General features: G+C 55.8%; 54 protein-coding genes (1 of these 54 running past the window's edge). 30 read left to right on the top strand and 24 right to left on the bottom strand.

Translation table 11 applies throughout. The features are described from left to right. Positions 1-1318, bottom strand: partial view of an autotransporter outer membrane beta-barrel domain-containing protein gene (locus tag EM595_RS19555; RefSeq protein WP_162265771.1) — the beginning only. Its footprint begins 1844 nt before the window's first position; only the first 1318 of its 3162 coding nucleotides appear in the window; it begins with the start codon at positions 1316-1318; its stop codon lies off the left edge, out of view. Positions 1319-1612: 294 nt separating this feature from the next. Further along, the gene (locus tag EM595_RS19550) at positions 1613-2215 is read right to left on the bottom strand and encodes a helix-turn-helix transcriptional regulator (protein WP_067436839.1); all 603 of its coding nucleotides are present in this window, start codon (positions 2213-2215) and stop codon (positions 1613-1615) included. A gap of 43 nt (positions 2216-2258) precedes the next feature. On the opposite strand from EM595_RS19550, the gene EM595_RS19545 reads away from it, so the two are divergent. The 5 genes from EM595_RS19545 to EM595_RS20980 all read left to right on the top strand — a co-directional run bounded on the left by EM595_RS19545 (position 2259) and on the right by EM595_RS20980 (position 7584). Next, complete coding sequence (locus EM595_RS19545; RefSeq protein ID WP_067436836.1) at positions 2259-2945, top strand: B3/B4 domain-containing protein; 687 nt, start codon at positions 2259-2261, stop codon at positions 2943-2945. A gap of 94 nt (positions 2946-3039) precedes the next feature. After that, positions 3040-3633: a LysE family translocator gene (locus EM595_RS19540; protein ID WP_067436834.1), complete on the top strand. Its 594-nt coding sequence runs from the start codon at positions 3040-3042 to the stop codon at positions 3631-3633. A 211-nt stretch (positions 3634-3844) separates the two neighbouring features. After that, positions 3845-4624, top strand: a complete 780-nt coding sequence (locus EM595_RS19535) for a hypothetical protein (RefSeq protein ID WP_067436832.1) — start codon at positions 3845-3847, stop codon at positions 4622-4624. Between the two features lie 265 nt (positions 4625-4889). After that, entirely contained in the window at positions 4890-6575 is a 1686-nt protein-coding gene (locus tag EM595_RS19530) for a methyl-accepting chemotaxis protein (RefSeq protein WP_071852574.1), read from the top strand. 130 nt (positions 6576-6705) lie between these two features. Next, complete coding sequence (locus tag EM595_RS20980) at positions 6706-7584, top strand: hypothetical protein (protein ID WP_067436831.1); 879 nt, start codon at positions 6706-6708, stop codon at positions 7582-7584. A 129-nt stretch (positions 7585-7713) separates the two neighbouring features. Here EM595_RS20980 and EM595_RS19520 read toward each other — a convergent pair whose 3' ends face one another. After that, positions 7714-9354, bottom strand: a complete 1641-nt coding sequence (locus EM595_RS19520; RefSeq protein WP_067436830.1) for a methyl-accepting chemotaxis protein — start codon at positions 9352-9354, stop codon at positions 7714-7716. A 649-nt stretch (positions 9355-10003) separates the two neighbouring features. Here EM595_RS19520 and EM595_RS19515 point away from each other — a divergent pair. The 4 genes from EM595_RS19515 to EM595_RS19500 all read left to right on the top strand — a co-directional run bounded on the left by EM595_RS19515 (position 10004) and on the right by EM595_RS19500 (position 11549). Continuing rightward, entirely contained in the window at positions 10004-10282 is a 279-nt protein-coding gene (locus EM595_RS19515; RefSeq protein ID WP_067436829.1) for a hypothetical protein, read from the top strand. Between the two features lie 236 nt (positions 10283-10518). Then, positions 10519-10764, top strand: coding sequence for a regulatory protein YcgZ (gene ycgZ, locus EM595_RS19510; protein WP_067436827.1), 246 nt, complete (start codon positions 10519-10521; stop codon positions 10762-10764). 191 nt (positions 10765-10955) lie between these two features. Next, positions 10956-11249 (top strand): hypothetical protein, encoded by a 294-nt coding sequence (locus EM595_RS19505; RefSeq protein ID WP_067436824.1) that lies wholly within the window; start codon positions 10956-10958, stop codon positions 11247-11249. Positions 11250-11300: 51 nt separating this feature from the next. After that, positions 11301-11549, top strand: coding sequence for a biofilm development regulator YmgB/AriR family protein (locus EM595_RS19500; RefSeq protein ID WP_067436821.1), 249 nt, complete (start codon positions 11301-11303; stop codon positions 11547-11549). 137 nt (positions 11550-11686) lie between these two features. Here EM595_RS19500 and EM595_RS19495 read toward each other — a convergent pair whose 3' ends face one another. After that, on the bottom strand, positions 11687-11890 hold the full coding sequence (locus EM595_RS19495) for a hypothetical protein (protein WP_067436818.1): 204 nt from the start codon (positions 11888-11890) through the stop codon (positions 11687-11689). A gap of 359 nt (positions 11891-12249) precedes the next feature. Between EM595_RS19495 and EM595_RS19490 the strand changes: the two genes are divergently transcribed. The 7 genes from EM595_RS19490 (at position 12250) to EM595_RS19460 (ending at position 17405) form a co-directional block, all read left to right on the top strand. Beyond that, a complete protein-coding gene (locus EM595_RS19490; RefSeq protein WP_067436815.1) occupies positions 12250-12945 on the top strand; it encodes a response regulator in 696 nt (231 codons plus the stop codon). Next, positions 12942-14108, top strand: coding sequence for a sensor histidine kinase (locus EM595_RS19485; RefSeq protein ID WP_067436812.1), 1167 nt, complete (start codon positions 12942-12944; stop codon positions 14106-14108). Before EM595_RS19490 ends, EM595_RS19485 begins: the two co-directional genes overlap by 4 nt. A 92-nt stretch (positions 14109-14200) precedes the next feature. Beyond that, positions 14201-14542 (top strand): DMT family transporter, encoded by a 342-nt coding sequence (locus tag EM595_RS19480; protein WP_067436810.1) that lies wholly within the window; start codon positions 14201-14203, stop codon positions 14540-14542. A gap of 166 nt (positions 14543-14708) precedes the next feature. Continuing rightward, a complete protein-coding gene (locus tag EM595_RS19475; protein WP_067436807.1) occupies positions 14709-14963 on the top strand; it encodes a hypothetical protein in 255 nt (84 codons plus the stop codon). 736 nt (positions 14964-15699) lie between these two features. Next, complete coding sequence (cspG, locus tag EM595_RS19470; protein WP_067436804.1) at positions 15700-15912, top strand: cold shock protein CspG; 213 nt, start codon at positions 15700-15702, stop codon at positions 15910-15912. Positions 15913-16276: 364 nt separating this feature from the next. Then, positions 16277-16867, top strand: a complete 591-nt coding sequence (locus EM595_RS19465) for a malonic semialdehyde reductase (RefSeq protein ID WP_067436801.1) — start codon at positions 16277-16279, stop codon at positions 16865-16867. Positions 16868-16958: 91 nt separating this feature from the next. After that, a complete protein-coding gene (locus EM595_RS19460) occupies positions 16959-17405 on the top strand; it encodes a flavin reductase (RefSeq protein WP_067437044.1) in 447 nt (148 codons plus the stop codon). Between the two features lie 87 nt (positions 17406-17492). On the opposite strand, the gene EM595_RS19455 is transcribed toward EM595_RS19460, so the two are convergent. Then, positions 17493-19523 (bottom strand): choline transporter, encoded by a 2031-nt coding sequence (locus EM595_RS19455; protein ID WP_067436798.1) that lies wholly within the window; start codon positions 19521-19523, stop codon positions 17493-17495. Between the two features lie 252 nt (positions 19524-19775). Here EM595_RS19455 and betI point away from each other — a divergent pair, with 252 nt between their 5' ends. From betI to EM595_RS19430, 5 genes are all read left to right on the top strand, one after another. Continuing rightward, a complete protein-coding gene (betI, locus tag EM595_RS19450) occupies positions 19776-20372 on the top strand; it encodes a transcriptional regulator BetI (protein ID WP_067436795.1) in 597 nt (198 codons plus the stop codon). Positions 20373-20382: 10 nt separating this feature from the next. Next, on the top strand, positions 20383-21855 hold the full coding sequence (betB, locus tag EM595_RS19445) for a betaine-aldehyde dehydrogenase (RefSeq protein ID WP_067436792.1): 1473 nt from the start codon (positions 20383-20385) through the stop codon (positions 21853-21855). Positions 21856-21878: 23 nt separating this feature from the next. Beyond that, positions 21879-23558, top strand: a complete 1680-nt coding sequence (betA, locus tag EM595_RS19440; protein WP_067436789.1) for a choline dehydrogenase — start codon at positions 21879-21881, stop codon at positions 23556-23558. Between the two features lie 286 nt (positions 23559-23844). Then, positions 23845-25002 (top strand): mandelate racemase/muconate lactonizing enzyme family protein, encoded by a 1158-nt coding sequence (locus EM595_RS19435; RefSeq protein WP_067436786.1) that lies wholly within the window; start codon positions 23845-23847, stop codon positions 25000-25002. Continuing rightward, positions 24995-26284 carry an MFS transporter gene (locus EM595_RS19430; RefSeq protein ID WP_067436784.1) on the top strand — a complete coding sequence of 430 codons (1290 nt, stop codon included), beginning with the start codon at positions 24995-24997 and terminating at the stop codon, positions 26282-26284. Before EM595_RS19435 ends, EM595_RS19430 begins: the two co-directional genes overlap by 8 nt. Before the next feature lie 33 nt (positions 26285-26317). Here the strand turns inward: EM595_RS19430 and EM595_RS19425 are convergent, their stop codons facing one another. Next, positions 26318-27283, bottom strand: a complete 966-nt coding sequence (locus EM595_RS19425) for an apurinic/apyrimidinic endonuclease family protein (protein ID WP_067436781.1) — start codon at positions 27281-27283, stop codon at positions 26318-26320. Positions 27284-27510: 227 nt separating this feature from the next. Between EM595_RS19425 and EM595_RS19420 the strand changes: the two genes are divergently transcribed. Next, a complete protein-coding gene (locus tag EM595_RS19420; protein ID WP_067436778.1) occupies positions 27511-28311 on the top strand; it encodes a MetQ/NlpA family ABC transporter substrate-binding protein in 801 nt (266 codons plus the stop codon). A gap of 59 nt (positions 28312-28370) precedes the next feature. Here the strand turns inward: EM595_RS19420 and EM595_RS19415 are convergent, their stop codons facing one another. Further along, positions 28371-29267, bottom strand: coding sequence for an SDR family oxidoreductase (locus tag EM595_RS19415; RefSeq protein WP_067436775.1), 897 nt, complete (start codon positions 29265-29267; stop codon positions 28371-28373). 94 nt (positions 29268-29361) lie between these two features. Between EM595_RS19415 and EM595_RS19410 the strand changes: the two genes are divergently transcribed. Continuing rightward, positions 29362-29754 (top strand): winged helix-turn-helix transcriptional regulator, encoded by a 393-nt coding sequence (locus EM595_RS19410; RefSeq protein WP_067436772.1) that lies wholly within the window; start codon positions 29362-29364, stop codon positions 29752-29754. A 54-nt stretch (positions 29755-29808) separates the two neighbouring features. On the opposite strand, the gene EM595_RS19405 is transcribed toward EM595_RS19410, so the two are convergent. The 6 genes from EM595_RS19405 to EM595_RS19380 all read right to left on the bottom strand — a co-directional run bounded on the left by EM595_RS19405 (position 29809) and on the right by EM595_RS19380 (position 38489). Further along, the gene (locus tag EM595_RS19405) at positions 29809-31002 is read right to left on the bottom strand and encodes a diguanylate phosphodiesterase (RefSeq protein ID WP_067436769.1); all 1194 of its coding nucleotides are present in this window, start codon (positions 31000-31002) and stop codon (positions 29809-29811) included. Positions 31003-31321: 319 nt separating this feature from the next. Next, positions 31322-36889, bottom strand: coding sequence for a trifunctional serine/threonine-protein kinase/ATP-binding protein/sensor histidine kinase (locus EM595_RS19400; RefSeq protein ID WP_067436768.1), 5568 nt, complete (start codon positions 36887-36889; stop codon positions 31322-31324). Between the two features lie 14 nt (positions 36890-36903). Beyond that, positions 36904-37269, bottom strand: coding sequence for a response regulator transcription factor (locus EM595_RS19395; protein ID WP_067436767.1), 366 nt, complete (start codon positions 37267-37269; stop codon positions 36904-36906). Between the two features lie 31 nt (positions 37270-37300). Further along, the gene (locus EM595_RS19390) at positions 37301-37555 is read right to left on the bottom strand and encodes a XapX domain-containing protein (RefSeq protein WP_067436765.1); all 255 of its coding nucleotides are present in this window, start codon (positions 37553-37555) and stop codon (positions 37301-37303) included. Between the two features lie 2 nt (positions 37556-37557). Further along, a complete protein-coding gene (locus EM595_RS19385; RefSeq protein ID WP_067436762.1) occupies positions 37558-37752 on the bottom strand; it encodes a DUF1427 family protein in 195 nt (64 codons plus the stop codon). Between the two features lie 47 nt (positions 37753-37799). After that, complete coding sequence (locus tag EM595_RS19380; protein WP_067436756.1) at positions 37800-38489, bottom strand: hydrolase; 690 nt, start codon at positions 38487-38489, stop codon at positions 37800-37802. A 273-nt stretch (positions 38490-38762) separates the two neighbouring features. Here EM595_RS19380 and EM595_RS19375 point away from each other — a divergent pair, with 273 nt between their 5' ends. The 3 genes from EM595_RS19375 to EM595_RS19365 are packed head-to-tail and all read left to right on the top strand — an operon-like array spanning position 38763 to position 43168. Next, a complete protein-coding gene (locus tag EM595_RS19375) occupies positions 38763-40628 on the top strand; it encodes an amidohydrolase (protein ID WP_067436753.1) in 1866 nt (621 codons plus the stop codon). 58 nt (positions 40629-40686) lie between these two features. After that, the gene (locus tag EM595_RS19370) at positions 40687-42306 is read left to right on the top strand and encodes an MFS transporter (protein WP_067436750.1); all 1620 of its coding nucleotides are present in this window, start codon (positions 40687-40689) and stop codon (positions 42304-42306) included. Positions 42307-42346: 40 nt separating this feature from the next. Continuing rightward, the gene (locus EM595_RS19365) at positions 42347-43168 is read left to right on the top strand and encodes an alpha/beta fold hydrolase (protein WP_067436747.1); all 822 of its coding nucleotides are present in this window, start codon (positions 42347-42349) and stop codon (positions 43166-43168) included. 48 nt (positions 43169-43216) lie between these two features. Here EM595_RS19365 and EM595_RS19360 read toward each other — a convergent pair whose 3' ends face one another. Together EM595_RS19360 and EM595_RS19355 are read right to left on the bottom strand one after the other, a co-directional pair. Beyond that, on the bottom strand, positions 43217-43924 hold the full coding sequence (locus tag EM595_RS19360) for a pirin family protein (RefSeq protein ID WP_067436744.1): 708 nt from the start codon (positions 43922-43924) through the stop codon (positions 43217-43219). Positions 43925-44072: 148 nt separating this feature from the next. Next, entirely contained in the window at positions 44073-44714 is a 642-nt protein-coding gene (locus tag EM595_RS19355) for a glutathione S-transferase family protein (protein WP_067436741.1), read from the bottom strand. 69 nt (positions 44715-44783) lie between these two features. Between EM595_RS19355 and EM595_RS19350 the strand changes: the two genes are divergently transcribed. Further along, positions 44784-45284, top strand: coding sequence for a GNAT family N-acetyltransferase (locus EM595_RS19350; RefSeq protein WP_067436738.1), 501 nt, complete (start codon positions 44784-44786; stop codon positions 45282-45284). Positions 45285-45326: 42 nt separating this feature from the next. Here the strand turns inward: EM595_RS19350 and EM595_RS19345 are convergent, their stop codons facing one another. Next, positions 45327-45926 (bottom strand): nitroreductase family protein, encoded by a 600-nt coding sequence (locus EM595_RS19345; RefSeq protein WP_067436736.1) that lies wholly within the window; start codon positions 45924-45926, stop codon positions 45327-45329. Positions 45927-46141: 215 nt separating this feature from the next. Here EM595_RS19345 and EM595_RS19340 point away from each other — a divergent pair, with 215 nt between their 5' ends. Further along, positions 46142-46681: a GNAT family N-acetyltransferase gene (locus tag EM595_RS19340; protein WP_067436733.1), complete on the top strand. Its 540-nt coding sequence runs from the start codon at positions 46142-46144 to the stop codon at positions 46679-46681. Here EM595_RS19340 and EM595_RS19335 read toward each other — a convergent pair. Together EM595_RS19335 and EM595_RS19330 are read right to left on the bottom strand one after the other, a co-directional pair. Further along, positions 46659-47117, bottom strand: a complete 459-nt coding sequence (locus tag EM595_RS19335) for a GNAT family N-acetyltransferase (RefSeq protein ID WP_067436730.1) — start codon at positions 47115-47117, stop codon at positions 46659-46661. The two genes, EM595_RS19340 and EM595_RS19335, sit on opposite strands and share 23 nt — an antisense overlap. A gap of 15 nt (positions 47118-47132) precedes the next feature. Next, entirely contained in the window at positions 47133-47708 is a 576-nt protein-coding gene (locus EM595_RS19330; RefSeq protein WP_067436727.1) for an RBBP9/YdeN family alpha/beta hydrolase, read from the bottom strand. Between the two features lie 480 nt (positions 47709-48188). On the opposite strand from EM595_RS19330, the gene EM595_RS19325 reads away from it, so the two are divergent. Then, the gene (locus tag EM595_RS19325) at positions 48189-49571 is read left to right on the top strand and encodes a diaminobutyrate--2-oxoglutarate transaminase (protein ID WP_067436724.1); all 1383 of its coding nucleotides are present in this window, start codon (positions 48189-48191) and stop codon (positions 49569-49571) included. Between the two features lie 14 nt (positions 49572-49585). Next, positions 49586-51049, top strand: coding sequence for a pyridoxal phosphate-dependent decarboxylase family protein (locus EM595_RS19320; protein WP_067436721.1), 1464 nt, complete (start codon positions 49586-49588; stop codon positions 51047-51049). A gap of 70 nt (positions 51050-51119) precedes the next feature. Here the strand turns inward: EM595_RS19320 and EM595_RS19315 are convergent, their stop codons facing one another. From EM595_RS19315 to EM595_RS19290, 6 genes are all read right to left on the bottom strand, one after another. Beyond that, positions 51120-51983 (bottom strand): PfkB family carbohydrate kinase, encoded by an 864-nt coding sequence (locus EM595_RS19315; protein ID WP_067436719.1) that lies wholly within the window; start codon positions 51981-51983, stop codon positions 51120-51122. Positions 51984-51985: 2 nt separating this feature from the next. Further along, on the bottom strand, positions 51986-52843 hold the full coding sequence (locus tag EM595_RS19310) for a MurR/RpiR family transcriptional regulator (protein ID WP_067436716.1): 858 nt from the start codon (positions 52841-52843) through the stop codon (positions 51986-51988). Further along, a complete protein-coding gene (locus EM595_RS19305) occupies positions 52843-53814 on the bottom strand; it encodes an ABC transporter permease (RefSeq protein WP_067436713.1) in 972 nt (323 codons plus the stop codon). Before EM595_RS19305 ends, EM595_RS19310 begins: the two co-directional genes overlap by 1 nt. 34 nt (positions 53815-53848) lie before the next feature. Next, positions 53849-55348: a sugar ABC transporter ATP-binding protein gene (locus tag EM595_RS19300; RefSeq protein ID WP_067436710.1), complete on the bottom strand. Its 1500-nt coding sequence runs from the start codon at positions 55346-55348 to the stop codon at positions 53849-53851. A 16-nt stretch (positions 55349-55364) separates the two neighbouring features. Continuing rightward, positions 55365-56405, bottom strand: a complete 1041-nt coding sequence (locus EM595_RS19295) for a sugar ABC transporter substrate-binding protein (protein WP_067436709.1) — start codon at positions 56403-56405, stop codon at positions 55365-55367. A 63-nt stretch (positions 56406-56468) separates the two neighbouring features. Continuing rightward, a complete protein-coding gene (locus tag EM595_RS19290) occupies positions 56469-57449 on the bottom strand; it encodes a TIM barrel protein (RefSeq protein ID WP_067436706.1) in 981 nt (326 codons plus the stop codon). Positions 57450-57671 lie beyond the last annotated feature (222 nt).

Raw genomic sequence — 57671 nt, 5'->3', positions numbered from 1 at the left:
CACTGGTTTCAATCAGAGATTGATTAAGGACAGCTCGTGACTGCCTGTTGCCCGTATTCATGGACAAACCGCGCGCCGCAGCACTACTGCTCTCCTCCGGGCTGCGGGCATAAATACGTACGTTATCACCAGTTAATTGCGCATCACCTCCCAGGACAATGCCTTCTCTGTTCTGTTTGGCATTAATCTCCACGTTATTGAGTTTTGCAGAGGAATGATCTCTTAAATAGATAGCGTTCTGATTTCTTGCAGTAAGATTAATTTGAACATCTTTTAGATCAATTTCGCTGTAAGCATAGCCAAAAATTGCCGACTGCCCGCCGGAGGAGTTTATAACAACATTTTCAGCGCTAAATTTAGTATTACTGGTTCCCTGAAATGTCCTGCCTGCGGTATTGATTGTTGCATTAGCAATGTTAATTACTCCACCACTGCGGGCAAAAAGCGCGTCAGCTCCAGAGAGATTATCAATGGTGCCGCCATTGAAGTTGATAACAGAATTGCTGTCAGCTTGCAGTGAATGAGTGAGTGTTGAAGTCACGTTACTGTTAATGAGTGAAATTTCACCACTATTGACGGTGTAAACGCCAGGTGCAGATCGTCCTGCAACCTTGATTGTGCTGTCTTCAATCGTGATGGTATTACCGACGCCGTTCGCCAGAGCGCCAATCCCCGCGGTGCCTGTTGTGGTGATTTGGCCATCTTTAAACGTTACATGACCACTATTCAGCGACTGTATACCGTTAGCATTATTGCCTGTTGTTACGACAGTGGTTTTAATCGCTTCAATCGTCCCGCCGTCGCCCACTATACCGCTGCCCCCGTTGCCGGATGTCGAGATGCTGCTGTTGTTAATTCTCACCATGCCGCTGCCCGATATAGCCCGAGCACCGTTTCCACCACTGCCCGTGGTGGTAATAGTTGTGTTATCAACAACAATCACCCCGCCCTCTGCACTGACCACACCGATCGCATCAGTGCCGGATGTGGTTATGGAACCGCCAGCAAAATCAATTTTTCCACCGTCGTTGATCGCGTAAATGCCATAGCCAGCACTGTTTGCCGCACTGGTAATTACCTCTTCATCCCTGTAACGGCCCTCGTCACCGTCATGAAAAATGGGTCCCACCGCCCATGCCGCGCCGCTGGCCAGAATAAGCAGCACCGCCGACGACATTGCGCCAAGCGCCAGACCAGGCCGTTTATCAGTTTTATGCGACGACGCGTTGGCAGATTTCACCTTACCTTTAGCGAATTCCGAAGCCACAACAAAGCGGCTCACCGCATGATTCCAGATAACGCGATACACTTTATTCATAATCATCATCCATAATTGGGCTATAACGAGCTTAACTATCCATAGGGTTATTAATTCGATGCGAGTGCTGATGAAAAAAGCCAAAACTCGCTGTTAATAACAAGCGACAGGCTTGGGAGTAAATTAAATGGCGGATGAGCGGGAATAATTAGCGGAAGAGTATTTTCATTGCTGGAGGAAATAGCCATTAAAGCGGAATGGTGATTTCCGCCTTAATTATTTTGCGTGTTATTTAACACACAAATACGATCGGTGAACCGGGCAACAAGTGCCTGTTTTACACTATTCCGTCATTTAACCATGCCGTTCGGCTACGCACATGGTGAAGATCAGCATGTGGTTACCGTCGTTAGCATACTGGTGGGCCGCATCGGTGCGCGCCACTGCTGACGCCCCCTGAACCACGCAAAGTTCGGTGTCCGCCACCTTCAGGGTCAGTTCGCCCTGCTCGACGTGCAGCAGTTCAGCGGTGCCTTCAGGATGACCGGCAGAGGTGAATATCTCGCCAGGGAACATCGTCCAGCGCCACAGTTCAATCATGTCCGGTCCGCGGGTTCCCGCCAGCAGCTGCGCGGAGCCGCCCTGCTCACCACGCCACAAAACCGGCATATCGTCGCTGTCGATCAAAAACGCGGCGGGTGCGCGGGTGACATTAACCAGCTCTGCCACCGACAACCCCAGCGCGGCGGCGAGTTTACACAGAATGGCGATACTGGGATTAGCCGTGCCTTTCTCCACTTCCACCAGCATGCCTTTGCTGATGCCTGCCCGCCGCGACAGCTCATCCAGCGACAGCTTTTTACTCTTGCGCCAGCTTTTAATGGTCAGCGATAAGGCGTTACTGACGCGCGCCACATCAGCGCCGCCATCGGTCGTTATATTGACTTTATTGGTCATCGGTCGCTACTATGAAATAAATTAGTCATTACAGGATTATCCAATGCTTTCTGTTTCTCCGTCAATTGCGCCTGAGATCGCTGCGCTGGCCCCCGGCTTTCGTGCGCTGAGTATTACCGTGGAAGCCGCGCCGTTACTGCATCCGCAGGTGGCCACCGACGCGCTGCAAGGAGCCTGTAAAGCGATGCTCGAGCATGACGTGCCGTGGGCCGACGCCCACCTTGCCGCCTGGAACAGGGTGTTTACAGGTTTCGGTGCTAAGCCAAAGCGCACGCCCTGCTCGGCAGACGCCTTGCGCAAACGCGTGCTGCGCGATGGCAGCATGACAGGCATCGATCCGGTGGTTGATCTCTACAACGCCATCAGCATTCGTTACGCTGTACCGGTCGGCGGTGAAAATTTTGCCGCCTACGTCGGCATGCCACAGTTGACCATCGCCAGTGGAACGGAGCCGTTTGACACCGTAAAAGCAGGTGAACCCGCCAACGAATCCCCGGAACCGGGGGAAGTGATCTGGCGCGATGATATCGGCGTGACCTGTCGTCGCTGGAACTGGCGCCAGGGCGTGCGCACGCGCCTCAGCGCAGAAAATCAGCAAATGTGGTTTATCCTTGAAAGCCTGCCGGAGATGCCGCTGGAGGCCTTGCAGCAGGCAGGCGATGCGCTGACAGACGGCCTGCAGCGTATGATGCCTGGCGCAAAAATCAGCTCGCAGTTAATCAGCCTGTAAAGAGATAATACGCCGTTTGCGGCGCACGGTTGTAGCAAACAGTCTGGCTGGCCGCCTATACTTTCGGCCAGCTTAGCCAACAGGGTGCGCCAACGTGGACGGAAATTATTCGGGCTTTCTTATCGCCATTTTGCCGGTGGCGCTGTCACCTGGGGCCAGCTTCACGCTGGCGATCAACAGTGCCCTGGCGGGCGGCATGCGCGGATTGTTCAACACGCTGTGCGGAACGGCGCTGGGCATTTACAGCCATGCCCTGTTGATTGGACTGGGCATCTCAACGCTGTTGCTCGCGTCACCCGCCTGGTTTGGCGCCCTGAAAATTGTCGGCGGTCTCTGGCTGCTATGGCTGGGTGTTCAGCTGATTCGCAGCGCCTGGCAGCCCGCAGCGGTGCCAGTCCAGGCGATAGTCAGCTGTAAAGCGGCGTGGCTGGCCAATATTCTGAATCCAAAAGCGGTGATGTTTTATTTAACAGTGGTGCCGCAGTTTGCCGGAAAAGCGGGCACGCTCAGCACCTATCTCAGCCTCGCATCGCTGCATATTCTCATCATGACGCTGTGGCTGTTAACCATCAGCGCGTTGCTGATGGGTTCGGCCCGGTTGGTCAATCTGCAAAAACTCAAATGCATCATTAACACGCTCGGCGGCGGCGTGCTGATTCTGTTCGCGCTGTTCAGTCTTAAAGGCTGAGCAATGCGTAAAACCCTGCTCAATATGTACTCTCTTACGCCACGTTAGGCACAGAAATACCCGCTTCGCCTTGTTACCCTGCCACTTTGCGTCACCCACTCGCTGTGCCGATCAATCGTGCTGTCATAAAAGGGAGAGAGATTATTCCCTGGCTATCCCTGATGGCTGACAGCGTGACAAAACCGAACGCCGCCGATAACGAGGATCCCCGATGGAAAACCGAGAAACTCACCCGTCAACGATTAGTTTTGCCTGCGGCTACAGCACGGAGGCGCTGTGTTTGCTGACCGGTTTGTCTGCCGTGCATCTGTGTCGCTGGTATCGCTATGGGTTGATTGGCCAGGCTGGCGAAGGCGGTTTGTGGAGTGAGCAGCAACTGGCGCAGATTCATCATCTTTTACAACTGACTGCCAGCGGCGCAACGCTGCCGCAACTGCTGACGGCACGACTGGATTTCATGCCGCTGCTCACGTCCGGCTGGCCAGCGCACCGGGGAAATTTGCTGTGGCAGCTGGAGTTTGGCAGCGAGCGCGCGCTTTGCCGCGATATACGCCAGCTGAGTACCACCTACCGCGTTGGCGATCTGGTTAACCATTTACTGGTGCCCCTTAATCGCTGGCTGCAGCACGATACACGGCGGGGCGCGTCTCGCCGCCTGAGTCGTTTTGACGCCTGCGTTCGCCGCCATGCCGAAGTTACGCAACGCACAACGCAGCGCCAGGGTCTGACGCCGCTGTTTCTGGAGGCGGTTAGCGTACGTGATGAAACGGAAATCTGGCTGGAAAGCCTTCGCCTGAGCGGGGAAGGATTTTGCGTTGAGACGTCGTCCGATCCAGAGATTGAACACGCCGTATTACCCAAAAAATATGCGCATCATCTTTTGTGGTGCGGCGCGGGCATCACCCAGGCCCGTTTCCGGCGTTTTTGCGCCAGCCTCGCCGCGGGTGAACCGGTTATGCTGTGCGGCCCGCAGCGTAACATCGTCAGCTGAATCACCCTTTACGTTCTTTTACCCGGGCAGCTTCCGTGCCGGAACCCGCGATCTTTTCCTGTGAAAACAAGGCTGCTCGGCAGAATATGCGATCAACTGCGCCTGTATCACGATTTTCCTGCCCGCTCATTCGCCGTCGCGCAAACTTTAATCTTCAAGTGTCATGCGCATTCTGCCGATAGATCAGGCAGACATTCATGACTGCCGGCGTAGTGCGTTGTTACCCGAGCCGTTTACTTTAGTTTTTATTACCAGGGCCCGGAACATGATCAAAACACATAAAATGAAGGTGGGCGTCATGCTCGGTATGGCGTTTCTTTGCGTCATTCTGTGCGGCGTGTTCGTCACGCTGTTTGCCAGCATCAAACTCAGCAGCGCTAACGATCAGCAAAAACTTACCGATGCCCGACTGGGCGATCTGCAAATCCTGCGTTCGATTCAGGACAACGTAACGCAACAAACTACTCTGCTGCTGGCCGTTGCCAGTGGAAGCGATGCTGGTTCACTGCAAAATGTCAGCACCGCGTTTCAGGCACGTCAAAAAGCCAGCGATGAGATCGTTGCGCACTTTCGTACGCTGGTTGACGGCGCGAAATCGATTCCCGGCATCAACCTGAAAGAAGTGGAAGAGGCATCCGATCTGCTGGGTAACATTGAACAGGCGCAGCCGCTTTTTGTCACCAAATCCCAACAGCTGCTGAAGGGCCAAAATGGCGATGCGGCAGGCATGCGCCAGTTTATCGCTGCCGAGCTGACGCCTGCACAGGAGGCGTATCGTGCCGCGGTTGATGGCATGGTTTCTTATCAGGCACGCGTAACCGCCGCCACGGCTAAAGCGTCCACCTCAAGCCTTTCGGGCGTGTTCTCCACGCTGTTTATTCTGACCGCCTTTTCGGTGGTGGTTGGCGGACTGATGAGCTGGCTAATTACTCGCAAGCTGCGTCAGCAACTGGGCGGTGAACCGGCGCAGGCGCAGGCACTGGCGGCGGCAATTGCCGACGGCAATTTAACCTCTCCGGTCTCTCTGCGTCAGGGCGACAACTCCAGCCTGCTCGCGTCGTTGGCCGTGATGCAGTCACGTCTGCGTGAACTGGTCGCCAGCGTTAAAGAGACCGCCTCTTCTGTTGCTACGGCATCAGAGGATATTGCGCGTGGCAACACCGAACTCTCTTCGCGTACCGAACAGCAGGCCGCTGCGCTGCAGCAAACTGCCGCCAGCATGGAAGAACTCACCGCCACGGTAAAAAGCAATGCCGCAGGCGCTGCGATGACCGCCGGTTCTGCACGTGAAGCGGCAACGCGCGCGCGAAACGGCGGTGAAAGCGTCGGCAAAATGACCCAAACCATGGCCGGTATTTCGGTCAGCGCGGCGAAAGTCCGTGATATCACCAGCGTGATTGAAGGCATCGCCTTCCAGACCAATATCCTGGCACTGAACGCGGCGGTGGAAGCAGCTCGCGCCGGTGAACAAGGCCGTGGCTTTGCGGTGGTTGCCGGTGAAGTGCGCAACCTTGCGCAGCGCAGCGCCGTGGCGGCACGTGAGATTAAAGAAGTGATGGCCGAAACCTCCACACTGGTGGCGGAAGGCGTTGCGGTCACCGACAGCACCGCAACCAGCATCATTAGCGTGGTGGATTTGGTCGGCGAACTGGCGGATGCCATGGATGAGATCGCGCTGGCCTCGGGCGAACAGATGCAGGGCATTTCGCAGGTGCATATCGCTGTGAGCGAGATGGATGGCGTAACCCAACAAAATGCCACGTTGGTGCAGGCTTCTGCGGTGGCGACCGGTTTACTGGAAGAGCAGGTGCATGCGCTGACCTCGACCATCAGCCGTTTCCGTATTGCGGAAGAGTTCGCCCGTCCTGCGCCCTCATCGCTGAAAACCCCTGCCCGCGCGCTGAAGCCGAAAACCGCCGGCGCCTCGGCGGATGAATGGGTCTCTTTCTGAGTTAGCGTTATTTTTACGAATAACCGCGGCTGCCGCGAGGATTGTGGCAGCACTGCAAAATCGATTTGTTGTAATAGCTGACGCGCTGCCCTCTAAACCGGCGCGCGTCTTTTCATTAACAGGAGAGATAATGCGTATCGAACAAGGAACATCATCAGTAGTGGATTTCGCCGTGCGGACCACCGCAGGCAGCGTCGGTGTGGATGAGATCACTGGCAAATCCGTGGCTGCCAGTAGCAGCGTAATGCTTTCAGCTGAAGCGCTGAGCCGCCTCCAGCAGGAAACTCACGACAGCGGCTCGCCAACAACCAGCGAGGCAAAACAGGGCACGCTCGCCACGCAGGTTAACCGGCTGGCACTGTTACAGCCGCAGGCGTTGCCCGATCTTGGCTCGCCTCTTTATAACGATCCTTACACCGCTGACGACGCCACTGCCCTGAACAGCCTGCTGTTTATGACCGACGGCAACAGCCAGAAAACACTCGACGACTTTAGTACCGCCATGCATCAGGTATTGCGTGACGGCGTGGTCGGTCTCAATCGTTATGACAGTTCAGATACCGCCGAGGCGATGTCGCTCTCCTTAACCGAGGCAAAGTTGTACAAGCTGGTAGAGAAATATATTCCGGCCGATCGGCAACAACAGGCGAGCGGATACGTAGATGCGTTGATCGGTAGTAAGATCGCGTTCCGCGAAGCAGTGCATTTACAGCTGGCTCAGGGCACGCTGGAAACTGCGCAGCAACATGGCACGGCGGCTTATATTGCCGATGCGCAGCGTTATCTTGATGAACTGCATCAGGGCAACGCACGACCGCAAAAAGAACTGAATATCATGCGCGATGCTACGCAGCATGCCGACAATATGGACAACGCGTTTCAGACTTTCACTACGGTGATCAACGCTACGCCGCACGCGGATCAGGCGCAGGAATCGATCAAGGCAGCATTGGCACAGCTCGAGGTTTATCGAAATCAGTGGCAGGCGTTTACCCAGTCGCTGAGTTGAGTCCGGCAAGAAGCAGGAAAAATAAAAAGCCGCTGATCACCTCAGCGGCTTTTTTACAGGTTGACGATCTTACCGTGAGAGAAGCGTGCCCGGAGCGAACCACTCTCCAGCCGGGCAACGCAATGCAAATCAGAAGGTTTGCCAGTTGGCGTCGTTGATCGAAACCGCTGGCGCTGCGCTTCGGGCCGCAGGTCGAATCAGCTTCGCCGCAGGCGCGGGGCTGCGATCCTGCCCGATGCGGAACTCAGCCACCATCTGCGTCAGCGCCGCTGCCTGCTCCTGCAGAGACTGAGAAGCCGCCGACGCTTCCTCAACCAGCGAGGCGTTCTGCTGTGTCACGTTATCCATCTGATCCACTGCCTGATGCACCTGGGCAATGCCCTTGCTCTGCTCAGTGGCCGCTACCGCGATGTCGTTGACCAGATCGCTGACCTGCTGAATTGCCGCTTTCATCGCCGACATATTCTGTCCGACTTCCGTGGCCTGGCTGGCACCGGTTTGCGTAAGCTGCCACGACTCATCAATCAGGGTTTTAATTTCGCGGGCGGCAGTGGTGGAACGTTGTGACAGATTACGCACTTCGCCTGCCACCACGGCAAAACCTTTACCGTGTTCGCCCGCACGCGCTGCTTCTACCGCAGCGTTGAGTGCCAAAATATTGGTCTGGAAAGCGATACCTTCAATCAGCGTTACGATATCGGCCACGCGCCGTGAACTGTTCTGAATATTGCTCATTGTCACCAGCATGGTGTCCAGTGAGGCGGCACTTTTTTCTGACAGATGATTCGCGCTACCAGCCAGCTGGCTCGCCTGCTGGGTATTGTCCGCGGTCTGGCGCACGGTTTCACTCAGTTGCGTCATGCTGGCGGCGGTTTGCTCAAGGGATGCTGCCTGCTGCTCAGTGCGCGATGAGAGATCTTCATTGCCGGCAGCAATTTGCGCCGACGCGCTGCTGACCGACAGCGCCGTGCTGCTGACCGATCCCAGTGCGGCGGAAACCCGCTGAATCAGGCCATTATAGGCGCGCGCCATGGTGCCAATTTCATCATTACGGCTTTCATCAGCACTGACGGTGAGATCAAGGTTAGCGCTGGAGAAGGCCATGATGGCGCCAATATCCTGCAGACTTTTGCGAATGCGCATCACGGTTAAACCGGCAAACAGCGCAAAAATCACCACGGTAGCAACCACGCCAACAATGGTGCCCCACAGCACGGTAGTAAAGGTACGATGGTTAGTGGCGCGCAGCTCATCGCCAATCACAATGTTCAACGCCAACTGTTTTTTATATCCGGCCACCAGCTGACGAATCGCATCACCAATGCCGTTTTCTTGCTCCAGCAGGAGCATGCTTTGATCGTTCTGATGCGCTCGCGAAGCGGCAAAAAACGCGGGCAGACGCTGTTCGACCGACTGGATGTTTTCCAGTGCGGCTGTGGTCAGCTGTTTATCGTCTGCGCTGGAAATATCGTTCTCCATATAGTGCGTGGTTAACGATGTCAGCGCGGCAAGCTGTTGATGAATAATATCTTCAAGCGCTGGCAGCTTTGCGTTATCGCTCTGGCCCTGATGCTTGTAAAGCGTCAGAGCGAGCTCATTGCTTTGATCGGTCAGTTCACCCAATGTCTTTATAGAAGGCAGCGTATTGGACTGAACATATTCAAAGCGGTCCTGGAAGCCAGAGATCAGCGTCATGGCGAGAATAGCCTGAGTAATCAGACCAGCAAATAACAGCCCAAACGTCATTAACAGACGTTGTGTAATATTCATGTAAGCCCCTGAAGTTTAACTTTATCGCCTGCTAAGGAAGGCAACGATTCACAGAGGTTATCGGCAGCAAGCCTGAGAGGTTTATCAAAAGTAACCTTTTAATGAGTAAGGTTTAGCGGATTTGTGATCAACCGGTAAATTTACTGAAATGAGGTACCAAAAAAGAGCGCAATGATTGGGTAATCATCAATGGCAGAAGCGATTTTCTAAAGTTAAATTACATGAACACGTAACGTGTTTTAATCTAAATCGAACTTGTCTGAGAGCGGATAAAAAAGATTACGCAAACGCTTAACCGGATTTGAGACCGTTCTTGTTTATCATCTGCATCATTTTCAATTATCTTAAGGTATATCGGAAATGCATTATTCCGATGAGCAAAAACATCGCCTGTTTTTACCTGAAATGTTGCTTAATGTTTCAATCGAAGCGTAAAATTTGCCTTAAGGCCGGGGTTTATCCTCGTAGTCGTGGGTTGTGATAAAAAACGTAGTTTATTAACGAGTTATGCTAGCAATCTGCTTAATAAATTATTCGCCATTCAGTTTGATAGCCAAAAGTAATGAAAATAGTCCTGAAATTATCGATATTTTTTATATAATAAAGATGCAGGACAAAATTATTTCCGCAAAAAACGTTGGAGGTTGGCATGTATATTTCTGATGAAGAAAAAGGCAACAGGCTCATTGGCCAGGCAGCGATGCACCTGATCTTCGGCAGACAAGATGTCACCGTGAGCTCGTTGTTGGCCGAACTAAAGTTAATGGCGGAAAATGAGTCTGATGATGATGTGTTAATGCAGATGCACGAAACACGTCGCTGGTTGGCAGGATATCGCTGCCTTAGCAGCCTTTCACCGGAGCGCGCTGGCTGGCTTGATGACAAAATCAGCGCCAGTTTTGGCCTCGCCATGCAGAGCGATGAGTAATCTGCTCTGATGTTACTGCCCGCTGATGCGGGCAGTTTCGATCCTGCCTTTTATGCATATAGCGAATACCCTCCGTTGACATTCCTCTCATTTTTACTCTTCCTTAACCCATATCGCACTTTTTGCCACAAACCCGCCCCGTCAAAGATGGAAAAATCTGTACAACGTAAGCAGAGTTGTATAACTTTGCCGCCAGCTATCAGGCTACAGTTTTCACCAAGCAAAGGAACATCCTCATGCGTCAGGACGGATACAGCACATTACCTAACAGCGATATTGCCCGTTATTTCAGCAGCGCCTCTCTGCCTTCCCAGCAGGAAACGTTGGGTCAGGTAGTAGTTGAAATTCTGCGCTCGGGTAAAATCCTTAACCGTAAAACTTTGTGTACCCGGCTGCTTTGTCGTATGGAAGCGGCGGTGAGCGTGGAAGAAGAGCAGCACTATCAGGAATTGGTTCGTCTGCTGTTTAAAAACAACGCCTGAGTCTGTCCACTGAAGCCCACGTTGGTTTGACACCTGTCCCCTTTTTGTTGTTTTAGCCGCTTTCGCAGTGACTTTTAGCACGAATTCAAAGACATAATTTTTCTGACTGACTTGGCTCATAACTTGGTCGTCGCTAGAATAGCGCTTTACTCGCGATGTTCCGGGCAAGCTACTGACCCAGAGAAACCACTATGAAGAGACGTGACGACGATAAACTAACCGACATTATGATGGGTGAAGCGGTGCTCACCCTGCTGCAAGGCGGCGATGCGATCTCTGCCACGGCGGTGATTGAACGCCTGCAACAACTTGCGGCTAATGAGAAGAACGACATGCGGCAACTCGCCTGTGAACGGGCCATCGCTGAAGTGCGCAGCAGCCTCGATATCGCCCGCGACCGTACCACTCTTCAGGTTTGTGACGGTGAAAATGTGCAGCACATTTTTACCAATGACGGTCCACCCGACGACACTAAAAAACATTAATCCCGCAGCGATTGATTACAATCGCTTTGGCAACTCGACGAGGATGCGCTGATGTACCGAGAGTTGCCGGAGAACGAGAGAAACGATTTGGCTGCCGTGATCCTTTATAGCAGCGCCACTGAAGCACTGGGCATGATGATCAGAGCGATGGTGGCCAGCAAAGAAGTGTTGTCGAACAAGGTGTTAATTCAGCGTCTGATTGCGCAACTGGAAACCGCTACCTTGCCTGCTCAACAGGCGATCCTGAGCCAGACGCTGGCGCTTGTAGTTGGCCAAACGCCGGATGACCCCGGCATCTGATCTGCCCTTCCCTGTTCATCCTGTCTAAAAAAATAATGACACGCCGTGTCACCAGCAAAGCGCTGCGTGTCCGGTAATGCTATTGCATATCAGAAAAATTAGAAAAGAGGGAATAGCGAAGTAGCGGCCGTGGCGACTCAGTTCATTTTGTCTGCAATCAGACGAATGGCGTGCAGAAGATGGTTTTTAAGCGACTCATCGGAAGCCTGCTCCGCGTGCTGTTGCAACAGCGCGGTGATCTCATGCATGTGTATGGGTTTGCCGGCTTCGAGGAGCAGTGAAACGGCATAACCTACCGCCGCCTGTATCTCTTCCGGAATATTGGTTTTTCTGTAACTCAAATTAGTTCTCCCTACATACCGCCTGGGTATCCATACAGCTTACCATTTTGCCACTTAAAGTGACAGCCGGGCGACTGACGCGGGCACAAAGTGGGTGGATTCGGTCCGGCGGCTGATGAATAAACTGCCTGTACCAGCCCAACGTCATGACCGCTCTTCCCAGCTCTGGCGGGATATAATGGACTTTTCTCTGATGATTGCGCTCATGCTAACGCCTCGCCGCAACGATTTAACACAATGCCTTAATCCGGCCATGTGAAACAGTGGTTTTACAGTTATTATCATGCCTCTCAGGCAAGTCTTACACGCCGGGCTTGCCCTTAGCCAGTGAATAATCGTTTACAGCCAGGTGACACCGCATGCAGACCAAGCGAGTACTGATTATTGAAGATGATGCCGACGCTGCTGATGTGCTCAAGGCCTATCTAAAGCGAGAAAACTATGATGTCACTATTGCTGGCGATGGTCTCAGCGGTCTGGAAACGGCTCGCCGCTGGGAGCCCGATCTTATCCTGCTGGATATTATGCTGCCCGGCATGAGTGGCACCGAGGTGCTAACCGCGCTGCGACGCCGGGGTGATACGCCGGTGATCATGGTTACCGCCATGGGCGATGCGCCGGACAGAATTGGTGCACTGCGCTATGGCGCCGACGACTATGTCGTTAAACCTTACGATCCCGGCGAAGTGGTAGCACGCGTGCAGGCAGTGTTGCGCAGAAGTTTTTCGGGCGCGGCACTGCCGGAGAAACTGCGTTGGGCGGCGCTTGAGGTCGATGCTGACGCGCTGACAGCAGTGATTAATCAAACCGATGGACCGCCCTATCGCCTGGAACTCACGCCAACCGAATTTTCCATTCTGGTAACGCTGATGCGTGCACCGGTGCGTCCCTTTACCCGCCAGTTCCTGCTGGAAAACTGCCTGCCCGAAAGCGACGCGCTGGAGCGAGTCGTCGACACACACGTCTACAACCTGCGGCGAAAACTTGAAGCAGCCGGCCTGCACGACATCCTGCCTGCGGTGCGCGGCGTTGGTTATCGGTTTCGTCAGCCATGAGTCGCGCTCCGTACTCTTCTTTATGGCGCTGGATCTGCATGCGCGTGATCGCGCTGGCGCTGGGCAGCGTAGTGCTGATTGCCATCTGTATGTGGCTGAGATTTGCCCTGAAGAATCTGTGGGTCTATCTGCATATGCCGCCGGCACTGCGCGAGGAATTTGCCCAGTTACGCCAGCATCCCGCGCTTGACCTTGCGCGTTATCACCAAATTATTGATAACTGGTGGGGCATCTACTATTCCGATCCGTCCATCGCCTCCAATGACTGGCTGACGGTGGGCGTGCTGGTGATCATGGCGATTCCTTTTATTGTGATGATTGGCTTGCGCGTTGCGCGCCCGCTCTCTGCCCAGTTCAGCAGACTGGCAACAGCGGCGCGTGCGGTTGCCGAGGGTCAGTTCGGCACAACCGCCGATCTGGTAGAAAATGCGCCACAAGAGCTGGTGCAGTTTACCGAAGATTTTAATTTGATGACGCAGCAGCTGGCGCGCTATGAGCGTGAACTGCGGGCTTCGCACGTTGCGATGGCGCATGAGCTTCGTTCACCTTTGACCGCGGCCATTGGCCGCTTGCAGGGCATGATCGATGGCGTATTTGATCCCGATCCGCAGCAATTGAGCATGGTCATGAAGCAGCTTCGCCAGCTGAGTCGCCTGACAGACGAATTACATCTGCTTTCGCTGGCGGATGCCGGACAGCTCAGCCTTGAGCGCAGCAGAATTCATTTGGTTGAACTGCTGCGAGAACGCGCAGCCTGGCTGGCACCGCAGGCGGAAGCGGCAGGTATGGCGATAGTAATAGAGGCAAAGCATCACGCACGCTGTTCGGGCGATGTGTTTCGGCTGGGCCAGGTGTTTACTATTTTAATGGAGAATGCGCTGCGTTACGCACCAGAAGGCAAGAGCCTGACCATCACGGTCACCCAGCATGCGACGCAGGTGAGCATCCTGTTCCGCGATTACGGATCCGGCGTCGATCCGCAATTTCTGCCCATCCTCTTTGATCGCTTCACTCGCGCGGAATCTTCACGGGCACGGCACTCTGGCGGAAGCGGGCTGGGATTATCCATCGCCAGAGCCATTGTGGTTGCGCACGGCGGTGAAGTGTCAGCCAGCTTACCTGCCGACGGCGGCATGGAGATCGCGCTGACGTTGCCTTTATAGCGTGAGTCGTCAATCAGCGGTGCAATAAAAGCGGGAAATTCTCTCAGCCTCTCTATAATTACCGCCCTGGGTTTACGTAAGGAGAACGCAATATGCCCGCTTGGCTATCTTATCTGGCACTGCTGGTTGCCATTATCGTTGAAGTGATCGGCACGACGCTGCTGGGCAAATCGGCCCACTTCACTAAGCTTCTGCCCTCTCTGGGCGCTGCAGTCTGTTATTCGCTCTCTATTTATCTGCTTGCTCAGGCTTTGCGCGCCGTGCCGCTGGCCATCGCTTACGCTTCCTGGGGTGGCCTGGGCATTATTCTCACCACGGTAGTCAGCATTGTGATTTTCAAACAGCATCCTGACACTGCGGCGCTTATTGGTATCGCCCTAATAGTGATAGGCGTAATTATCGTCAATGGCTTTTCAAAAATGAGCGCGCATTAAACAACGTCACTCTCTGGCTTTAACTTTGAGTGATGCAACGCAGCCGCCCACAGCCGCTGCGTTGCCCATGCTAGCGAGGCCACACAACGACCGCGTTGATAGCTTGCTAGCTTCAGATTTTTTTGACAATTGAACAGTGAAATTGTCCGGCAGGAAATAATGCGTTGTGGATGAAAAAGATTATTTAACTGTAAAACAAAGCACAGGAAAAGCGCAGCGTTTTTATATCACCACTGGCAATAAAAACATGCGTTTAAAAACAGTGTTGACACCGCGAAAAAAAAGCTTAGATTGGTACTCAACGGCAGCGGAAAGTTTGTTGCCGGGTAAGCAGAAAGTGTATCAGAAGTTTGTTTCAGAAATAATTTGCGATAAAGGCCACGTAACATTGTTGTATGTGATATCGATAATTGAGGAATAGCTTCACCCTCTGTCGATCAGTGTTAAGGCCACGTAGTGAGATTCACCAATCGCAACCTGGGGACAACAACGCGATGATGTAACGCCATGTTTCAACTACAATTGCTTGCGATAAGGTTTTGTTTTCTGAGTATCGCAACGAAAGTAAGGCAACGCATCAAAGAGTTTATATCGCGAGGGGAGATGTACTGGATTAAGATGCCACGCTTTAAGAAAGTGATGAAGCTGGCGATGTGTTAATCGGTAAATATATGGGGGTTTTTAATTATCTATCTAGTACCCAATATTATCTGTTCTTAACGTGTACATTTAACGCAGTACCAATAGCAGTAAGTATCAACAAAGCGTATTAATGTTAAATCCTAAGTGTGCAGTACCCTAAAAGCCCTGACCTAAACCGTCGGGGCTTTTTATTTTTACAGAATACGCTTACTGGTGGCGCTGCATTTTTAATCGACTATACTCTTAAAGCAGAAAAGGTGGGTTCGTTGCAAAACTAACCATCTAAAATTAAATAATATTAACGCTTGCGTAACACCGCTCTCCCGGTCTAGTATACGTCATCGGTTTGAAACACAGACCTTATGAAAGCAGTTTTAGTAAAGCAGTCCTCAGTTCAAGCGTTATCCATAGATACCCTTCTGCGAGAGCCTCCTCCTAAGTGCCCAGTAAGTAAACTCTGCAAACAGGCCATGTTCGTCACGTTAAGTGGCTCAAAAAATCTAAAGGAAATATCTATGTCTAACAAAATGACTGGTTTAGTAAAATGGTTTAACGCTGATAAAGGTTTCGGCTTCATTACTCCTGAAGACGGCAGCAAAGATGTATTCGTACACTTCTCTGCAATCCAGAGCAATGATTTCAAAACCCTGGATGAAGGCCAGAAAGTTGAGTTCTCAATCGAGAACGGCGCTAAAGGCCCATCAGCTGTAAACGTTGTTCCGCTTTAAGTAGCGAACAATCGCACAGGAATCTACGATAGCGATGACGGCAATAGCCTGAGCAGTGAGTTTCCCGTGATAAAAAACCCGCCTTGTGCGGGTTTTTTGCATTCTACGGCTGCCATTGCCTGCCGCCTGTGCCCTTCCTTCCCTGCTCTCCTCAGTATATCCGCCATCAGCACCATAGAAGTGCCTGGCGCACCAGCGTGTTGCATATTCAGACCAGTTAGTCCGTTTTGACCGGATGGTAAAACTTATCGCACTGATTTTATTGCTATAAATTATTGGCACAGATATTGATAGTGTTCTGGCTATCACGATCGGTATCGCCCGAAGACTTTTCTGGCCTTCACGTTTTGTTAAGGAGACATGCATGAGCAATAAAATAGCCGAAGAGGGATTAGATACGCTGTTTCTCAGCGCGCGAACGCAAAATGGCTGGCAGGATAAGCCGGTGCCAGCAGAACTGCTGCGCGAGCTCTATCAGCTGGTGCGTATGGGGCCAACCTCTGCCAACTGTTCACCCGCACGCTTTGTGTTTATTACCACTGAAGCCGGGCGAGCGCGACTGGCACCCGCGCTGTCAAAAGGCAACGTGGAAAAAACCATGACCGCGCCGGTTAATGTCATCGTGGCGTGGGATACAAAATTTTATGACGCATTGCCAGTGCTATTTCCTCACGGCGATGCGCGCAGTTGGTTCACCTCCAGCGAAAGCTTTGCCCGCGAAACGGCGCTGCGCAACAGTTCGATGCAGGCGGCCTACCTGATCATGGCGGCGCGTGCGCTGGGTCTGGATACCGGGCCGATGTCAGGGTTTGATGCCAAAGCGGTCGACGCCGCATTTTTTGCGGACACCAGCTGGACCGTGAACCAGATCATTAATCTTGGCTATGGCGATGCCAAAAAAGTTTACGATCGTCTTTATCGTTTCGATTTTGAGGAGGCCTGCATTTATGTCTGATACCACACTGCTTGCTGTTGAGGAGACCCAAGTGGTCTCAACAATTTTTTCTGATACTGATGACCAGGGCCGCCAAACATTCAAGGATGCGATGGCGAATCTTGGCTCAGCGGTCAACATTGTCACAACCTTGAGTGAAGAAAGTGCCACTGGATTTACCGCCACTGCCGTTTGTAGCGTCACAGATTCCCCGCCTTCGCTGTTAGTCTGCCTGAATCACAGCGCTTCGGTGTTTGCCGCATTTGCCGATGCCGAACACCTTTGCGTCAACACGCTGGCTGCCGATCAGGAAGCACTGTCCGGGATATTTGGCGGGAAACTGGCCCAGCAGGATCGCTTTGCGGCGGTAGAATGGGACACCTTTATCACCGGCTCGCCGCTGCTGTCAGCCAGCGCAGTTGCCTTTGACTGTAAAATTCAGTCACGCGTCACCGTCGGCACGCACGACATCATGATCTGCGAAATAGTGGGCATCAAACGCCAGCAGTTGGCGTCAAACCTGGTGTGGTTTAATCGGCGCTATCACCATCTGCGATGATGATTGAGATGTTAGATAAAAAGCTGAATTCAGCGCCGACCATCGAAGTCGGCGCTGGGTGCCCGGCGAGAAACGCCGGGCGACAGGTTACATATTCGGGAAGGTAATGTTGCTACCCGGCGCTTCACGATGAAGATGGATGAAGTTCAGGTGACGTTCATACTGATCGAGAATATCAATAATTACCTGCTCTTTGCTGTAATCCATTAAATCGTTGCCCTGGCTGCCCTCCAGCAGGAAGGTTTCCAGACGGTAATAGGTCGATTTACCGCTGCGGGCGCGATAGGTAAAGCCTGGCACCGAATACTGCTGCGGCCAAACCTGGTAAACAAAGTTCTGTTCTTCACCCAGGTTCACACGCAGATCCAGATAGCCCAATGGGTTCTCCTCATCGGCTGGCACTGCTTCCAGCGCAACTTTACCTCCGCGCAGCTCCAACTCTTTCGCCACATCCTGCATTGCCGGGAACACCACGGTTTCCATCATATGCTGGGTATAACGCGAGCCAGGATAGTTCATCAGGCGTGACAGCCGTTTTTTCCAGCTCAGACGATCGTTCGCTGCGGCCAGGTAAGGCGCGGTATCACGCGTGGCGCTGGCACGTCGATAATCCTCAATCTTCAGCGATTTATAAAGCCCCGCCATCACAAAGAAGATCACAAAGCTGAACGGCAGACCCATGATCACCGTGGCGTTTTGCAGTGCCGAGATGCCGTTGGTCATCAGCATGCTCAACGTCAGCACACCAATCGCCACTGACCAGAAGATACGTAGCCAGTTTGGCGCATCGCTGTTGATATCTTTCAGCTTCGAGGTGAAGTTACCCAGCACCAGCGAACCGGAATCCGCCGAGGTGACATAAAACAGCATGCCGGTGATGGTCGCGACCGACGCACTCAGCTTAAACGCCGGATACTGTGCCAGCAGGCTGTAGAAGCCGCGTTCTGCATGGTTCATCACTTCCTGCGCAAATCCTGCGTTGCCGTGAATAATTTCATACAGCGCAGCGTTACCAAATACCGACAGCCAAAGCAGCGTAAAGGTAAACGGAATGATCAGCGTGCCGAGTACGAACTCACGAATAGTACGTCCACGCGAAATACGCGCCAGGAACAGGCCAACAAACGGCGACCAGGCAACCCACCAGGCCCAGAAAAAGAGCGTCCAGCTATTCATCCACTGAGTTGGGCGATCGAAGGCGAAGGTGTTCAGCGTCATGCCCATAAAGCGATTAATGTAATCACCCACGTTAAGCACCAGCGCGTTCAGCAGAAACTCAGTATTGCCGCAGAACAGCACAAACAGAATCAGGCCAACCGCTAGCGCTACGTTGAGTTCAGACAGAATACGAATGCCTTTATCTACGCCAGATGTCACCGAAATGGTCGCGATAATCACCGATAAGACGATTAAGCCAGCCTGCGCTGCCAGTCCTTCAGGAATATCGAACAGCACCTTTAGCCCATAATTGAGCTGCACGACGCCAATACCCAGCGTGGTGGCGATACCAAAAATGGTGCCGACGACCGCCGCGATATCCACGGTATGACCAATCGGTCCGTTGATGCGCTTGCCAAAGATAGGGTACAGCGCCGAGCGAATGGTCAACGGCAGGTTATAGCGATAGCTGAAGTAGCCAAGCGCGATGCCCATCAGTGCGTACATCGACCAGCCAGTCAGGCCGTAGTGGAACAGCGTCCAGACCATCGCCTGACGCGCCGCCTCCATGGTTTGCCCGGCGCCTTCCGGCGGCTGCATATATTGCGTTACCGGCTCGGCCACGGAGAAGAACATCAGGTCGATGCCGATGCCCGCCGCGAACAGCATGGCTGACCAACTGAGTATACTGAACTCCGGTTTTGACTGCTCCGGCCCCAGCTTAATGTCACCAAAGCGCGAGCACGCCATATAGAGCACAAAGACGATATAGAGCGTCGCCGCCAGCATGTAATACCAGCCGAAGGTGGCAGAAACCCAGTTAACTGCGGTCAGGATCCAGCCTGCCGCCTGGCCACTGAAAAGAATGGTCAACAGTGAAAACGTCAGAATCAGTCCAGCTGAAGTGTAAAACACAACAGGATTGATTCTGTCTTTTTCACCGGATGGTGGATTCATCATCAATAAAAGCCTCTGGTTAAATGTCTAATTATTCAATCGATTAATTCACCGTATCGGTCAATAACTGACCGCTATTTTCCCTGTTAAGTACCCTGCTAAACCATCACGGTGAACAACCGCTGACGATTGTAGTCCACTGCTACGCTTATGTAACAATCGAAGCGCAACATCCTAACAAGTTTTCTTTTTATATTGAACGTGCAATCAAAAAAAGTTTTAATAGGGGTACGAAATGAGCACGGAGCAGGAAAAATGCCAAAGGTGGGGATGCAGCCGATACGACGTCGGCAACTGATTGATGCGACCCTGAGTACGATTAATGAAGTGGGCCTGAATGATGCCACTATCGCCCAGATTGCCCGCCGCGCGGGTGTATCAACCGGCATCATCAGTCATTACTTTAAAGATAAAAACGGCCTGCTTGAGGCCACCATGCGCGATGTCACGCGCCAGCTACGCGATGCCGTTGCTGCCCGGCTCAAGCCACTGGCCGATGCCTCCACCGAAGCGCGGCTTCATGCCATCGTTGAAGGCAACTTCGATGAAACACAGGTGCATAAGGCAGCGATGAAAGCCTGGCTGGATTTCTGGTCCAGCAGCATGCACCAACCGCAGCTGAATCGCCTTGAGCGGGTCAGCAGCAGCCGGCTTTTTTCCTCGCTGGCGGCAGAATTTCGACGTGAAATGCCGCGCGATAAAGCCCGCCTGGCCGCACACGGTCTGGCGGCACTGATAGATGGGCTTTGGTTGCGCGCCGCACTGAGCCGCAAACCTTTTGATCCCGAGGTCGCCCGAACACTGACCACACAATTCATTCATCAGCAGTTGGCTGACGATCAGAATAGATAAGGAAGAGATAATGTCCCGATTTAACGAGCAACACCTCTACATTGATGGCGCCTACGTTCCTTCTGCGGAAGGAAAAACTTTTCAGACCATCAATCCGGCGAACGGCGAAGTGCTGGCCGAGGTGCACGAAGCGGGCCCGCAGGACGTTGAGCGGGCGGTAAACGCGGCTAAAAAAGGACAAAAAGTCTGGGCAGCGATGACCGCCATGGAGCGTTCGCGCATCCTGCGCCGGGCGGTCGATATCCTGCGCGAGCGCAACGATGCGCTGGCTGAACTGGAAACGCTGGATACCGGCAAACCGCTGAGCGAAACCGCCAGCGTGGATATCGTTACCGGTGCTGACGTGCTGGAATATTACGCAGGCCTGATCCCGACGCTGGAAGGCCAGCAGATCCCATTGCGCGATACCGCCTTTGTCTATACCCGTCGCGAACCGCTGGGCGTGGTGGCCGGTATCGGCGCATGGAACTATCCGATTCAGATCGCACTGTGGAAATCAGCCCCTGCCCTTGCGGCAGGCAACGCCATGATCTTCAAGCCAAGCGAAGTGACTCCGCTCACCGCGCTGAAGCTGGCAGAAATCTATACCGAGGCGGGCGTCCCCAACGGCGTATTCAACGTGCTGCCTGGCACCGGCCCGGTCACCGGCCAGCTGCTGACTGAGCATGACGGCATCGATAAAGTCTCCTTCACCGGTGGCGTTGCCAGCGGCAAGAAAGTGATGGCAAACGCCGCAGGCTCAACGCTGAAAGATGTCACCATGGAACTGGGTGGCAAATCGCCGCTGATCGTCTTTGATGACGCCGATCTCGATCTGGCAGCCGATATCGCGATGATGGCGAATTTTTACAGCTCCGGTCAGGTCTGCACCAACGGCACGCGCGTATTTGTGCCCGCTGCCCTGCAACCGGCGTTTGAGCAGAAAATTGCCGAGCGCGTGGCGCGCATCCGCCCCGGCTCGCTCACCGACGCCGACACCAACTTTGGCCCGCTGGTTAGCTTTGCCCATCGCGACAACGTGATGCGTTACATCGAGTCAGGTATTGCCGAAGGCGCACGTCTGTTGTGTGGCGGCACGCGTCTGACCGGTGCAGGCTTTGATGAAGGCGCATGGGTTGCACCGACGGTGTTTACCGACTGCCGCGATGAGATGAAGATCGTTCGCGAAGAGATCTTTGGTCCAGTGATGTCAATCCTGACCTATGAAAGCGAAGAAGAAGTGGTACGCCGCGCGAATGCCACCGAGTTTGGTCTCGCCGCCGGTGTGGTCACCAACGATCTGAACCGCGCGCACCGCGTGATTCATCAGATCGAAGCCGGCATTTGCTGGATCAACACCTGGGGCGAGTCGGCGGCGGAAATGCCGGTCGGCGGTTACAAGCACTCTGGTGTCGGTCGCGAAAACGGGTTGATGACCCTGCAAAATTACACTCAGGTCAAATCAATCCAGGTTGAGATGACGCGTTTTCAGTCCGTATTTTAATATTTGATCCTGAGGAGTAACCGATGGAATTTGATTATATTGTTATTGGCGCCGGTTCCGCAGGCAACGTGCTGGCGACGCGCCTGACCGAAGACAGCAGCGTCAACGTCCTGCTGCTGGAAGCGGGCGGCCCCGATTACCGTGCGGACTTCCGTACGCAGATGCCTGCCGCGCTGGCATTCCCTCTGCAAGGCCGTCGTTACAACTGGGCGTATGAAACCGACCCAGAGCCTTACATGAATAACCGTCGCATGGAATGCGGTCGCGGCAAGGGCCTTGGTGGCTCGTCGCTGATCAACGGCATGTGCTATATCCGCGCTAACGCTCTGGATCTCGACGGCTGGGCGAAAGAACCCGGTCTGGAATCCTGGAGCTACCTGGATTGCCTGCCCTACTACCGCAAAGCGGAAACCCGCGATATCGGCCCGAACGACTATCACGGCGGCGACGGCCCGGTGAGCGTCGCCACGCCAAAAGCGGGCAACAACGTGCTGTTCGAAGCGATGATTGAAGCCGGTGTGCAGGCAGGTTATCCGCGTACTGACGATCTCAACGGCTACCAGCAGGAAGGTTTTGGCCCAATGGATCGCACGGTCACGCCGAAAGGTCGTCGAGCCAGTACCGCGCGCGGCTATCTGGATCAGGCCAAAAGCCGTCCAAACCTGAAAATTGTCACCCATGCCACCACCGATCGCATCTTGTTTGACGGCAAGCGCGCCGTCGGCGTGGCCTATATGCTCGGCGACAGCAATGAAGTGCACGAAGCGCGTGCGCGCCGTGAAGTGCTGCTCAGCGCGGGCGCTATCGCTTCGCCGCAGATTCTGCAGCGATCCGGCGTTGGCCCGGCCGCTCTGCTGAAACAGTTCGATATTCCAGTGGTGCACGATCTGCCTGGCGTCGGCGAAAACCTGCAGGACCACCTTGAAATGTACCTGCAGTATGAGTGTAAAGAGCCGGTGTCGATTTATCCGGCCCTGAAATGGTGGAACCAGCCGAAAATCGGTGCGGAATGGATGTTTAACGGCACCGGTATTGGCGCCAGCAACCAGTTTGAAGCGGGCGGCTTTATTCGCAGCCGTGAAGAGTTCGCCTGGCCGAACATTCAGTACCACTTCCTGCCGGTGGCGATTAACTACAACGGCTCGAACGCGGTCAATGCGCACGGCTTCCAGTGTCATGTGGGTTCGATGCGTTCCCCAAGCCGCGGTCACGTGCGACTGAAATCACGCGATCCGCGCCAGCACCCGTCGATTCTGTTTAATTACATGGCATCCGAGCAGGACTGGCATGAATTCCGCGATGCCATTCGCATCACGCGCCAAATCATCAATCAGCCGGCGCTGGATAAATACCGTGGCCGCGAAATCAGTCCCGGCCTCGACTGCCAGACGGACGAGCAGCTGGACGAGTTTGTGCGTAATCACGGCGAAACAGCCTACCATCCTTGCGGTACCTGCAAAATGGGTAACGATGAAATGTCAGTGGTTGACGGCGATGGCCGTGTGCACGGCGTTGAAGCGCTACGCGTGGTCGATGCATCCATCATGCCGCTGATCATCACCGGTAACCTGAATGCCACCACCATTATGATTGGCGAAAAAATCGCCGACCGTATTCGTGGCAAGGCACCGTTACCACGCAGCACCGCCAGCTACTTTGTCGCCGGTGAGAAACCGGTGCGCGGCGAGCCACAGCGCCCGTAAATTGTTGCGGCAATCAGCGCCATCAACGTTAACGCGTTGATGGCGTTTTTTTTGCCTGTCTGCGGCGCATGCTCACGTAAACTCGTTACTCACCGTCATCACCTGCGTTATTTTGTGATCCTTTCCGTTACTGGCTGTCCAGTTGCCCAAAAAGCAACGTTCATGCCCACTTATCCTTAGGCTTTCGCCTGATGCCGCACCGCGGCTGCATTCCTATACTCGCTAATGATTTGAACAGGTTACCGTTATCCCGGCTGGCTGGGATACCCTTATGCGAGGTATCACTTTGGAAATATCATCAATTGAGGTTATGCGCATTGCGATTCCTTTTCATGCGCATCGCCGCCCGCCGCAGCGTGAAGAAACCACCTTTAATGCCGCGTCACCTTCCTTACGCAAAATGGAAACGCTGCTGGTGAAAGTGGAAACCACCAGCGGCCTGTGTGGCTGGGGTGAAGCCTTTGGTCACCTGGCAAACCCGGTGACTGAACAGGCGCTGCGCTCGCTGGTGGCACCGTTCTTTTTGCAACGTTCGATGCCTGAAAATAGCGGACAAATAGAAGCGTTAATGCAGCAGGCAGAACAGGCGCTGCATGCCTTCGGACGCAGCGGGCCGGTACGTTTTGCGCTTTCGGCGCTGGATGTCGCGCTGTGGGATCTGCTCGGCCAGCATCTGCAACAGCCACTGTGGCAACTGCTGGGCGCGCAACGACAACACATCGAACGCTACGCCAGCCTCGTCAGTTATGACAACGATCCCGAAGCGGTCGCTAAGCAGGTGGTGCAGGCACAGCAGCAGGGTTTTACCACGCTAAAGCTGCATGAAACGGAAGTTGCCGCCATCACGGCGGCCCGCCGCGCACTGCCTGAAACCGTTGAATTAATGGTTGACGTTAACTGTCCGTGGACGCCGGAGCAGGCGGTGCAGCAAGCGCATGCCCTGCGCTCGCTTAATCTGGTCTGGCTGGAAGAGCCGATCTGGCCGCCGGATGACTATGCAGCGTTGTCGGCGCTGCGCGAAATTGGCGTGCCGATTGCGGCGGGCGAAAACGCCGATGGCGACCACGGTTTTGCTCACTTAATGGCGTTAAATGCCGTGGATATTGTGCAGCCAAGTGTGGCAAAAGTCGGCGGCATTAGCGCGGCACTGCGCGTGTTCGCTCTTGCCCGACAACACAAGGTCACCGTGGTGCCGCACTGCTTCTATTATGGCGCTGGCATGCTGGCGACCGCGCATCTGGTTGCCACTCTGCCGCCTGCGATCAAAATGGAAGTGCCGTGGATCACCTTTGAGGCGGCGCTCTATCCCGAGCTGCCAACCGCGGTGAACTTTACCCTTTCGTCTGCGCCCGGACTCGGCTATCAACCCGATCCCGCCGTGCTCCAGCGCTACCGTATTTCACACCATCGAATTGCTGCCACAGAGGGAAGCCACCATGTTTAAACGCTACCGGGTGGTCATCGCCCTGCTGCTCTTTTTTGCCGGCATGCTTAACTATCTCGACCGCGCCGCGCTGTCAGTGATGGCACCGCTGGTCAAACAGGATCTGCACATTAATGACGCGCAGATGGGCATTCTGTTTAGCTGCTTTTTCATCGGCTACTGCGCATTCTGTTTTATTGGCGGCTGGTGTGCCGATCGCTTCGGTCCACGCCGCGTCTACGCCTGGGCGGCCACCATCTGGTCGTTGTTCTGTGGCGCAACCGCGTTGGTCACCGGCTTTGCACATCTGCTGATTGTGCGCATGCTGTTTGGCGTGGGTGAAGGTCCGATGGGCACCACCACCAACAAGTCGATCGCCAACTGGTTCCCCAAACAGGAAGTGGGTCGGGCGGTAGGATTCACCAACGCTGGCCAGCCGCTGGGCGCCGCCATCGCCGCGCCCATTGTAGGGCTGGTCGGCTGGCACTTCGGCTGGCGCATCGCCTTTGTGGTCATCGCGCTGCTGGGGTTTATCTGGGTAGGCTGCTGGCTGCTGCTGTTTCGCGATAAGCCGGAGCAGCATCCGCGCGTCAGTCAGGAAGAGAGTGACTACATCGCACGAAATCGTCCGGCAAGCCTGAAAAGCGCAGCCTCGCCGCAGCAGGACCCGCATTCATTGTGGCGTTACGTTTTTTCCCTGCCGGTGCTCGGCGTCGCCAGTGCCTTCTTCTGCTTTAACTATATCCAGTTCTTTTTTCTCTCCTGGCTGCCCAGCTATCTCACGGACTTTCAGCATCTGGATATTAAAAGCATGAGCATTATCGGCGTGCTGCCCTGGTTGGGTGCGACGGTGGGCTTTCTGGGCGGAGGCATGGTATCGGATATGCTCTATCGGCGGACGCACAACTTTCTGCTGTCGCGCAAGCTGGTGATCTTTGTGGGTCTGGCGGTGGCAGCGGTCTGTGTAATGCTTACCGCCTGGAGCAGCAACGTAGTCAGCGCGGTGACGCTAATTACCCTCGCCAGCGTCTTCGCCTACATGACGCCGCAGGCGTGCTGGTCGCTGCTGCAGGACATTGTGCCGCCCGGCCGCATCGGCACCGCTGGCGGGTTTGTGCATCTGCTGGCCAATCTGGCGGGAATTCTGTCGCCGGGGATTACCGGCTTCCTTATCCAGTACGGCGGCGGTTATCACACTGCCTTTGTACTGGCGAGCCTGCTCGCGTTAGCCGGAATGCTGTTGCTGGCGGTGCTGGTGCGTGAAAAAGGCGTGGCATCGCTGCGTGCGTTGGCGACGGAGTAAGGCCTGAAACAGAGGCCGAAACGGCCTCTGTTTTTACGTGTTTTTCTGTAACATGCCGTGTTGCCACAGCCGATCGCGAGCGATGTTTTTCATTTTGACCTCACACATGATGTCAAAATCTGCAAACGACAGCGCCCAGTTATTCAACGTGTCATTGAAATAGAAGTCGGAATGCGCCCGCAGCTTCGACTTCCCGATGCCCAGCGTAAGCTGATCGGGAAAGCCGGTTTCCGGGATCAGCCCTTCCTGCGAGATCGAGTAGTGCAACACCGGTCTGACGCCTCGCCACGATGCTTTGATGCGTTCAATACGCGCATCGTCAGGCGTAATAAATTCGTTCTCTTTTACCCAGTGGTGATGAATATCGAGCACCACCGGGCACAACTCTGCCGCCTGCAGGACATCATCCAGCGAACAGGAGATTTCATCGTTTTCGACCGTCAGCATGCGCCGCGCTTCCTCGCTGAGTTTGCCGAACGCCGCCTGAAAACCGGCAAAACCCTGTTTGCCGTTCATATGAATATTAATTTTGAAGTCCTGAAACGCACGACCATAGCCAAGCATCACCGCGCAAAGCGCGTGGTATTCCACATCTTCCAGCGCGCGTTCCACTACCAGCGGATTATCGGACGCCAGCACCGAATATTGTCCCGGATGAAACGAGAGGCGAATATTATTGGCCTTTGCCACTTCACCGCAGGCGGTAAACAAAGGTGCCAGATCGGGCAGCAGTTCCTGATAAAGACGGCTGGCTTCGGGCACGGTAAATAATGGCAGCAGATCGCTGCCGATACGCATCATTCTTAGTGCGTCGGGCTGGGTCGCCAGCGCGTTAAAGGTTGCCAGCAGATGATTAAGATTATTGGTAGCAAGCTGATACAGCAGCGCAGACTGCTCTTCTTGTTTCAGGCTTAAAAAACGCGTGCGGGTGGTGGCCTTAAAAGGGAATGGCTGTTTAAAATCCGCATCAAGATATTTACACGCAAAGCCTAATTTCATAATAACCTCAGTTTGTTCAGGTGCTACAAGTGTAACAACAAATCCCGCTTTCGCTGGCGACCCACACCAGCTGCGGCCTGACTGCGTTATTAATAAGCAACTCATAATCTGCTGCCTTTTACCGGCAGGTTATGATGCCGCGTTATAAGTTATATCGCGGCGGAAGTGTGCAGTTTCCGTGACTTATATTACTATCCAGCACTTAACTTTTCTGAAGGGATACGTTCATGTTTAAAGGTTTGCTTACGGCGTTACTCGCCAGCTCCGTTTTACTGTTATCCGCCTGTTCACCCGATAACGACAATAAAGTCAAAGTTGCCATCAATACCGGACCGGATCAGGCAATCTGGGAAGAAGTACAGAAAGTCGCCAAAGATAAATACAAGCTGGATGTCGAAGTGGTCTCCTTCAACGATTATGTGCTGCCGAATGAAGCGCTGAGCGGCAAAGATGTCGATGCCAACGCCTTCCAGAGTCTGCCTTATCTTGAAGATCAAACCAAAGCGCGCGGTTATAAATTTGCCGTAGTCGGAAAAACCTTTGTTTTCCCAATTGCCGCCTATTCCCACAAAATTAAAAACATCAATGAACTGCCGGATGGCGCAACCATTACCATTTCCAATGAAGCGACCACGCTGGGCCGCAGCCTGCTGCTGATGCAGGCACAGGGCTTAATCAAGCTCAAGGACGGCGTGGGTTATCTTCCGACTACGCTCGACATCGTTGCCAATCCGAAACATCTGAAGCTGGCCGAAGTGGATACCCCGCAGCTGACCCGTACGCTTGACGATCCAAATGTCACGCTGTCGATTATTAACACCAACTTCTCTGCGCAGGCGGGATTATCTTCAACCCGTGATGGCCTGTTCCGCGAGGGCGCGGCTTCGCCGTACGTTAACGCACTGGTTTCGCGTGAAGAAGACAAAGACAGCGATAAAATTCAGAAGCTGAAAGCGGCGTTACAGTCGCCGGAAGTCGCAGCCAAAGCGAAAGAAGTCTACAAAGGCGACGCGATTCAGGGCTGGTAATGCCACGGATTGCCTCCTGATGGTTGCAACGGCCTGCGCTAAGCAGGCCGTTTTCTTTTTTAACGCTCGCCGGTAAACAGGCCACGATGGTTTTCCAGCCAGTGATGGAAACGTTGTGGCTCACGGCCGGTTAACTGTTTGAAGTCGGTGGTCACCGCCGCGACGCGCCCGGCGGCGGTATTGGCATCAAACGAGGCGAAAATACGTGCCAGCGGCTCCGGCAGGCCCGCCGCCATCATACCCTGCACCAGCGATTCCAGCGGGACTTGCACCACCGTAATCGGCTTATTCACCACTCCGGCGATGGCCGCGGCAATCTGCTGTTTGGTCAGTGATTCGGGGCCGGAAAGGGTCCAGGTCTTTTTACCGGTTTCTGTTCCTGCAAGCGCCACGGCGGCGGCCAACGCCAGATCGTCACGCGCGATATCGGCGCTGCCCTGCCCTTCGTCTGCGCTGTACCACTGGCCTGAGGCGATGGCAGCCGGAATCGACATCGCAAGATTTTCGAAATACCAGTGATTGCGCAGCACCGTCCAGCCCGGCAGTTCGCTGGCTGCCAGCGCCTCTTCGGTGCCCAGGTGGTCGGGGGCGATCAGCAGCGGTGCACCCTCAGGATGAGGTGCGGAGGTGTAGACCACATGCTGAACACCGGCCGTTGCAAAACCAGTAACAGCATTCTGATGCTGCTGCAGGCGCTGGCCTGGCCGGTCGAGGGTATCGGTGCTGATCAATAACGCCCGCTCAATGCCTGATAGTGCCGCCGCAAAGCTGGCCGGTTTTTCAAAATCGAGTTCGCGCACCTGCACGCCTTTGGCGGCCCAGCTGGCAAGTCGCTCCGGCTGGCGACTGGCGGCGACGATGCGATTAGCCGGGATATCCAGCGTGCTGGTCAGATGCTGTAACACTGCCTGGCCAAGCTGGCCCGATGCGCCGGTAACGAGAAGTAATGATTCCACAGTGAAACTCCGCTATTGCTGTTAAGTGAGAGAAACCATAAACTCATACCGCACTTAAAAGAAGTACGTACAAAAATGTTAGTAAGGAAAAAATATGAAAGAGGCAGAAAAACCGGCGTCCGGATTGACCGCTGCGCTGCGCCGCGGCGAGTTGACCAGCGTTGACTGTCCTTCGCGCGAGGTGTTTAAACACGTCACCAGCCTGTGGGGCGTGCTGTGCCTGATTGCATTACGCGACGGCACGCTGCGCTTCAGCGAACTGAGACGAAAAGCCACCGGCGTGAGCGAACGTATGCTGGCGCTAACCCTGCAACGGCTGGAAGAAGATGGTTTTGTCAGACGAACCGCTTATCCGGTTATTCCGCCGCGCGTGGAGTACGATCTCACGCCGAGCGGTGAACAGGTTGCAGCACACGTTGCCATGCTGGCTGACTGGATTGAGGAGAATACCGGAGACGTGATGCAACAGCGGCAGGCGCGCGGCTAAGCACGGCGCCTGCCATCAAACCACCTGCACAGCACTGTGCAGGCAGCTGACGCATCAGTTTTTTTCAGGCCAGGAGACCGCGGGAATACCGTTGCGTTTCGGCGTGGCGAACAGCGAGCCCTGGAAGTGAAAAATACCGGCTGCTTCGAGCCACATCCACTCTTCCGGCTTTTCAACGCCTTCCGCCGTCACGGCAATCTCCAGCGATGAACAGCATTTCAGAATCGCCTGCACGATCGCCTGCTTCGGACCGCTTTTGTGCACGTCGCTGATGATATTGCGGTCGATTTTGATCTTGTCGGGCTGGAAACGCGTTAACAGCAGCAGTCCGGCAGAACCGGCGCCAAAATCATCAATGGCCACGCTGATACCGGCAGACTTCAGCTTTTTGATCGCGCTTTCAAACTCATCAAGTCGGGAAATCACTTCATTTTCAGTGACTTCCACTACAACCTGCTCTGGCACCAGATCGCTGGCTTTCATCGCCTCAATCAGCTTTTCAACCGCGTCTGGCACCACCACCAGTGACATCGGCAGCAGGTTAACCGACAGCGTCAGGCCTTCGATGCCGAGCTTTTTCGCCAGCGCAAAGGCCGTGGCTTTCGACTCAAGATCCAGCGCATAGATCGCGTCCTGCGTCAGTTCCGCTGCGTTCTCATCCGGACAGAACACCGCCTCAAGCGATACAATCTGACGAGCGAAGGGATCGATAATCGGCTGGAAGGCGAAATGATGGTTGCCTGTACCCGACGCATCCGCGGCATCTACCGAAGCCAGCACATCATCGGTAATGAAATCCCAGTAGTCCGCCGGTGGGACCTCAAAATAGTTCTCTTTTTCACGTGCCTCGACAAAAGTACGCAGAAATTGCAGTGCCCGATCATCATAGGTCAGGCGATATTTTGAGGTGCCTTTATCCAGCACCGCCTGCAATACCGATTCTTTGTCGTACTGACGCAGATCGAACAGCTCCATACCGGCGTTACCGAAACGACGCGCAGGACCGTGATCGCGCATTAATTCAACAACATTGTGATGGCGGGTATCGCTTAAGATACGGCCATAAATGTCGAGAACTGCCTCTTCCGGGCCTTCCAGCACCTGGAAAAAGTGGGTGCCATTGAACAGAAGAATCCCGGTCACGTTAAATAAACTATTCAGTTTATTCGCTTTTTCCGCCAGGTACTCCAGAGATTTAATCGGAACGTCATCGGCAAGATGACTGCGATAGATAATTGTCGACAACATTACGTATTCCAGACTCCTTGCGTGTGTTCGGCTACTTTACCAGAAGTTCACGCCGTGTTGTGCAGATCTCTGCAACATTGCGTTATCGTATTATGAGCAGCGTTGACAGAATAACAAAACGTAACGCACGGTTATTTATCCTTTATGGAGGATATTATTTTTTCTGCCCCCGCGTACGAACTGACGTCAGATGCGCTTTTAACGGATATACCTGGCGGCAACGATGACACGGTGAATGACGAGCACACCTGCGTCAGAAAAAGCCGCCTCTGTGTTGATTCGCTGGCTCGTACCGCTCGCCAGCCAGCGCGCACATTCATCAACAGGCGGCGGTGGGCAATACGAAGTAAAACACGCTGCCTGCGGACGCACGCGGTTCAGCGCGTAAGCTGCCGTGATGTCGCTCGATAATGCCGTGGCTGATGGTTAATCCCATCCCCATCCCTTCTGCTTTGGTGGTGTAAAACGAGTCGAACACCCGGGCAATCACCGCCGGTTCAATGCCGCTGCCGGTATCCGCTACGTCAATGCGCAGCTGGTTAGGTGATGGATTGCTGCTGGTCAGGGTCAGCACGCGTGGGCGATCGTTAATTGCCGCCATCGCCTCAATGGCGTTCACTACCAGATTCAGCAGAACCTGCTGCATTTGAATGCTGTCGCCAATAATCCCATCGTTGCTGGCCCACAGCTGATAATCAACGCTGATGGCGCAGCGCTCCAGCTCGCTGCGCGACAGGGTAATAATGTGATGCACCGTCTCGTGCAGGCTGAGCCGACAGGCGCTGGAAGCCTGATTGCGGGTCAGCGCCTGTAGCCCGCGAATGATATTTCCGGCACGCTCGCCCTCGACAATGATCTCTTCCAGCCCGATACGCGCGTTTTCCAGCTCAGCGGGCGCGCGCCTTAACCAGCGCAGGCTGGCGCCCGCGTTAGCGACAATCGACATCAGCGGCTGATTAATCTCGTGAGCGATTGAGGCAGTCAGTTGACCCACGGTGCTGGCGCGCGACACGCGGGCCAGATCGGCCTGCGCCACGCGCACCGCATCCTCGGCCTGCCGTTGCGCAGTGATATCGGTAATGATGCCAAAATATTCCTTCACGCCATCTTCACCGTCTACCGGATCGCCGATGCCCAGCAGATAGCGGCATTCGCCATCCATACGAATAATACGAAACTCGGCGCGCATTGAGGCGCACTGATGCACGCTTTCCACGACCAGTTTGCTGATGCGCGCATAATCCTCCGGGTGCACCAGCGTGAGAAAATCGGCCATCGATAAGGTTTTTTGCCCCGCTGGCAGGCCGAGAATACGCACGTACTCATCGGAAATGGCCATCACATCCTGCTCAAGCTCCCAGCGCCAGCTGCCGGTATGGCTAATCTGCTCGCCGAGCATCAACGACGTCTGGCTGGCACGCAGATCCTTCTCTACCCGGCTGCGCTGAATGTTTTCCGCCAGCAGCTCGGCATAGAGCCGCGCGGTTTCCAGCGATACCGCCGCCTGAGCCGCCAGCGTCTGCACCACGTGGGAATGCTCGGCGGTGAAGACGTCGGGCATCAGGCAGTTTTCCAGATACAGCACGCCGACCAGCCGCGCCTGCTTAAACATCGGCACGCACATCACCGCCGCGCCGGAAGTGACCAGATAAGGGTCCTGACTGAAGGGGCTGAAGCTGCCAGGACGGCCAGTGCGAATCGCCTGGCCGGTGCGAATCACGGCTGACAGTACCGACAGCGGCAAATCGCTGGCCAGCGGCGTTTCATTCACCATGCGTACATAAATGCCGTCAGGGGTGGTTTTTGCCCAGGCTTCGGTTTCGGCAATATCACCGTCACGGATGCGCAGCAGCAGGCAGCGCTGTGCGCCCGCGCGTTCCAGCAGCATGGTTAACAGAATTTTGATCAGTCGGTCGAGGTTGATCTCTTCGGTCAGTGCACGCGCAGCGGTGGCAACGCTCTCCAGATCGCGTATCGCCTCGCTTTGGGCAAAGGCGATGGTATCAAACGGCGTCTGCGGCGCCGCGTTAACCAGATGCGGATGACGCTTTTCCAGCTGCTGTACTTTAGCGTTTGCGCCCCAGCGCGCCCAGGCGGCGATCTCGCCGCGCAGGTAGGCATCTGCGGCAACGGCTAACCCTGTGCGGGTGGCAAGCCGCGCGGCCAGTTCACAAGCCAGCCCGTTCACCTGCACAAAGCCGCCCTCATGCGACAGCACAATCGCCTTTTCATACTGCATCATCGCCTGGCCGACATCGCCTGTCAGGCGCGCCAGCTCCGCCTCAATCAGCGCGGCTTTATCAGCGAAGGTGCCGGGATTGACCTCTGCCCAGCAGCGCAACTTATCCACATGCGGTTGCAGACGCTGGGTGCGATCCTCAGAACTTTCCTGCGCGTCTTCCGCCAGCGTCAGCGCCAGCGCGCTGTAAAAATGGTAATCGAGCAACGGCACGTGGCCCGGCACGGCGGCCACCAGCGGCGCGGCGCGGGTAAAACAGCGGTCCGCCTCGGGATATTCTCCGGCAGCAAAATGCGCCAATCCGCGATAGAGCCAGCGCCAGAAATGCAGCAGCGGCGTATTGCCCTCTGCTCCCCCTTTCAACGGCGCATCGGCGAGCAGACGAGCACCGCTGAAGTGCGTGTCAAACGGCTCACGCAGATGCTGCACATAGTGCCGCTGAATCAGCAATACGTTTTCAACCTCGGCAAAATCGGTTTTGCGCACAAAGGCGAGCCCGCGATCGAGGGTGGTCAATACGCTGTCAAGGTGATCGCCGCGCATCAGGTAGTTCATGATCTGATGACGAATAGCAAAACAGGCGGCGGTTAAATCGCCCTGCGCCACCGCGGCGGTAAAGCAGGTTTTCGCGCAGTCAACGGCATACGAGAGCGGCTGGATCCAGATGCTGACCTGATCCAGCGGCAGCAGCGTGCGCCCTTTGAAGTGCGTGAAATCGTGCTGTATCACCAGCTCACGTGCCAGCGAGCCGCTTTTGAAACCCAGCGGATACTCCTGATAATAGTGACCAATCAGCACGCCGTACCACGCCAGGGCGAAAGTGGAAGCGCCGCTGATGCCGTGATCGAGCGTGAGATGCAGCATGCGGCAGAGCACCAGAAAGTGCAGCCGTGGGCAGACAAAGGCGGCAAAAATAGTCGCGCTGGCCATCAGTTCCAGCATGGCTTCAATTTCAGGATTGTCCATGACCGGCAGCGGCATAAACGCATGATAAGGATCGCTGCCAACGCGGGCGCGTAGCTGCTGGCGGGCGGCATCGCACTCCTCGGCCTTGGGCTGGCGGCTGAAACGCACGCCAAATACTGCCAGCCACGCCAGCGTGGTTTCCAGCGCCCGCTGGTTATCTGACTGACGCATATGCACTTCGGCCAGCAAACAGGCCGCCGAGGCTTTCTCTGCCAGCCCGCCGCGCGTCCGCATCAGCGTATCGCACAGGCTCAGCGCCGCGGGAAGATCGCCCTGCAAAAAGTGACATTTCGCCGCTTCAAGATTCAGCATCAGCGTCTGTTCATCGTTGTCCGGCTGTTTCAGCACCTGCGCCACGTGCAAATAGCGCAGCGCTGACGCGTAATCTGCGCTGTTTTTTGCCTGGCGGGCGGCCTGCACGGTAATGGCATAACAGGCATCGCGGTGCGGCGAGCGAGCCAGTACGCGGCTAACCGCAGCGATATGATGCACCGCCTGAAACAGCGCGCGGCTGCCGTCGACCTGCCCCGCCTGATCACTCAGTAAAATGGCCGCGTTGAGATGCAACTGCTGCCGATCGTCGTCGCCAATGAGCGCAAAAGAGGCGGCGTGCACGCGATCGTGCGTAAAGGCGTAATCATCACCGGTGAGCGTGACCAGCTGGGCGATGATGGCCGGATAGAGCCGCTCGCGCAGCGCGTGCACCGCGCTTTGCTGCATCTGGGCCAGTGCACGCAGATCGCCAGAGGCGCCGAGACAGGCGAGCCAGCCGAGCAGTTCGCGGGTGGGTAACGGCATGGTTGTCAGCTCTTGCAGCACCCGGCTGGCGACGTTATCGGTGTAGTGGCGCGCGCGCAACGCCGTGCCGTCAACGTGCCATTTCCCGTGCTCGGGATGATGGACGATCAGCCCATCCTCCTGCGCCTGGCGAAAGAAGGTATGCGTGTAGAGCGGATTGCCGCCGGTCTTGCTGTGAATCAGCGCGGCCAGCCCCAGCGTTGAGGCGATGCGCGACTGAAAATGGGTAGCTAGCCAGCGGGCGATCGCTTTGACGGTTAACGGCGCAGGCTGAATATCGATCAGCCGGGTAGCCGCACCACGTAACTGCGTCAGCCGCAGGGCAAACTGTGGCAGCGGCAGTGACTCTTCCTCACGGTGCGCCACCACCAGCATCAGCGGCAGCGCGTCGCTGTCAGCGATCAGGTGCTGCAACAGTTGCAGGCTGGCGTCATCGGCCCAGTGCAGATCGTCGATCAGCACGATCAGCGGGCAACCCGGCATTGCCAGCGCGCTGACCAGCGACTGCATCATCTGTCGGAAGCGGGTATGCGCATGCAGCGCCAGCCGATCGTCCGGCACTGCGGGGCGGCGATCGATCAGCAAACCCAATTCCGGCACCAGGCTAACCGCCAGCCCGGCATCGTCGCCCAGCCGGTTAAGCAGCCGCGCCTTCCAGCGCACCATCTCTTCAGCGGGTCGCCCCAGCAGCCACAGCGTCAGCGATCGGAACGCCTCATTAAGCACCGCATAAGGCACATCCGGCGAATATTGTTCAGCTTTACCCACCGCGAACAGGGCAGGTTCATGCTGTAAGTGAACCAGCGCAGAGGCGATCAGCGATGATTTGCCGATGCCCTGCGCACCGCGAATCACCACCAGCTGGCTGCTGCGCGTCTGTTTCATCTTATTAAATACTGCCACCAGCTCACGCGCCTGCGGGTGCGTGGTGCACAGCGTGTCGGCGAGATAGCGGCCGGGCACGCTGTCTTGCAAGCCCGGTGTAAAGCTGGCGATATCACCACCAACGGTCAGCGTCGCCTGACAGCGGCGCAGATCGGCCAGCAGCCCGGCGACGGTTTGGTAACGATGCTCCGGCGATTTTGCCAGTAACCGCAAAACAATTGCCGCCAGCATCGGCGGTACTTCGGCACGCAGCAGCGGCGTTAAGCGCGGCGGGGAAGCGATGTGATGATGGATCCATTCCGCCTGGCCATCATCCGGCGCGCCAAAAGGCAGGTCGCCGGTGAGCAGCTCGTAAAACACAATGCCAAGGCTGTAAAGATCGCTGAGCGCATTGACCGGATGGGGCGTGCGCGAACTGTGCTCCGGCGACATATAGGCCAGCGTGCCGCCGATCATCGGCAGCGAGGCCGCAGAGGGGATGCCAACAGAGGCCGACGCCAGCCCAAAACCGCCCAGCAGAAAGCGGCCGTCGGCGGCGATAAAAATGTTGCCGGGTTTGATATCACCGTGCGTAATGCGCTGTTTGTGCAACCCCTGCAAAGGTTCACACAGGGCGATCGCCCGATCGAGAAAGTCGGCCATTTTCGGCGTGGCGCGCGGCGGCAAGGTGGCCAGCGTAATAAACGGAAATGGCGCGTAGATCAGCGCATAGCGCCCATGCCAGATGGTGCAGGCATCGGGCCGAATTGCCCAGCGTGCGGAAAGGTGCTGACGCAGCGCAAACTCATTTTTCAGCAGCTGGCGGGCCTGTCCGCTGGCTTGTTCATGCACGGCGGTGACCAGCACGCCTTCATCGCCTGAGGGCTGGCGATAGCGCAGCCACACCAATACGCCCTCCTGCGCCAGCGGCGTAAATTCCGCGTCGTCGTCCAGCGTGATGCAGACGTTTTCAGGCGGCGTGTCGCGAACAGAAAGGGATGATACGCGGGCGTCGGGCATGCAGATGTCCTGAGTCAGGCTAAAGACTGACGGATACAGTCGAGTAATGTATCAATATGAATAGGCTTGCGCATAAATGCCAGCGCGCCGGTGCCCATGGCATACCAGTGCATGTTTTCATCGCCGTGGCCGGAGATGTAAATCACCGGCGGCAGCGCCGCGTGCTGTGCCAGTTTTTCCACCAGCGCGAAGCCGCTGATGCCCTGCAATTTAATATCGATAATTAACAGCGCCGAGGTGTCCAGCGTCTCTGGCACCGCCAGCAGCGCTTCTGCAGAATCAAAGGTCTCGGTCAGGTAGCCTTCTGACTGCAGTAAATTGCTCAGCCCGCTGCGCACCGACCGTTCATCATCCACAATGACAATCCGCTGTGATCGCATCCTGTCGCTCTCCTCACCGTCGGTGTGCGCTTCAGGGGCGCGGACCCTCGACCGGCGGCGGTGTGCCGCTGATTTTTGGCACGCATTCGTGACGAAACCACGCCAGCGTTAGCGGCTCACCGCGGCGCAGACGTTGCACTAACGACACCAGCTGTTCGCCCACCAACATGCCAAACAACCCCGCCAGCGCGGCTACCGGCGGTGCCGGTGAACGCAGGCTGATTATGCTGTAAATCACGCCAACCAGCAGGCCCATTGCCAGCGAAAAAACAAAAGATTTCAGCATAGTCATTCCGTTGCAGAAGTGCTTTGTGGCGCGGCATGCGCAGCAGGCAGCAGATGGTTGGCGATCTGCTCGCCGCAGAGCATACCTAATAAGCCGATCAGCGCGATCGCCGGAGGTGCTGGCGACCGTACCCTGAACAGCGCGTACAGCAAGCCGATGCCCACGCCTGCGGTGAGGGAGATAAGAACAGTGTTCATAGCAGCTCCGGGTGCGGATCGGGCAGCACAGCCCGATCCGCCACGTCTTATTTGTTAGCCGGCACTGGCGCCAGCGTATTGTGGCGGCCCTGTTCGCGGGAAGGCGACTTGTGCACCATGGTATAAGCGTAATCCACGCCCATGCCGTAGGCGCCGGAGTGCTCTTTCACGATATCCATCACCGCGTTGTAAGTCTCTTTACGCGCCCAGTCACGCTGCCACTCCAGCATCACCTGCTGCCAGGTCACCGGAATCACGCCAGCCTGAATCATGCGCTGCATGGCGAAGTCGTGCGCTTCTTTGGTGGTGCCACCAGAAGCATCTGCCACCATATAAATCTCGTAGTCCCCTTCCAGCATGGCGCACAGCGAGAAGCTGTTGTTGCACACTTCGGTCCACAGGCCCGATACCACGATTTTTTTCTTGCCGTTTTTGGCCAGCGCGTCACGCACCTTCTGGTCATCCCAGGAGTTCATTGAAGTGCGTTCCAGAATGTCGTGCTCAGGGAAGACGTCAAGAAGCTCAGGATAGGTGTGGCCTGAGAAGCTTTCGGTTTCTACCGTGGTGATGATGGTAGGAATGTTAAACACCTTCGCCGCTTTAGCCAGCGCCACGGTGTTGTTCTTCAGCACCTGACGATCGATAGACTGTACGCCGAAGGCCATTTGCGGTTGCTGATCGATAAAAATCATCTGGCAGTTGGTAGGGGTCAGGACTTCAAGTTTGGAGTCGGTCATAAGGTATCCATTGAGCAGAGGAGGCAGAGCTTCCGCAAAAATCAGTAAGCGGAAACAAGCGAGACAGTGCGCCAGGCGGCGTCATGCTGTCAGGGCTGATACTAGGCGCGTGCTCTCCGATCGGATATTACCAATAGGTATAATATACCTTGGTATAACTAGACGCTGCTTTCGCCTGCTGACCATAATCGCCGCAGTTATCGCCTCCCAGAGGACGTCGCACCGGCTTGCTGTTCCGACGTTCCCTTCCGGACATCTTATGCAGGAGTGAATATGGTCAACCTTGATAAAGCCGATCTGATCTTAACCAACGGTCAGTTTCATACCGTCGATCGGGAAAAACCGTTAGCGGAAGCGGTCGCTATCCGCGGCGGCACATTCCTTGCGGTGGGCAGCCAGGCCGAGGTGATGCAGCACTGCGCCGACAGCACCAAAGTGGTGGATCTGCAGGGCCAAACCGTGATTCCCGGCCTGAACGATTCGCACCTGCATCTGATTCGCGGCGGCCTCAATTACAACCTTGAGCTGCGCTGGGAAGGCGTGCCGTCGCTGGCCGACGCGCTGCGCATGTTAAAAGAACAGGCCCAGCGCACGCCTTCACCACAATGGGTGCGCGTGGTCGGCGGCTGGACCGAGTTTCAGTTTGCCGAACGCCGTATGCCCACGCTGGATGAGATCAACGCGGCGGCGCCTGACACGCCGGTGTTTATTCTGCATCTATACGATCGCGCCCTGCTGAACCGCGCCGCGCTGCGCGTGGTCGGTTATACCCGTGATACGCCCAATCCACCGGGTGGCGAAATTCAGCGCGACAGCAACGGCAACCCGACCGGCATGTTGATTGCCCGCCCGAATGCGATGATTCTCTACGCCACGCTGGCTAAAGGCCCGAAACTGCCGCTTGAACAGCAGATCAACTCCACCCGCCAGTTTATGCGCGAGCTGAACCGTCTTGGCCTGACCAGCGCCATCGATGCCGGTGGCGGCTTCCAGAACTACCCCGAAGATTATCAAATCATCAGCGAGCTGCATGAGAAGAAGCAGATGACGCTGCGCATCGCCTATAACCTGTTTACCCAACGTCCCGGACACGAGCTGGAGGACTTTGAAAAATGGACCGACATGCTGGCGCCGGGCCAGGGAAGCGATTTCCTCCGGCACAATGGCGCCGGCGAAATGCTGGTATTTTCCGCCGCCGACTTCGAAGACTTCCTCGAACCGCGCCCGGATCTGGCGCCTGGCATGGAAGATGAGCTGGAACGCGTGGTGCGTCATCTGGTGGAACATCGCTGGCCTTTTCGCCTGCATGCCACTTATAACGAATCGATCGGCCGTATGCTGGACGTGTTTGAAAGGGTTAATCGCGATATACCGTTCGACGGCCTGCACTGGTTTTTCGACCATGCCGAAACCATTACCCAGGCGAACATCGACCGCGTCAAGGCGCTGGGCGGCGGCCTGGCCGTGCAGCACCGCATGGCCTTTCAGGGTGAATATTTCGCCGAGCGTTACGGGATTGAGGCGACTAAACAGACGCCGCCGGTCAGACGCATGCTTGATACCGGCGTGCCGGTCGGGTTAGGCACCGACGCCACGCGCGTTGCCAGCTACAACCCGTGGACGGCGCTCTACTGGCTGGTTTCCGGCCGCACCGTCGGCGGCATGCAGATGTATGACGTCAATGCGCGCCTCGATCGCGACACCGCGCTGATGCTCTGGACGCAGGGCAGCGCGTGGTTCTCCAGTGAACAGGGCAAAAAGGGGCAGATCCGCGTCGGCCAGTTGGCTGACCTGGCGGTGCTGAGCAAAGATTACTTCCGCGTGCCGGAAGAGGAGATCAAAGGCATCGAGTCGGTGCTGACGGTGGTCAACGGCGATATCGTCTACGCCGCAGGTCAGTTTGGCCCACTGGCTCCGCCCGCCATTCCGGTGCTGCCGGAGTGGTCGCCAGTGGTCACCGTGCCCGGTCATTATCGCAGTGCGCCGCCGCAGGCGGGTTTGCTGCCGATGGCTCACCATTGCAGCGGGCCGTGCGGCGTGCACAGTCATGCGCACAATGCTGCCCGTCACGCTGGCGTACCGGTTTCCGATGACAACGCATTCTGGGGAGCGCTGGGCTGTAGCTGCTTTGCGTTTTGAGTCCGCTGATGTCCGGCATTCAGGTCAATTGTCGCCCAATCGATAACAAGGAATCGCGATGAGTCATATCAGTGAAACGGTGTCGGCGGATCATACCGCTGCGCCGCTGGCAAATCCGCCTTCCTCATGGCAGCCGCTGCAGCAGCCGGTTTTCCGTATGCTGTGGATCGCTACCGTGGTCTCCAATATCGGCTCATGGATGAGCGATGTGGGCATTAACTGGACCATGCTGTCACTGAGCGCCGATCCGCTGGCCATTGCGCTGGTGCAGGCGGCCAGCAGCCTGCCGATGTTTCTGTTTGCTCTGCCCTCGGGCGTGATGGCCGACATCGTCGACCGGCGGCGTTATTTGATCTTCTCGCAAATCTGGATGTTTATTGCGGCGGCGGGCTTAACCCTGCTATCGCTGTTTGGCCTGGTGACACCGATGATTCTGTTGGCCGCCACCTTTATGCTCAGCACCGGCGCGGCAATGAGCTCACCACCGTTTCAGGCGATTGTGCCCGACCTGGTCAGCAAAGCGGAGCTAAGCCCGGCCATCGCGCTGAATTCGCTGGGCATCAACATCAGCCGGGCGATTGGCCCGGCGCTGGGCGGGCTGATTCTCTCGTTTGCCGGTCCGTGGATGGTGTTTGCGCTGAATGCCCTGTCGGTGCTCGGCGTTATGTGGGTGCTGTGGCGCTGGAAACCAGCGGCGAGCGTACAACGGTTGCCGCCGGAGCATTTTTTCTCGGCGGTACGGGCAGGATTGCGTTACGTTCATGCGGCACCGGTGCTGCGTAACGTGCTGATCCGCACCATCGCCTTTTTTCTGTTCGCCAGCGCGGGCTGGGCGTTGCTGCCGCTGGTGGCGCGCCGTGAACTCGGCCTTGGTCCCGGCGGCTATGGCCTGATGCTCGCCTGCATAGGGCTGGGCGCGATTTGCGGTGCCGTGCTGCTGCCAAAACTGCGTGCGCGGCTCAATCCCGATCGGCTGATGGTGGCCGCCAGCCTGCTGTTCGCCATGACGCTGCTGGCGCTGGCGTTTGTGCGTCATGTCTGGTGGCTGAATGCAGCGGAATTCTTTATGGGATTTGCGTGGATTGCCGTGCTGTCAACGCTGAACGTCGGTGCACAACGCAGCGCCGCCCGCTGGGTCAAGGCACGGGCGCTGGCGGTCTATCTGACGGTGTTTTTTGGCGCTATGACGTTGGGCAGTGCCATTTGGGGGCAGCTCGCCTCGCAGTTTGGCATCAGCCAGTCGCTCATGGTGGCCACCGTCGGCTTAGTGCTGGCCAGTGCCACTGCCCTGCGCTGGCGGCTGGATCAGGATCCCGATCTTAACCTTGATCTCAGCGGCCAGACCGACGCCAGCGGGCTAAAGATTGCTCATGGCCGCGGTCCCGTAATGGTCAGCTATGAATACGCCATTGATCCTGCCACCGGCTATGATTTTATGGTGGCCATTCAGGAGATGCGCCGGGTGCGACGACGCGGCGGCGCTATCAGCTGGTCGGTTTATGAAGATGTGCAGCAGCCGGGCATTTTCGTCGAAACCTTTGTCATCGGCTCATGGATGGAGCATCTGCGTGAAGCCGATCGCCACACCATGAATGATTTAAAAATTCAGCGTCGCGTTCATGCTTTTCTCGCTGACAACGCCCGCCCAACGGTGCGCTATCTGGTAGCACCGGAATAACAGACTCGATAAGTGACTTCACCCCCTTGAGGAGAACACCATGAGCACCATCAAAACGCAGGACGGCACGCAGCTTTACTACAAGGACTGGGGCAGCGGTAAGCCGGTGCTGTTCAGTCACGGCTGGCCGCTGGATGCCGATATGTGGGACAACCAGCTTAACTTTCTCGCGGAACGTGGCTGGCGCGCTATCGCCTTCGATCGCCGTGGTTTTGGTCGCTCCGATCAGCCCTGGGTCGGTCACGACTACGACACCTTCGCCTCGGACATCAATGACCTGATCACCGCGCTGGATCTGCAGGACGTTACGCTGGTTGGTTTTTCCATGGGCGGCGGCGATGTGACGCGCTATATCGGCCGTTATGGCAGCGATCGCGTGGCGGGTCTGGTGCTGCTCGGCGCGGTGACGCCGATTTTCGGCAAAACCGACGATCATCCGCAAGGTGTTGAGCACAGCGTATTTGCCGGTATTCAGTCGGGCCTGCTGGCCGATCGCCCGCAGTTTCTTCATGATTTCTGGACGCCGTTTTACGGCCTTAACGCCGGACAAACGGTTTCAGAGGGCATACTGACGCAAAGCTCATCGATTGCGCTGCTGGCGTCGCTGAAAGGCACGCTGGATTGCGTCACGGCGTTTGCTGAAACGGATTTCCGTCCTGACGTGGCGAAAGTAGATGTGCCAACGCTGGTGATTCACGGTAGCAACGATCAGATCGTGCCGTTTGAAGCGACCGGTAAACTCTCAGCCGAGATGATTGCCGGTGCGGAACTGAAGATCTATGACAATGCGCCGCATGGCTTCGCCGTCACGCATCAGGACCAGCTTAACAACGATCTGCTGGCTTTCCTGGAAAGCCATTAAGTTAACGACCCTGCGCCTCGCGCGCAGGGTCGTTTCCCTTCTCTGTTTCTACGCCTCCGGGCGCATATCGAACAGCAAGACTTCCGCCTGCTCGCCATCGCTGAAGGTGAGCATGCTTTCATTGCGTATCCGCGCGCCATCACCCGCATTAAATCGGATGCCGTTAACGGTGATTGCGCCACGCGCCAGATGAATCCAGGCCCAGCGATCCGCCGCCAGACTGAACGTCTGCTGCTCCGCGTCATCAAACAGCCCGCTCCAGATACACATATCCTGGCGAATACGCAGCACCCCGGCACCGCCTTCCGGCGAAACGATCAGCCGAAGGGCACCACGCTTTTCCGCGTCGGCAACCGTCACCTGCTGATAGGCAGGCGGCGTCTCTTTTTCCGCAGGCACCACCCAGATTTGCAGAAAATGCACCTCGTCCGCCCCGGAGTGATTAAATTCACTGTGGGTGACGCCCGATCCGGCGCTCATCAGCTGCACATCGCCAGGCCGAATCACCGAGCCGGTGCCCATGGAATCTTTATGTTCCAGCGCCCCTTCCAGCACATACGAGATGATTTCCATATTGCGATGTGGATGCGCACCAAAACCGCGTGACGGCGCAACGCGATCGTCGTTGATCACCAGCAGATCGGAGAATCCCGCCTGCTCAGGATCCCAGTAGTTGGCAAATGAAAACGTATGGCGGGAATGCAGCCAGCCATGGTCGCCGCGTCCGCGTTGTGCTGACAATCGTTGCTCAATCATGATCCGCTCCTGAAGTCGTTGAGTGAGTGGGGGAAAGCGCGCTCGCCCTTCCGGTAGAAAGAGAGTACCGGTAAACTAATTCACTCATCAACGGGGTGAAACGGCAATCAGTGTCCTGATTTAGTGGACAATAAGCCAGCGGATATGTTTACTCTGCGCGCAGTTCCTCATAAGAGATCATCACATGCTGGCGAAAGGCGGGCCGCTGGCAAAGCCGGGCATAATACGCCGCCACCGCAGGTAACACGGCATGTGCCAGCGGCAGATCGAAATAGCGATAAAGCACATGACCAAACTGGATATCAGCCAGCGAAAAATCAGTGCCGGTGAGAAAAGGTGCCTTTTCCAGCTGCCTGTCTGCAATGGTGAGAAAATGATGTAGCCTGGCGAGGGAATGCGCGATGGCCGTTGCATCGCGTTCGGCAGCAGGCGTGCGCACCAGCGGCCAAAACAGCGGCGCAGTGAAATTTAGCGCGACGTTCAGCTTTGCCCATTCTGCCCATTGATCGACTCCTGCCCGGGCTGTGACATCAGCTGGCCAGAATGAATCCGGCGCATAGCGGGCGGCGAGATAACGCAATATCGCGCCGGTTTCCCACATCGGCGTGTTCTCCTCATCCTGCAGCACCGGCACCGTGCCGTTGGGGTTCATGGCAAGAAATGGCGGCGTGTTGTTGCCGCCATAACGGTGGCCAATATCAATGCGCTGATAATCGAGATCCAGCTCTGCAACGCACCACATCAACGCCTGCACGTTTGAAGAGGTTTTCCTACCCCATAGAGTTAACATCTGCTGCCCTCTGTGTTGTTATGACGGTTGCTCAAAGCGTCTTTTCCCCTTGCGAAGCGGAATCCTTCAATGAACATAACGTATTTAACCAACCATCTGCCACAGCTGCGCCAAACCGCGCGTTTGATGTCAGCCGAATGGTCCGCGCTACCCTTGTGGGCGTCGGAAACAGAGATTGTTGCCCGCCTGCAGGCGCGGCTGGCAGCGCAGGATCATCAGTTCACGCTGATCGCGATTGATGAGCAGGAACGGGTCATCGCTACCGGGAGTATTATTCGTTATGAGCTGGAAGATGTTGAACAGCGCCGCTGGTGGTTGGGCGAAGTGGTGACCGATGCGGCCTGTCGCGGTAAAGGCATCGCCAGCGCGCTGATCGGTCAGTGTCTGGCGCACTGTCAGGCGAAAGGCATTGCCACACTCTGGCTCTATACGCCGGATCAGCAGGCATTTTATCGTAAATCGGGATGGCAGGAGATTGAGCAACGCGAGGTATATGGTGAGCGGGTGTCGGTAATGAGCCTGTCATTGTCACCGCAGGAACGCGCACCGGGCGTAATAGCGGATGAATAACCGCCAGGTTGAAAGAAGGCCGCCGCGGCGGCCTCAGCAGGACTATTTGGCGATAATGAAACGTTTGTCGTCGTCGATATAGGTTTTCTCACCGGCGGGCGCGTTGATCGCACCAAAGTTCATCTGACCGCGCAGCTTCCAGCTGGCAGGTACATTCCACGTGCGTTGAACGTCTTCGTCAATCAGCGGATTGTAGTGCTGCAGGTTAGCGCCAATCCCCTGCTCGGCCAGAGCAACCCAGACGGCATATTGCGCAATGCCGGTGCTGTGTTCAGACCATGCCGGGAAATGCTCCGCATAAGCGGCAAACTGCGCCTGTAGCGTTTTCACCACTTCCTGATCTTCAAAAAACAGTACCGAGCCAGCGGCCGCGGCGAAGCCGTCAATCTTGTCGGAGGTCGCCTGGAAGTTCTCAGCGGGCACCCGCTTTCTGAGCTGTTCACGGGTCAGTTCCCACAGTTTATTGTGTTCTTCACCGAGCAGAATCAGAATGCGTGAGCTTTGGGAGTTGAAGGCTGATGGCGCCTGTTTTACCGCTTCTTTGATCAGGTTGATCACCTGGTCTTCAGCAATCGGCAAGGTCTTTCCGAGGGCATAAATCGTTCTGCGTTGTTTCGCGAGCGACAGAAAATCTTCTGACATAACTCCTCCTGTAGGGATCACATTTCAAAGGCGTGTGGAAAACGTTCACTTCCGGCCCTGGAATCGGGACAACACTGTGTTCACTATAGCGATGATTGATCGGCCTTTTAAGATTTATTTGCGCTTTGCTTAATCACGCCGGTCAATAAGAAAAGGGTATTTCCTGTCGCTGGGCGTCACGCGTAAGCTGCATAAAAAAACAAGGATCTTAAAGCATGGACATTATTCCTGCGGAAGCAAAACACCTTCCCGCTATCCAGCAGATTTACGCCTGGCACGTGCTGCACGGCACCGGCAGCTTTGAAAGTGAGCCGCCAACCGAAGCAGAAATGGCTGGCCGCCTGAAGAAAATTCAGCAGGCGGGATTGATCTGGCTGGTGGCGGTTGAGGGAGTTGACGTCAAAGGTTACTGCTATCTGATGCCGTATCGGCCCCGCTTTGCCTACCGCTTCACGCTGGAAAATGCGGTCTATGTCGATCCGACCTTTCAACAGCGTGGCGCAGGTCGCGCCCTGCTCGATCGGGCGATCGCCTGGGCGACAGAACATGGCTATCGCCAGCTAATCGCCAACGTCGGCGACAGTGAAAATCGTGGCTCACTGGGTCTGCATCAGGCCGCCGGATTCAGCGTAATGGGCACATTACATGCGGTGGGTTTTAAGCACGGACGCTGGCTGGATACGGTATTAATGCAGCGCCCGCTTGGCGAGAATAGCGAGACGCTGCCCGCGATCAACTCAGCGCCTTCATCATAAACACGCTAAGCGGATCGGCCTGATAAGGAAAAAATGGCGCGCAGAAGCCGTAGCCACAGCGTTGATAGAGCTGAATCGCCGCGGGTTGATGAATGCCGGTTTCCAGCCGCAGCAGCGTGCAATCCGCATCCCGCGCCAGCGTCTCCAGCGCCGCCACCACTTTTTCGCCGAGCCGTTGCCCACGGCAGTCAGGATCGAGATAAACACGCTTGATCTCACCGGCCTGTTTATCGTCGAATACGACCGCACCGCAACCCATGGCGCGCCCGTTTTCGTCGCGCACCAGAATGCAGCGCAGCCGATCTTCCGCCAGCGCATGCAGGGCAACGCTGTGCTGACTGGCGGGCGGATAGAGCGCGTTTTGATACGCATCCAGCGCGGCAATCAGCGGCACCAGCTCTGACGAGCGGGCTGAAATTTCGGTCAGGCTATACATCGTTGCGCCCTCTTTTTAGCTGTACAGCGTCGTGGACACGGCGCGAGGGATAAACCGCGCACCACTGAAGGCCGCGATCAGCTGTTCGCCCGCGGGCCAGTCGCCAAAGCCCGCCGCCGAATGAAGGTGCCCGCCCCCGGCAATCACTTTTAGCTCGCTGCCCCACCAGGCGGCGAGTTGCTGAGCACGCGGTAAGGTCAGGTGCTCATCATTATCACTGCATATCAGCAGCGTCGGCAGAGGCAGCCGCGTGCCGGGCAGCGGGCGCTGCGGTTGAATGGCGTCCAGCGCGCATGGCGCATCGACGTCAGCGGGCGCCACCAGAACAGCGGCTTTCACCCGCTCGTGAGCATTAACAGCCAGCCACTGGGCCGTCGCCACCGCACCGCAGCTATGAGCCACCAGCACCACGTCGCCGGGCGTGGCGGCCACGGTTTCGCCCACACGACGCGACCAGCGCTCACGATCGGGTTTTTGCCAGTCATCCTGTTGCACCCGCCGCGTGTTGACGTATTTGTTTTCGATGCAGGTTTGCCAGTGTTGCGGGCCAGAGTTGGTAAAGCCCGGCACTACGATAAATGTCACATTCATAAGCTACGCTGTTCCTTATTAAGCCGTAAGGATGTTATTCCACAAAACCCCCAGCAGGTTATCAAATCTTGATGCGAACTTTTGATTCGGCCATAAAAATGAGCCTGATGAACAGCTTATTGCCAGCACGGGCAAAAAGCGGCCACGTGAAAAAATGGATTAGCGCATTGTGCGATCCGGCTTAATTTTCTGCTTTTTATTTCGCTTAAGATTACTCATTACACCGTGCAGACATGGCCGGTGAAGTCATACGCCTGCTTGTTTATTAGCGTCGCGTTTTTACGGGGGTTTTATGCCGGTTATAAAATCAGCAATACGTTGATTATTATGACAAAATTTATAAATAAATGTTAACAAAATAAATCATTGAGCTGGGAAGAAAAAAACCCTATATTGGCCGCGCTTTTATACAGCCCCACACCTTAAACATAATTATTCAACTGCGGCTTATACGACAGCCCCGGTTGTAGGAGAGATATGATGACGGATAAAGTCCGTATTGATAATTTAGATGCCAATTCATCACACGCAAACAATGAAGCCTATTTAGCGCGTCAGGCGGAATTTGAATCAAATGTTAGGAGTTATCCACGTAAGCTGCCGTTAGCCATCGCGCAAGCGCAGGGAGTATGGATTACGGACGTTGAGAAAAATCAATATCTTGATTGCCTTGCGGGCGCGGGAACGCTGGCGCTTGGGCACAATCATCCTGACATTTTGCAGAGCATTCAAAATGTCATTACCAGCGGCTTGCCGTTACATACCTTAGATCTGACGACTCCGTTAAAAGATCGCTTCTCGGAATACCTGCTCTCTCTGCTGCCAGGCCAGGGCAAAGAATATTGCCTGCAGTTCTGTGGCCCGTCGGGTGCAGATGCGGTAGAAGCCGCGCTGAAGCTGGCGAAAAAGCACACCGGTCGCACCGGCGTGATCAGCTTCTCTGGCGGTTATCACGGCATGACGCACGGCGCGCTGGCAGTGACCGGTAACCTGTCACCGAAAGAAGCGATTAACGGCATGATGCCAGAAGTGCAGTTCATGCCCTATCCGCACCAGTATCGCTGCCCGCTCGGCATCGGCGGTGACGCGGGCGTGAAAGCGCTGACCTACTATTTTGATAATCTGATCAACGACGTGGAAAGCGGCGTGCGCAAACCGGCAGCGGTGATCCTGGAAGCGGTTCAGGGCGAAGGCGGGGTTAACCCGGCACCGGCTGAATGGCTGCAGCGCATCCGTAAAGTGACTAAAGAGCACGGCATCCTGCTGATCCTTGATGAAGTGCAGGCGGGCTTTGCTCGTACTGGCAAGTTCTTCGCCTTTGAGCACGCGGGCATTGAGCCAGACATCATCGTGATGTCCAAAGCCGTAGGCGGCGGTCTGCCACTGGCGGTGCTGGGCATTAAAAAAGAGTTTGATGCCTGGGAACCGGGTCACCATACCGGCACGTTCCGCGGCAACCAGCTGGCGATGGCGACCGGCCTGACCACGCTGCAGCACCTGAAAGACAACAACATTGCGGATAAAGTGGCAGAGCAAGGCGAGTGGCTGAAAGGCAAACTGGCTGAGATGCAACAGCGCTATCCGGTTATCGGTCATGTTCGCGGCCTCGGCCTGATGATCGGCATTGAGATCGTGAAAGCCGACGCCGAGCCGGATCACATGGGCAGCTACCCTGCGGATGGCGCACTCTCTGCGCTGCTGCAGAAGAAATGCTTTGAAAATGGCCTGATTCTGGAGCGCGGTGGCCGTCATGGCAGCGTGCTGCGTCTGCTGCCGTCGCTGCTGATCAGCAACGATGAGCTGAACATTTTCCTCGATAAGTTTGAGCACGCGCTGTTATCTGCTGGCGTGAAACCGGTTTGAGTGGAGTAAATACGATGTCCCGGGAAAACCCGATTCTGGCCGCGGCGGCGCACAGCACCGACGCGTACCAGCAGGCGATCGCCCAGAGCAGTCAGGCGGTGGTGCAGTGGCTGCAACAGCCTGAAATGTATCAGGGTAAAACCGTTGCTGAACTGCGCGAGCGCATTACCCTGGATTTCAATCCGCAGGGATTGGGCAATCAAGTGGCGATTGAACGTGCCATTGAATACTTTCTGAAAGACAGCCTGTCGGTGCACCATCCGCAGTGCGTGGCGCATCTGCATTGTCCAAGCCTGGTGGTAAGCCAGGCGGCCGAAGTGCTGATCAACGCCACCAATCAGAGCATGGATTCATGGGATCAGGCGCCGTCTGCCACGATCATCGAGCTTAAGCTGATTGAATGGCTGCGCGAGCAGGTCGGCTATCAGGCAGGCGATGCCGGTGTGTTCACCAGCGGCGGCACGCAGAGTAACCTGATGGGCTTGATGCTGGCGCGTGACGCCTTCTTCGCTCGCCAGGGTCACTCCATTCAGCAGCACGGTTTAACCGGCAATCTGAAGAAGATCAAGGTGCTGTGCTCGGAGAATGCGCACTTCTCGGTGCAGAAAAACATGGCGCTGCTTGGCCTCGGCTATCAGTCAGTCACGCTGGTGAAAACCGATCGCTTTGCGCGTATGGACATGAACGATCTGCGGGCGAAACTGGCGCAGGCGGAAGCTAACGATGAGCAGATTCTGGCTATCGTGGCAACCGCCGGTACCACCGATGCCGGTGCGATCGATCCGCTGCGTGAGATCGCGGCGCTGGCGGCCGAACGTCAGATCTGGGTGCACGTTGATGCAGCCTGGGGCGGCGCACTGCTGCTTTCCGAGAAATACCGCAACTATCTCGACGGCATTGAACTGGTGGATTCCATCACTCTGGACTTCCACAAGCAGTTCTTCCAGACTATCAGCTGCGGCGCGTTCCTGTTAAAAGAGGCGCGTCACTATGAGCTGATGCGTTATCAGGCGGCTTACCTGAACTCTGAGTTCGATGAGGCGCAGGGCGTGCCGAATCTGGTCTCCAAATCGCTGCAAACCACCCGCCGTTTTGATGCGTTGAAACTGTGGATGGGCCTCGAAGCGCTGGGACAGAAACAGTACGCCGAGATCATCGATCACGGCGTAACGCTGGCGCAGCAGGTGGCGCAGTATGTGGCTGAGCAGCCGCGGCTGGAGCTGGTAATGGAGCCACAGCTGGCCAGCGTGCTGTTCCGCTATCGTGCGCCTGAACTGCCGGAAGCTGACGTGGCACTGTTCAATCAGCGCATCGGTGACGCGCTGCTCGAGTCGGGCCGCGCCAACGTCGGCGTCACGGAGTTTGACGGTGTGACCTGCCTGAAAATGACGCTGCTAAACCCAACGGTGACGCTGGAGGATATTAAAGTCTTGCTCGCACTGGTGGAAAGCACTGCCGCCGGCTTGATGTCCGCCTGATAGCGAACGTCACGCAATAAAAAGCCGCTAACGTTGACCGTTAGCGGCTTTTTTTTATCGTTTTTTTTGCTTATGTCGACTGGCGCGAAACATGCTGCGCCGCGGCGTCATTTGCCAGCATCACGGCTTCCGTAAGGGAGCGTTGCCCGGCCAGTGCGGTGCACAGCACGCCGGTAAAACAGTCTCCGGCGCCGTGCGTGCTCACCAGCGTAATCTTCTTCGCGGCCAGCGCCTGGCTGCCCTGCCCCTGCTCGCACCATGCCACGCCATGTTCACCGGCGGTGACCACCACCTGCGAAAAGCGCTGCGTCAGCTGTTCGGCCGCCGTCTGGGCCGAGGCAAGATCGCTCACCGTGATGCCGGACATATCACGCGCTTCAATAGCGTTAACGATCAGCACATCAATAATCGCTTCCAGCGCAGCGCTTAACGGACGCGCAGGCGCCGCGTTGAGACTTACCGTAACGCCTCGTTCGTGAGCGGCTATAGCGGCCTGTTGATTAATCGCTTCCGGCACTTCGTTCTGCAAAATGAGCAGGCTGACATCCTGCCAGAACGCGGGCTGAGCAAAGGTTTCTGGCGAAATATGCTGGTTAGCGTTGGACACCACCACCGCGCCGTAATCACCTTCGCTGTCGGTGATCGCCACGCTCATGCCGCTGGGCATGCCCGCGACGATCTGCACCGCTGACGTATCGACGTCTGCGCCCTGCAGGCGGTTAAGCAGAAACCGACCCTGCTCGTCGTCGCCTACCGCACCGGCAAACCGCACGCTGGCACCGGCCAGCGCCGCGGCTATCGCCTGATTGCCGCCTTTGCCACCAAACTTATAGCTACACGCCGTGCCCATCACCGTTTCGCCCTTTTCCGGGCGGTGATGCGCGTCCAGCATAATGTCGTAATGCAGGCTGCCGGTTACTGCGATTTTACTCATGGCTAGAATTCCCGAAGGTCCTGAACCGCATGCTGGGTTTTCATCAGGTTCTTTTCCGCCCGCTTCAGATCTTTCTTGGCGATGGCCACAAACAGTGCGTCCAGAATATTTAGCTGGGCAATGCGTGAGGCGGCGTTTTCCCCGAGCAGATGCGATCCCTGAGAGGTTGAATTGAGTACCACATGCGCACTGTGCGCAATCGGCGATTCGGCATAGTTGGTAATGACAATCACTTTGGCGCCGTTACGCACCGCCAGCTTCACCGGATCGTGCACCGCCCGCGTGGCGCCTGAATGAGAAATGGCAATCACCACGTCATCATCAGAGAGCACCGCCGCCGACATCAACATAATGTGCGCGTCATCATAGGCCGTGGATTTAATGCCAATCTTCAGCATCTTGTGCGATAAATCGCGGGCCACGGTGGCGGAACCGCCCACCGCATATAAATCGATATGACGCGCTTTAAATATAATGTCGGCCGCACGGTTAAATTCAGACACATCAAGAATTGACAGTGTTTCTTCAATTGCCTGAATCGAGGTTCTGAATACTTTTGAAAGCAGCTGTTCCGATGAATCATCGGGCTCAATTTCCGCATGCAAACCCGCAACTTCAGACTGGTTGTAATAAACCAGGTTGCTTCTGAAATGGCGGTAACCGGTAAAGTTTAATTTCTTGGTAATTTTAACGATCATCGCCTCGGAGACATTATTTTCCTGCGCAATCTCTTTTAACGAGGTTTGCTCGGTCATGTCGGTGCGGGCGGTAATGGCATCGATTACCTTGCGTTCTAACGGCGTCAGTTGTGGCAAACGCATGCGAATCTGAGCACCAATGGCTCGCGGATCTTGCTTCATTACTTGCCTCGGGTCGCTCGGTCAATCAACATCGCTATGATAATAATAAGGCCGGTAGCGAGCAATTGGTAAAAGGCCTGAATATTTAGCAGCGTCAATCCGTTACGTAATGCGCCGAGAATAATGACGCCGATAATGGTGCCAAACACGCTGCCTTTACCGCCCATCAGCGAAGCACCGCCGATCGCCGCCGCGGCAATCGCGTCCAGCTCCCACAGGTTGCCGATGGTCGGCTCCGCCGCGCCAAGGCGACCAATCAGAATCAGCGACGCCAGCGATGCCAGCGTACCGGAGATCACATAGACCGTGACCTTGGTGCGCTTCACTGGCACTCCCGCCACGCGCGCCGCTTCTTCATTCCCGCCAATCGCCAGAATATATTCGCCCAGCGGCGTTTTGTTCATTACTGTCCACAGCACTAGCGCAATCACCGCCACGATAATGATCGGCGTGGGTACGCCAAACAGCGTGCTGTTGATGATGCTGCGAAATTCCATTGGGATACCAAATATCGGATTGCCGCCGGTGTAGATCAGCGCGATGGCGCGAAACAGTGAGAGTCCGCCAAGCGTAACGATAAACGGCTGCAGGCCAGCATAGGCGATCAGCGAACCGCTGAAGACGCCGCAGGCTGCGCCCACGCCCAGCGTTGCCAGCACCGCAATCGGCACCGGCACGCCAGAAACCATCAGCGTGGCGCCGAGCACCGCCGAGAGCGCGGCTGTGGGGCCGACCGACAAATCGATACCGCCGGAAATAATCACCAGCGTCATGCCGAGAGCAATCAGCGCATTAATTGAGGATTGTTGCAGTACGTTCAACAAATTTGGCAGGGTAAAAAATACCGGTGACAAAAATGAGAAGGTCACAATAATAATTAATAATCCAATGAGTGTTCCCGCATCGCGCACATTGAATTTAAATGCCGACGAAGCGTGCAATCCTGAACGGACCGGAGTTTGAGTCATCATTATGTTGGCCTTTACATAAAAGCAGGTGAACAGGTTAGGCAGTCTCGACATCTTTAATGGCGAAACGGGCGATATTTTCTTCAGTGATGGCGCTGCCGCTCAGCTCTTTGGTAATTTTCCCTTCCCGCATCACCAACACGCGATCGGAAATACGCATGATTTCGGTCATTTCGGAAGAGACCACCACTATCGCTTTGCCCGCCTGCGCTAATTTCTCTATCAGGTTATAAATTTCCGACTTGGCGCCAATATCAATTCCCCGGGTCGGCTCATCAAATAAAAACACCTGCGCATCAGCGGCGACCCAGCGACCAATAATCACCTTTTGCTGATTACCGCCGCTCAACGTGCCGATGGTTTTTTCGATATCCAGCGGACGCAGCTTTAATTCGCTCATCACCTCATGCGCCACACGATTAAGCTTCTCTTTACGCAGCAGCCCGCCAAGGGTGAAATTGCGCATCGACGGCAGCGCCATGTTCATTTTCACCGCGCGCTCTTTGATGATGCCCTCTTTCTTGCGGTCTTCCGGCACCAGACCAATGCCAGCACGGATCGCTGCGCTGACGTTGTGATTACGCACCGCCGTCCCATTCACCAGCACGGTGCCGCTGCTGCGCTTGTCGATCCCGGCAATCAGCTTCAGCAGTTCCGTACGTCCGGCGCCTACCAGTCCGGCGATGCCGAGCACTTCCCCTGCCCGCACGCTAAAACTGGCGGGCAACACGTCGCTACCGCGCGCCAGATTTTCCACCCGCAGCACCTCACGATCGGTGGCCCAGGAGTTGTGGTCGAGCTTGTCGATCTTACGGCCGACCATTTTGGCGACGATGCTCTCTTCATCTTCGTCGGCAATATTCACCACGCCAACCTGCCGGCCATCACGCATGATGGTCGCCCGGTCGCACACCCGAAATATTTCATTCATTTTGTGCGACACGTAAATCAGCGACACGCCCATCGATTTCAAATCACCAATCAGCTCAGCCAGGCGATCAAACTCGCGCGGCGTCAGGCTGGAAGTCGGCTCATCCATAGCGATGATTTTCGCGTCATCAAGCAGCGCGCGTGCAATCTCCACGATCTGCTGCTGCGACACCTTGAGATTTTTAATCGGCTCATTGGGATCGATGCTGGGATCGAGCTGCTTGAGGAGCAGCCTGGCGCGCTCCAGTTGCGCCCGCTTATCCACCCACATTCCGCGGGCCTTCGTTAGCGGGCGGCCTAGAAACATATTTTGCGCCACGGAGAGCTCAGGAACATGCTGCAACTCCTGATGAATCATCGCGATACCCGCGTGACGGGCACTGAGCGGATTTTTCATCTGCACCAGCACGCCGTTAACGCTGATCTCGCCGCCATCGGCTGGCCGCACGCCGGACAGAATATTCAGCAGCGTCGATTTTCCGGCGCCGTTCTCACCGATTAGCGCGTGAACTTCACCGGGCTTCACGAAAAAATCAACATCCTGTAAAGCAGCGGCGCTGCCGTAGGTTTTACTGATGCCGCGCATCATCAGACGATACTGTTCCATACGCTCTCCGCCGAACTTATTGTTGAGCCAGAAGCTGACGCAATTTGGCATTGTCTTTGGTTGAGAAGGCGTCGGCGTTCTCTTTGGTGATCAGCGCCTGCGGCGTGGAGATCACGCGTGACAGCTTTTGGCCGTTGATCAGGCGAATCATCACATCCATCGCCACTTCACCGGTCAGCACCGGGAAGCTGTCGACCGTACCGGTCAGCTCGCCGCGCTTGATTGACGCGTATGCATCGGAAATACCGTCGGTGCCAAATACCGCGGTCTGGGCCGATTTGTTCTGTGCGCGCACCGCTTCCACTACGCCGAGCGCCATGGTGTCGTTGTTGGCATAAAAACCGATCAGGTCAGGGTGCTGCTGCAAAATGGTTGAGGCGGCATTAAACGCCTGCTCGCGACTCCAGTTAGCCGGCACGCTGGCAACAATGGCGAACTTGCCGTTGGCCTGCAGCGTCTCTTTAAAGCCGCTGGTACGTTGACCCGCAGCGTAAACGCCCGGCTGGCCTTCGATTACCGCCACTTTACCGCCCTGCGGATGGTGCTGAATAAACCACTTCGCCACGCGCACGCCGTTGTCTTTCTGCACGTTGCCGACGTAGTACTGCGCGTTCGGCATGACCGCATCATTGACGTTCACCACCGGGATTTTTTTGCTGTTGGCACTTTCCAGCGCCGGTTCAAGGTTGATGTCGGTTTGCGGCGAGACCAGCAGGCCGTTGAAGCCCTGAGAAATCATGGTTTCGGCAATCGACAATTGGCCCAGCTGATCGTCTTCGTTAGCCGCTGCCTGATAGGCCACGCTAAACCCGTATTTTTTGGCGACGTTTTGATAACCTTCGCCCAGTGAACGCCAGTATTCATTGGTCAGGGTTTTAGACACGCCGCCAATTTTTAGCTTGCTGTCCGCTTTCGGCAGCGGGCCATATTTGCTGTCGAGCTGGGTCCAGTCGGTGCGATCCGGTTCGGTATCAGATTTCAGTGGTGCGAGTTCCGCGGCGTAAACGCTGGTGCAAAGCAGGGATGATGCGAGTACAGAGAGAAGCAATTTTTTCATTTTATTCGCCTTTTATTCTCGTCTTGTGAGGTCATTTTTATCGGGTTTTTGCAACCGCTGTTGTTATCTGGCCAGCATAATATCGTTGACGATCTGCTGAGAACTTACCGCATCCTGACGACTAATCGCGTCGGTCAGCTCAGCGTTACCTTCCAGTTGATCACAGAGCTTCAGCAGACGTTTCACGGTGATGATATTCAGCTCCGCTTCGCGAACCGGATCGAGGCCGCTGGCATCCGGGAAGGTGTCAAAGTAGTACGCGCCCTGATAACCATCACGCTGCATCTGCCAGAGGAATTCCAGCGTGGCGCGCGGGTTCACTGAACCGACCATCAGGCCATCGTCACGTTTACCCCAGCCGTCGTTTAAATCGAGGCCCATCAGCCGTGAGCGACGCGCGACCATTGCGGCGGCAAAGGCCGGGATTTCGTTGGCAAACAATACATGGGCAAAGTCGAGGGTAATGCCGAGGTTAGGGCTGCCCGCCTCTTCGACCGCCAGCAGGCAGGTGGTGACGTTAGGGAAAATGCTGTAGGCGCGCGGCTCGTTGGGTTTGTATTCAATGCTGATGTCCACATCGGGCGCATACTCAGCGATTTCCCGTACCGCGCTGACCGCGTCTTCCCAGATTTTTTTGTAGTCGGCCTGGAAGCAGTAATCAAAACCATCCTGGCCCATCCACAGCGTCATCAGACGGGAATCAAACTCGCGCCCTGCATCGATGCCGCGCTTGGTCAGCTCAATTGCTTCACGGCGGATCTTCGCATCGGGATGGGTAAAGGCGCCGATTTTGAACTGCGGCGCATCCCAGCGCATCTGCATACCGTTGACCGCAAGGCCTGCATCAGCAATCGCCTGCCGCATGGTAGGGATGTCGCTGACCATGTGCTGCGGATAGTTGAGATCAAGATGGGTCAGGCCGTTAACCGTTCCGGCGCGGGCGATCATCTGCAACACCGAGGGCTTGCCCTGGAGTTCAGGCCAGTAGAGGTTTGCCCCCGAGGCAAAGGAATTCAGACGCGTAGCAAATTTCAGTTCCGACATGAGGCAAGCCCTTATCTGTAAGTTGTGATGTACTTTTCTTGTTCACGATTTATTGTGAAGTTGTGTAATTTATACGCCCACAAAAATAATAAACAAGGGGTATTAATGGCAATTGATCGATTTTGAGACGCGGTTCACGGATGTGAAAAGGGATAAGCAGGCGTGTTTGGTTGCAGTTTGAGGAGAGTTTTAACAGGTGCGCGGGGGTGGTAGCCGATGCGT

The organism is Duffyella gerundensis (assembly GCF_001517405.1).
Lineage (GTDB): Bacteria > Pseudomonadota > Gammaproteobacteria > Enterobacterales > Enterobacteriaceae > Duffyella > Duffyella gerundensis.
Note: the sequence above shows the minus strand (reverse complement) of the source record. Positions and strands in the feature narration are given on the sequence as shown.

Bases quoted from the DNA above. Each gene is read 5' to 3' on its own strand.
- EM595_RS19430 (WP_067436784.1), top strand. From the start codon at position 24,995: ATGTTTAAACGCTACCGGGTGGTCATCGCCCTGCTGCTCTTTTTTGCC.
- EM595_RS19390 (WP_067436765.1), bottom strand. From the start codon at position 37,555: ATGCTGAAATCTTTTGTTTTTTCGCTGGCAATGGGCCTGCTGGTTGGC.
- EM595_RS19535 (WP_067436832.1), top strand. From the start codon at position 3,845: ATGGAAAACCGAGAAACTCACCCGTCAACGATTAGTTTTGCCTGCGGC.
- EM595_RS19290 (WP_067436706.1), bottom strand. From the start codon at position 57,449: ATGTCGGAACTGAAATTTGCTACGCGTCTGAATTCCTTTGCCTCGGGG.
- betB (WP_067436792.1), top strand. From the start codon at position 20,383: ATGTCCCGATTTAACGAGCAACACCTCTACATTGATGGCGCCTACGTT.
- EM595_RS19425 (WP_067436781.1), bottom strand. From the start codon at position 27,283: ATGAAATTAGGCTTTGCGTGTAAATATCTTGATGCGGATTTTAAACAG.
- EM595_RS19385 (WP_067436762.1), bottom strand. From the start codon at position 37,752: ATGAACACTGTTCTTATCTCCCTCACCGCAGGCGTGGGCATCGGCTTG.
- EM595_RS19400 (WP_067436768.1), bottom strand. From the start codon at position 36,889: ATGCCCGACGCCCGCGTATCATCCCTTTCTGTTCGCGACACGCCGCCT.
- betA (WP_067436789.1), top strand. From the start codon at position 21,879: ATGGAATTTGATTATATTGTTATTGGCGCCGGTTCCGCAGGCAACGTG.
- EM595_RS19545 (WP_067436836.1), top strand. From the start codon at position 2,259: ATGCTTTCTGTTTCTCCGTCAATTGCGCCTGAGATCGCTGCGCTGGCC.
- EM595_RS20980 (WP_067436831.1), top strand. From the start codon at position 6,706: ATGCGTATCGAACAAGGAACATCATCAGTAGTGGATTTCGCCGTGCGG.
- EM595_RS19405 (WP_067436769.1), bottom strand. From the start codon at position 31,002: ATGTTGTCGACAATTATCTATCGCAGTCATCTTGCCGATGACGTTCCG.
- EM595_RS19350 (WP_067436738.1), top strand. From the start codon at position 44,784: ATGAACATAACGTATTTAACCAACCATCTGCCACAGCTGCGCCAAACC.
- EM595_RS19365 (WP_067436747.1), top strand. From the start codon at position 42,347: ATGAGCACCATCAAAACGCAGGACGGCACGCAGCTTTACTACAAGGAC.
- EM595_RS19530 (WP_071852574.1), top strand. From the start codon at position 4,890: ATGATCAAAACACATAAAATGAAGGTGGGCGTCATGCTCGGTATGGCG.
- EM595_RS19505 (WP_067436824.1), top strand. From the start codon at position 10,956: ATGAAGAGACGTGACGACGATAAACTAACCGACATTATGATGGGTGAA.
- EM595_RS19320 (WP_067436721.1), top strand. From the start codon at position 49,586: ATGTCCCGGGAAAACCCGATTCTGGCCGCGGCGGCGCACAGCACCGAC.
- EM595_RS19485 (WP_067436812.1), top strand. From the start codon at position 12,942: ATGAGTCGCGCTCCGTACTCTTCTTTATGGCGCTGGATCTGCATGCGC.
- EM595_RS19515 (WP_067436829.1), top strand. From the start codon at position 10,004: ATGTATATTTCTGATGAAGAAAAAGGCAACAGGCTCATTGGCCAGGCA.
- EM595_RS19325 (WP_067436724.1), top strand. From the start codon at position 48,189: ATGACGGATAAAGTCCGTATTGATAATTTAGATGCCAATTCATCACAC.
- EM595_RS19410 (WP_067436772.1), top strand. From the start codon at position 29,362: ATGAAAGAGGCAGAAAAACCGGCGTCCGGATTGACCGCTGCGCTGCGC.
- EM595_RS19360 (WP_067436744.1), bottom strand. From the start codon at position 43,924: ATGATTGAGCAACGATTGTCAGCACAACGCGGACGCGGCGACCATGGC.
- EM595_RS19480 (WP_067436810.1), top strand. From the start codon at position 14,201: ATGCCCGCTTGGCTATCTTATCTGGCACTGCTGGTTGCCATTATCGTT.
- EM595_RS19465 (WP_067436801.1), top strand. From the start codon at position 16,277: ATGAGCAATAAAATAGCCGAAGAGGGATTAGATACGCTGTTTCTCAGC.
- EM595_RS19335 (WP_067436730.1), bottom strand. From the start codon at position 47,117: ATGTATAGCCTGACCGAAATTTCAGCCCGCTCGTCAGAGCTGGTGCCG.
- EM595_RS19520 (WP_067436830.1), bottom strand. From the start codon at position 9,354: ATGAATATTACACAACGTCTGTTAATGACGTTTGGGCTGTTATTTGCT.
- EM595_RS19315 (WP_067436719.1), bottom strand. From the start codon at position 51,983: ATGAGTAAAATCGCAGTAACCGGCAGCCTGCATTACGACATTATGCTG.
- cspG (WP_067436804.1), top strand. From the start codon at position 15,700: ATGTCTAACAAAATGACTGGTTTAGTAAAATGGTTTAACGCTGATAAA.
- EM595_RS19420 (WP_067436778.1), top strand. From the start codon at position 27,511: ATGTTTAAAGGTTTGCTTACGGCGTTACTCGCCAGCTCCGTTTTACTG.
- EM595_RS19375 (WP_067436753.1), top strand. From the start codon at position 38,763: ATGGTCAACCTTGATAAAGCCGATCTGATCTTAACCAACGGTCAGTTT.
- ycgZ (WP_067436827.1), top strand. From the start codon at position 10,519: ATGCGTCAGGACGGATACAGCACATTACCTAACAGCGATATTGCCCGT.
- EM595_RS19490 (WP_067436815.1), top strand. From the start codon at position 12,250: ATGCAGACCAAGCGAGTACTGATTATTGAAGATGATGCCGACGCTGCT.
- EM595_RS19460 (WP_067437044.1), top strand. From the start codon at position 16,959: ATGGCGAATCTTGGCTCAGCGGTCAACATTGTCACAACCTTGAGTGAA.
- betI (WP_067436795.1), top strand. From the start codon at position 19,776: ATGCCAAAGGTGGGGATGCAGCCGATACGACGTCGGCAACTGATTGAT.
- EM595_RS19455 (WP_067436798.1), bottom strand. From the start codon at position 19,523: ATGATGAATCCACCATCCGGTGAAAAAGACAGAATCAATCCTGTTGTG.
- EM595_RS19340 (WP_067436733.1), top strand. From the start codon at position 46,142: ATGGACATTATTCCTGCGGAAGCAAAACACCTTCCCGCTATCCAGCAG.
- EM595_RS19370 (WP_067436750.1), top strand. From the start codon at position 40,687: ATGAGTCATATCAGTGAAACGGTGTCGGCGGATCATACCGCTGCGCCG.
- EM595_RS19330 (WP_067436727.1), bottom strand. From the start codon at position 47,708: ATGAATGTGACATTTATCGTAGTGCCGGGCTTTACCAACTCTGGCCCG.
- EM595_RS19550 (WP_067436839.1), bottom strand. From the start codon at position 2,215: ATGACCAATAAAGTCAATATAACGACCGATGGCGGCGCTGATGTGGCG.
- EM595_RS19305 (WP_067436713.1), bottom strand. From the start codon at position 53,814: ATGATGACTCAAACTCCGGTCCGTTCAGGATTGCACGCTTCGTCGGCA.
- EM595_RS19310 (WP_067436716.1), bottom strand. From the start codon at position 52,843: ATGAAGCAAGATCCGCGAGCCATTGGTGCTCAGATTCGCATGCGTTTG.
- EM595_RS19380 (WP_067436756.1), bottom strand. From the start codon at position 38,489: ATGACCGACTCCAAACTTGAAGTCCTGACCCCTACCAACTGCCAGATG.
- EM595_RS19295 (WP_067436709.1), bottom strand. From the start codon at position 56,405: ATGAAAAAATTGCTTCTCTCTGTACTCGCATCATCCCTGCTTTGCACC.
- EM595_RS19355 (WP_067436741.1), bottom strand. From the start codon at position 44,714: ATGTTAACTCTATGGGGTAGGAAAACCTCTTCAAACGTGCAGGCGTTG.
- EM595_RS19500 (WP_067436821.1), top strand. From the start codon at position 11,301: ATGTACCGAGAGTTGCCGGAGAACGAGAGAAACGATTTGGCTGCCGTG.
- EM595_RS19345 (WP_067436736.1), bottom strand. From the start codon at position 45,926: ATGTCAGAAGATTTTCTGTCGCTCGCGAAACAACGCAGAACGATTTAT.
- EM595_RS19300 (WP_067436710.1), bottom strand. From the start codon at position 55,348: ATGGAACAGTATCGTCTGATGATGCGCGGCATCAGTAAAACCTACGGC.
- EM595_RS19395 (WP_067436767.1), bottom strand. From the start codon at position 37,269: ATGCGATCACAGCGGATTGTCATTGTGGATGATGAACGGTCGGTGCGC.